The sequence below is a fragment of the Alphaproteobacteria bacterium genome (assembly GCA_015231795.1).
In the GTDB taxonomy this organism is placed as follows: domain Bacteria; phylum Pseudomonadota; class Alphaproteobacteria; order Rhodospirillales; family WMHbin7; genus WMHbin7.
Window position 1 is genome coordinate 795,390 of sequence record JADGAX010000001.1, and the last position, 56,242, is coordinate 851,631.

The 56,242-nt window shown below is 59.5% G+C and carries 58 protein-coding genes, 1 tRNA gene, 1 other RNA gene and 1 pseudogene (2 of these 61 only partly in view); 22 read left to right on the forward strand and 39 right to left on the reverse strand.

Features of this window, described 5'->3' with window-relative positions; translation table 11 throughout:
* Both HQL44_03860 and HQL44_03865 read left to right on the forward strand, forming a co-directional pair.
* Window positions 1-523, forward strand: the 3' portion of a protein-coding gene (locus HQL44_03860) for an XdhC family protein (protein ID MBF0267708.1). 461 nt of this gene lie to the left of the window's left edge; the window shows 523 of its 984 coding nt (coding positions 462-984); its start codon lies beyond the left edge, outside the window; it ends in the stop codon at window positions 521-523.
* Complete coding sequence (locus HQL44_03865; protein MBF0267709.1) at window positions 520-2,133, forward strand: molybdopterin-binding/glycosyltransferase family 2 protein; 1,614 nt, start codon at window positions 520-522, stop codon at window positions 2,131-2,133. Before HQL44_03860 ends, HQL44_03865 begins: the two co-directional genes overlap by 4 nt.
* Window positions 2,134-2,137: 4 nt before the next feature.
* On the opposite strand, the gene HQL44_03870 is transcribed toward HQL44_03865, so the two are convergent.
* The 3 genes from HQL44_03870 to HQL44_03880 all read right to left on the reverse strand — a co-directional run bounded on the left by HQL44_03870 (window position 2,138) and on the right by HQL44_03880 (window position 4,835).
* A complete protein-coding gene (locus HQL44_03870; protein ID MBF0267710.1) occupies window positions 2,138-2,518 on the reverse strand; it encodes a hypothetical protein in 381 nt (126 codons plus the stop codon).
* A gap of 149 nt (window positions 2,519-2,667) precedes the next feature.
* Window positions 2,668-3,471 (reverse strand): alpha/beta hydrolase, encoded by an 804-nt coding sequence (locus HQL44_03875; protein MBF0267711.1) that lies wholly within the window; start codon window positions 3,469-3,471, stop codon window positions 2,668-2,670.
* Between the two features lie 2 nt (window positions 3,472-3,473).
* Window positions 3,474-4,835, reverse strand: a complete 1,362-nt coding sequence (locus tag HQL44_03880) for a TrpB-like pyridoxal phosphate-dependent enzyme (GenBank protein MBF0267712.1) — start codon at window positions 4,833-4,835, stop codon at window positions 3,474-3,476.
* A gap of 136 nt (window positions 4,836-4,971) precedes the next feature.
* Between HQL44_03880 and HQL44_03885 the strand changes: the two genes are divergently transcribed.
* Entirely contained in the window at window positions 4,972-5,973 is a 1,002-nt protein-coding gene (locus tag HQL44_03885; protein MBF0267713.1) for a class 1 fructose-bisphosphatase, read from the forward strand.
* 10 nt (window positions 5,974-5,983) lie between these two features.
* Here the strand turns inward: HQL44_03885 and HQL44_03890 are convergent, their stop codons facing one another.
* The 5 genes from HQL44_03890 to dmeF form a co-directional block, all read right to left on the reverse strand.
* Complete coding sequence (locus HQL44_03890) at window positions 5,984-6,775, reverse strand: ABC transporter permease subunit (protein ID MBF0267714.1); 792 nt, start codon at window positions 6,773-6,775, stop codon at window positions 5,984-5,986.
* Window positions 6,772-7,662 (reverse strand): ABC transporter permease subunit, encoded by an 891-nt coding sequence (locus HQL44_03895; protein MBF0267715.1) that lies wholly within the window; start codon window positions 7,660-7,662, stop codon window positions 6,772-6,774. The genes HQL44_03890 and HQL44_03895 overlap by 4 nt, the downstream gene beginning before the upstream one ends.
* A complete protein-coding gene (locus HQL44_03900) occupies window positions 7,659-8,765 on the reverse strand; it encodes an ABC transporter ATP-binding protein (GenBank protein ID MBF0267716.1) in 1,107 nt (368 codons plus the stop codon). The genes HQL44_03895 and HQL44_03900 overlap by 4 nt, the downstream gene beginning before the upstream one ends.
* Window positions 8,735-9,838, reverse strand: coding sequence for a polyamine ABC transporter substrate-binding protein (locus HQL44_03905; protein ID MBF0267717.1), 1,104 nt, complete (start codon window positions 9,836-9,838; stop codon window positions 8,735-8,737). The genes HQL44_03900 and HQL44_03905 overlap by 31 nt, the downstream gene beginning before the upstream one ends.
* A gap of 111 nt (window positions 9,839-9,949) precedes the next feature.
* The gene (gene dmeF / locus HQL44_03910) at window positions 9,950-10,888 is read right to left on the reverse strand and encodes a CDF family Co(II)/Ni(II) efflux transporter DmeF (GenBank protein ID MBF0267718.1); all 939 of its coding nucleotides are present in this window, start codon (window positions 10,886-10,888) and stop codon (window positions 9,950-9,952) included.
* Between the two features lie 270 nt (window positions 10,889-11,158).
* On the opposite strand from dmeF, the gene HQL44_03915 reads away from it, so the two are divergent.
* Entirely contained in the window at window positions 11,159-12,280 is a 1,122-nt protein-coding gene (locus HQL44_03915) for a TMEM43 family protein (GenBank protein ID MBF0267719.1), read from the forward strand.
* A 489-nt stretch (window positions 12,281-12,769) separates the two neighbouring features.
* Window positions 12,770-14,758, forward strand: a complete 1,989-nt coding sequence (locus HQL44_03920) for a nitrate- and nitrite sensing domain-containing protein (protein ID MBF0267720.1) — start codon at window positions 12,770-12,772, stop codon at window positions 14,756-14,758.
* A 461-nt stretch (window positions 14,759-15,219) separates the two neighbouring features.
* Here the strand turns inward: HQL44_03920 and HQL44_03925 are convergent, their stop codons facing one another.
* The 17 genes from HQL44_03925 to HQL44_04005 form a co-directional block, all read right to left on the reverse strand.
* The gene (locus HQL44_03925) at window positions 15,220-16,164 is read right to left on the reverse strand and encodes a sulfurtransferase (protein ID MBF0267721.1); all 945 of its coding nucleotides are present in this window, start codon (window positions 16,162-16,164) and stop codon (window positions 15,220-15,222) included.
* Window positions 16,116-17,513 carry a sigma-54-dependent Fis family transcriptional regulator gene (locus tag HQL44_03930; protein MBF0267722.1) on the reverse strand — a complete coding sequence of 466 codons (1,398 nt, stop codon included), beginning with the start codon at window positions 17,511-17,513 and terminating at the stop codon, window positions 16,116-16,118. The genes HQL44_03925 and HQL44_03930 overlap by 49 nt, the downstream gene beginning before the upstream one ends.
* Entirely contained in the window at window positions 17,510-19,006 is a 1,497-nt protein-coding gene (locus HQL44_03935) for a HAMP domain-containing histidine kinase (protein MBF0267723.1), read from the reverse strand. The genes HQL44_03930 and HQL44_03935 overlap by 4 nt, the downstream gene beginning before the upstream one ends.
* Entirely contained in the window at window positions 19,003-19,836 is an 834-nt protein-coding gene (gene phnD, locus HQL44_03940) for a phosphate/phosphite/phosphonate ABC transporter substrate-binding protein (GenBank protein ID MBF0267724.1), read from the reverse strand. The genes HQL44_03935 and phnD overlap by 4 nt, the downstream gene beginning before the upstream one ends.
* A gap of 55 nt (window positions 19,837-19,891) precedes the next feature.
* Entirely contained in the window at window positions 19,892-20,605 is a 714-nt protein-coding gene (locus HQL44_03945) for a hypothetical protein (GenBank protein MBF0267725.1), read from the reverse strand.
* Between the two features lie 110 nt (window positions 20,606-20,715).
* On the reverse strand, window positions 20,716-21,108 hold the full coding sequence (locus HQL44_03950; GenBank protein MBF0267726.1) for a hypothetical protein: 393 nt from the start codon (window positions 21,106-21,108) through the stop codon (window positions 20,716-20,718).
* Between the two features lie 89 nt (window positions 21,109-21,197).
* Window positions 21,198-21,893: a hypothetical protein gene (locus HQL44_03955; protein MBF0267727.1), complete on the reverse strand. Its 696-nt coding sequence runs from the start codon at window positions 21,891-21,893 to the stop codon at window positions 21,198-21,200.
* Window positions 21,890-22,726: an Mrp/NBP35 family ATP-binding protein gene (locus HQL44_03960; protein ID MBF0267728.1), complete on the reverse strand. Its 837-nt coding sequence runs from the start codon at window positions 22,724-22,726 to the stop codon at window positions 21,890-21,892. The genes HQL44_03955 and HQL44_03960 overlap by 4 nt, the downstream gene beginning before the upstream one ends.
* Complete coding sequence (locus tag HQL44_03965) at window positions 22,723-23,760, reverse strand: P-loop NTPase (GenBank protein ID MBF0267729.1); 1,038 nt, start codon at window positions 23,758-23,760, stop codon at window positions 22,723-22,725. Before HQL44_03965 ends, HQL44_03960 begins: the two co-directional genes overlap by 4 nt.
* Window positions 23,757-24,023, reverse strand: coding sequence for a cytochrome c (locus HQL44_03970; protein ID MBF0267730.1), 267 nt, complete (start codon window positions 24,021-24,023; stop codon window positions 23,757-23,759). The genes HQL44_03965 and HQL44_03970 overlap by 4 nt, the downstream gene beginning before the upstream one ends.
* Window positions 24,024-25,163: a 4Fe-4S binding protein gene (locus tag HQL44_03975; GenBank protein ID MBF0267731.1), complete on the reverse strand. Its 1,140-nt coding sequence runs from the start codon at window positions 25,161-25,163 to the stop codon at window positions 24,024-24,026.
* Entirely contained in the window at window positions 25,160-25,558 is a 399-nt protein-coding gene (locus HQL44_03980; protein ID MBF0267732.1) for a methylglyoxal synthase, read from the reverse strand. Before HQL44_03980 ends, HQL44_03975 begins: the two co-directional genes overlap by 4 nt.
* Window positions 25,551-26,690: a glycosyltransferase family 4 protein gene (locus tag HQL44_03985; protein ID MBF0267733.1), complete on the reverse strand. Its 1,140-nt coding sequence runs from the start codon at window positions 26,688-26,690 to the stop codon at window positions 25,551-25,553. The genes HQL44_03980 and HQL44_03985 overlap by 8 nt, the downstream gene beginning before the upstream one ends.
* Before the next feature lie 23 nt (window positions 26,691-26,713).
* Entirely contained in the window at window positions 26,714-27,442 is a 729-nt protein-coding gene (locus HQL44_03990; GenBank protein ID MBF0267734.1) for a molecular chaperone TorD family protein, read from the reverse strand.
* Between the two features lie 89 nt (window positions 27,443-27,531).
* Window positions 27,532-30,192 (reverse strand): molybdopterin-dependent oxidoreductase, encoded by a 2,661-nt coding sequence (locus HQL44_03995; protein ID MBF0267735.1) that lies wholly within the window; start codon window positions 30,190-30,192, stop codon window positions 27,532-27,534.
* A 34-nt stretch (window positions 30,193-30,226) separates the two neighbouring features.
* The gene (gene nrfD, locus HQL44_04000) at window positions 30,227-31,105 is read right to left on the reverse strand and encodes a polysulfide reductase NrfD (GenBank protein ID MBF0267736.1); all 879 of its coding nucleotides are present in this window, start codon (window positions 31,103-31,105) and stop codon (window positions 30,227-30,229) included.
* Window positions 31,106-31,119: 14 nt separating this feature from the next.
* Window positions 31,120-31,842 (reverse strand): 4Fe-4S dicluster domain-containing protein, encoded by a 723-nt coding sequence (locus tag HQL44_04005; protein ID MBF0267737.1) that lies wholly within the window; start codon window positions 31,840-31,842, stop codon window positions 31,120-31,122.
* A gap of 315 nt (window positions 31,843-32,157) precedes the next feature.
* Here HQL44_04005 and moaA point away from each other — a divergent pair, with 315 nt between their 5' ends.
* The 3 genes and pseudogenes from moaA to HQL44_04020 all read left to right on the forward strand — a co-directional run bounded on the left by moaA (window position 32,158) and on the right by HQL44_04020 (window position 33,742).
* The gene (moaA, locus tag HQL44_04010) at window positions 32,158-33,123 is read left to right on the forward strand and encodes a GTP 3',8-cyclase MoaA (protein MBF0267738.1); all 966 of its coding nucleotides are present in this window, start codon (window positions 32,158-32,160) and stop codon (window positions 33,121-33,123) included.
* Window positions 33,124-33,275: 152 nt separating this feature from the next.
* A complete protein-coding gene (locus HQL44_04015; GenBank protein ID MBF0267739.1) occupies window positions 33,276-33,590 on the forward strand; it encodes a winged helix-turn-helix transcriptional regulator in 315 nt (104 codons plus the stop codon).
* Window positions 33,591-33,646: 56 nt separating this feature from the next.
* Window positions 33,647-33,742 (forward strand): annotated as a pseudogene (locus HQL44_04020) (transposase).
* 135 nt (window positions 33,743-33,877) lie between these two features.
* Here the strand turns inward: HQL44_04020 and HQL44_04025 are convergent.
* The 5 genes from HQL44_04025 to gyrA form a co-directional block, all read right to left on the reverse strand.
* Window positions 33,878-33,952: transfer RNA gene (locus HQL44_04025), tRNA-Lys, on the reverse strand.
* A 25-nt stretch (window positions 33,953-33,977) separates the two neighbouring features.
* Window positions 33,978-34,526 carry a peptidylprolyl isomerase gene (locus tag HQL44_04030; protein ID MBF0267740.1) on the reverse strand — a complete coding sequence of 183 codons (549 nt, stop codon included), beginning with the start codon at window positions 34,524-34,526 and terminating at the stop codon, window positions 33,978-33,980.
* 10 nt (window positions 34,527-34,536) lie between these two features.
* Window positions 34,537-35,025, reverse strand: coding sequence for a peptidylprolyl isomerase (locus HQL44_04035; protein MBF0267741.1), 489 nt, complete (start codon window positions 35,023-35,025; stop codon window positions 34,537-34,539).
* Window positions 35,025-35,540, reverse strand: coding sequence for a pantetheine-phosphate adenylyltransferase (gene coaD / locus HQL44_04040; GenBank protein MBF0267742.1), 516 nt, complete (start codon window positions 35,538-35,540; stop codon window positions 35,025-35,027). Before coaD ends, HQL44_04035 begins: the two co-directional genes overlap by 1 nt.
* Window positions 35,533-38,325: a DNA gyrase subunit A gene (gene gyrA / locus HQL44_04045; protein ID MBF0267743.1), complete on the reverse strand. Its 2,793-nt coding sequence runs from the start codon at window positions 38,323-38,325 to the stop codon at window positions 35,533-35,535. The genes coaD and gyrA overlap by 8 nt, the downstream gene beginning before the upstream one ends.
* A 168-nt stretch (window positions 38,326-38,493) precedes the next feature.
* Here gyrA and HQL44_04050 point away from each other — a divergent pair, with 168 nt between their 5' ends.
* Together HQL44_04050 and HQL44_04055 are read left to right on the forward strand one after the other, a co-directional pair.
* On the forward strand, window positions 38,494-39,333 hold the full coding sequence (locus tag HQL44_04050) for a hypothetical protein (protein MBF0267744.1): 840 nt from the start codon (window positions 38,494-38,496) through the stop codon (window positions 39,331-39,333).
* Window positions 39,334-39,425: 92 nt separating this feature from the next.
* The gene (locus HQL44_04055) at window positions 39,426-40,835 is read left to right on the forward strand and encodes a DUF1311 domain-containing protein (protein ID MBF0267745.1); all 1,410 of its coding nucleotides are present in this window, start codon (window positions 39,426-39,428) and stop codon (window positions 40,833-40,835) included.
* Between the two features lie 24 nt (window positions 40,836-40,859).
* On the opposite strand, the gene HQL44_04060 is transcribed toward HQL44_04055, so the two are convergent.
* Window positions 40,860-41,192, reverse strand: a complete 333-nt coding sequence (locus HQL44_04060) for a DUF1905 domain-containing protein (protein ID MBF0267746.1) — start codon at window positions 41,190-41,192, stop codon at window positions 40,860-40,862.
* Window positions 41,189-41,773, reverse strand: coding sequence for a malonic semialdehyde reductase (locus HQL44_04065; protein ID MBF0267747.1), 585 nt, complete (start codon window positions 41,771-41,773; stop codon window positions 41,189-41,191). The genes HQL44_04060 and HQL44_04065 overlap by 4 nt, the downstream gene beginning before the upstream one ends.
* Window positions 41,774-41,815: 42 nt before the next feature.
* Between HQL44_04065 and HQL44_04070 the strand changes: the two genes are divergently transcribed.
* The 3 genes from HQL44_04070 to HQL44_04080 are packed head-to-tail and all read left to right on the forward strand — an operon-like array spanning window position 41,816 to window position 43,530.
* Window positions 41,816-42,817 (forward strand): polysaccharide deacetylase family protein, encoded by a 1,002-nt coding sequence (locus HQL44_04070; protein ID MBF0267748.1) that lies wholly within the window; start codon window positions 41,816-41,818, stop codon window positions 42,815-42,817.
* Entirely contained in the window at window positions 42,814-43,203 is a 390-nt protein-coding gene (locus HQL44_04075; GenBank protein ID MBF0267749.1) for a metallopeptidase family protein, read from the forward strand. The genes HQL44_04070 and HQL44_04075 overlap by 4 nt, the downstream gene beginning before the upstream one ends.
* 12 nt (window positions 43,204-43,215) lie before the next feature.
* Window positions 43,216-43,530 carry a hypothetical protein gene (locus tag HQL44_04080; GenBank protein MBF0267750.1) on the forward strand — a complete coding sequence of 105 codons (315 nt, stop codon included), beginning with the start codon at window positions 43,216-43,218 and terminating at the stop codon, window positions 43,528-43,530.
* Window position 43,531: 1 nt separating this feature from the next.
* Here the strand turns inward: HQL44_04080 and HQL44_04085 are convergent, their stop codons facing one another.
* Window positions 43,532-44,017 carry a CAP domain-containing protein gene (locus tag HQL44_04085; GenBank protein MBF0267751.1) on the reverse strand — a complete coding sequence of 162 codons (486 nt, stop codon included), beginning with the start codon at window positions 44,015-44,017 and terminating at the stop codon, window positions 43,532-43,534.
* Window positions 44,018-44,056: 39 nt separating this feature from the next.
* On the opposite strand from HQL44_04085, the gene HQL44_04090 reads away from it, so the two are divergent.
* Window positions 44,057-45,685 (forward strand): tetratricopeptide repeat protein, encoded by a 1,629-nt coding sequence (locus HQL44_04090; GenBank protein MBF0267752.1) that lies wholly within the window; start codon window positions 44,057-44,059, stop codon window positions 45,683-45,685.
* Window positions 45,686-45,689: 4 nt separating this feature from the next.
* On the opposite strand, the gene HQL44_04095 is transcribed toward HQL44_04090, so the two are convergent.
* Entirely contained in the window at window positions 45,690-46,844 is a 1,155-nt protein-coding gene (locus tag HQL44_04095) for an ion transporter (GenBank protein ID MBF0267753.1), read from the reverse strand.
* Window positions 46,845-46,982: 138 nt separating this feature from the next.
* On the opposite strand from HQL44_04095, the gene HQL44_04100 reads away from it, so the two are divergent.
* Genes HQL44_04100 through HQL44_04110 form a run of 3 tightly spaced genes read left to right on the forward strand, consistent with a single transcriptional unit; the run spans window position 46,983 to window position 49,430 of the window.
* Window positions 46,983-48,755 (forward strand): DUF1538 domain-containing protein, encoded by a 1,773-nt coding sequence (locus HQL44_04100; protein MBF0267754.1) that lies wholly within the window; start codon window positions 46,983-46,985, stop codon window positions 48,753-48,755.
* Window positions 48,752-49,120: a P-II family nitrogen regulator gene (locus HQL44_04105; protein MBF0267755.1), complete on the forward strand. Its 369-nt coding sequence runs from the start codon at window positions 48,752-48,754 to the stop codon at window positions 49,118-49,120. Before HQL44_04100 ends, HQL44_04105 begins: the two co-directional genes overlap by 4 nt.
* Before the next feature lies 1 nt (window position 49,121).
* Window positions 49,122-49,430, forward strand: a complete 309-nt coding sequence (locus HQL44_04110; GenBank protein MBF0267756.1) for a hypothetical protein — start codon at window positions 49,122-49,124, stop codon at window positions 49,428-49,430.
* Here the strand turns inward: HQL44_04110 and HQL44_04115 are convergent.
* Both HQL44_04115 and HQL44_04120 read right to left on the reverse strand, forming a co-directional pair.
* Complete coding sequence (locus tag HQL44_04115; GenBank protein MBF0267757.1) at window positions 49,427-50,308, reverse strand: DMT family transporter; 882 nt, start codon at window positions 50,306-50,308, stop codon at window positions 49,427-49,429. The two genes, HQL44_04110 and HQL44_04115, sit on opposite strands and share 4 nt — an antisense overlap.
* Window positions 50,305-50,799, reverse strand: coding sequence for a prolyl-tRNA synthetase associated domain-containing protein (locus tag HQL44_04120; GenBank protein ID MBF0267758.1), 495 nt, complete (start codon window positions 50,797-50,799; stop codon window positions 50,305-50,307). Before HQL44_04120 ends, HQL44_04115 begins: the two co-directional genes overlap by 4 nt.
* 65 nt (window positions 50,800-50,864) lie before the next feature.
* Here HQL44_04120 and HQL44_04125 point away from each other — a divergent pair, with 65 nt between their 5' ends.
* The 3 genes from HQL44_04125 (at window position 50,865) to rnpB (ending at window position 52,775) form a co-directional block, all read left to right on the forward strand.
* On the forward strand, window positions 50,865-51,719 hold the full coding sequence (locus HQL44_04125) for an EamA family transporter (GenBank protein MBF0267759.1): 855 nt from the start codon (window positions 50,865-50,867) through the stop codon (window positions 51,717-51,719).
* Window positions 51,716-52,390 (forward strand): N-acetylmuramoyl-L-alanine amidase, encoded by a 675-nt coding sequence (locus HQL44_04130; GenBank protein ID MBF0267760.1) that lies wholly within the window; start codon window positions 51,716-51,718, stop codon window positions 52,388-52,390. The genes HQL44_04125 and HQL44_04130 overlap by 4 nt, the downstream gene beginning before the upstream one ends.
* 4 nt (window positions 52,391-52,394) lie before the next feature.
* An RNA gene (gene rnpB / locus HQL44_04135) (RNase P RNA component class A) lies at window positions 52,395-52,775 on the forward strand.
* Between the two features lie 5 nt (window positions 52,776-52,780).
* On the opposite strand, the gene HQL44_04140 is transcribed toward rnpB, so the two are convergent.
* The gene (locus HQL44_04140) at window positions 52,781-53,233 is read right to left on the reverse strand and encodes a pilus assembly protein N-terminal domain-containing protein (protein MBF0267761.1); all 453 of its coding nucleotides are present in this window, start codon (window positions 53,231-53,233) and stop codon (window positions 52,781-52,783) included.
* A 171-nt stretch (window positions 53,234-53,404) separates the two neighbouring features.
* Between HQL44_04140 and HQL44_04145 the strand changes: the two genes are divergently transcribed.
* Entirely contained in the window at window positions 53,405-53,746 is a 342-nt protein-coding gene (locus HQL44_04145; GenBank protein MBF0267762.1) for a winged helix-turn-helix transcriptional regulator, read from the forward strand.
* Here the strand turns inward: HQL44_04145 and HQL44_04150 are convergent.
* Both HQL44_04150 and HQL44_04155 read right to left on the reverse strand, forming a co-directional pair.
* On the reverse strand, window positions 53,743-54,771 hold the full coding sequence (locus HQL44_04150; GenBank protein MBF0267763.1) for an MBL fold metallo-hydrolase: 1,029 nt from the start codon (window positions 54,769-54,771) through the stop codon (window positions 53,743-53,745). The genes HQL44_04145 and HQL44_04150 overlap by 4 nt on opposite strands.
* 39 nt (window positions 54,772-54,810) lie before the next feature.
* Complete coding sequence (locus tag HQL44_04155) at window positions 54,811-55,626, reverse strand: cell envelope integrity EipB family protein (protein ID MBF0267764.1); 816 nt, start codon at window positions 55,624-55,626, stop codon at window positions 54,811-54,813.
* 261 nt (window positions 55,627-55,887) lie between these two features.
* Here HQL44_04155 and HQL44_04160 point away from each other — a divergent pair, with 261 nt between their 5' ends.
* Window positions 55,888-56,242 carry the 5' portion of a GGDEF domain-containing protein gene (locus HQL44_04160; protein ID MBF0267765.1) on the forward strand. 341 nt of this gene lie beyond the right edge of the window, so 355 of the gene's 696 nt are visible here — the first part of the coding sequence; the start codon lies at window positions 55,888-55,890; its stop codon lies beyond the right edge, outside the window.

Genomic DNA, 56,242 nt, shown 5'->3' on the forward strand with positions numbered 1-56,242 from the left:
GTCCATGCTGGCCCGCAACGAAACGGGGATGAGCGAAGACGACAGGCTGTTCGTTCTAAGCCTGCCGCCCCAGCCGCGCATTCTGATCGTCGGCGCCACCCATATCGGGCAAATCCTGGCCGAGATGGCCGTGCTGGCCGGTTTCGATGTCGCCGTCATCGATCCCCGCCACGCCTTCAACGACCCATCCCGCTTTCCCGGTCTGCGCCATTCCAAGGAAGAACCGGCCAAGGCCCTGACCCAATTGGGTCTGGACGGCTCGAGCGCCCTTGTCACCCTGACCCACCAATCCAGGATCGACGACGAAGCGCTGGCCTTTGCCTTGAACAGCCCTTGCTTTTATATTGGCGCCCTGGGCGGCAAGAAGACGCATGCGGCCCGCCTGACGCGCCTGGGACAAGGCGAAGACCGCATTCACGGCCCCATCGGCCTGGATATCGGCGCCGTAACGGCCAGCGAAATCGCTGTCGCCATTCTGGCCCAGATCGTTCAGTCCTGGCGCCAACGGGGCAAGGACGCATGATTTTTTCGGAATTCGATCTCGATCAGGCGGAAGGCATTCTGCTGGCCCATTCCTTGCGCATCGAAGGGCGCAAGCTGGCCAAGGGCAAGAAGCTGTCGCCAGACGATCTGGCGCTGATGGCCCGGGGTGGACTTCGCAAAGTGACCGGAGCGCGCCTTGAAGAGGGCGACGTCGGCGAACATGAAGCTGCCTTCGAACTGGCCGACCGGCTGATGGGGGTCAATCTGGAATGCGGCCCGGCGCTGACGGGACGCTGCAATCTGATCGCCCAACAGGCCGGATTGGCAGTCATCGACGCCGAGAAGCTGGCCCGCCTGAACCGGGTCGATGAAGCGGTGACGGTCGCCACCCTGTCGCCCTTTGAAGTGGTCGAGGCGGGACAGATCGTCGCCACGGTCAAGATCATTCCCTTCGCCGTCCCTAGGACCGTGCTGGATACCTGCCTAGCCGTCGGCGGCCCTTCGATCGTGCGCGTCCTTCCCTTCCTGCCCCTGCGTGTCGGCGTCATCGCCAGCCTGTTGCCGGGCCTGCCCGACAGCGTCGTGCGTTCGACCTTCGAGGTCACGCGCCTGCGCGTCGAATCATTGGGCGGCAAAATTACCGATGAAATTCAGGTTCCGCACGAAGTGGGGGCCTTGTCGCGCGCCATCAAGAAAATGGCCGAACAGAATCTCGATCTCATGCTGATCTCGGGCGCCTCGGCCACCTTGGACCGGCGCGACGTGGTGCCCGAGGCGTTGACGCATGCGGGCGGCGTGATCGATCATTTCGGCATGCCGGTCGATCCGGGCAATCTGATGCTGATCGGGCGCTTGGGGAAATTGCCGGTCATCGACATGCCGGGCTGCGGCCGCTCGGCGCGCCTGAATGGGCTTGATCTGGTTCTCAGGCGCTTGTTCGCTGGCCTGCCGGTCAGCGGCGACGACATGATGCGGCTTGGCGCCGGAGGCTTGCTGAAGGATATCGGATGCCGCCCCATGCCCAGGCGCGCCGAAGACACCTTCGCGGCTGCGCCCAGAAAAGCGCGCGTGGCGGCCATCGTGCTGGCTGCGGGGCGTTCAGTGCGCATGAAGGGATCGAACAAGCTGCTGGCCAAGCTGAACGGCCAGCCGATGATCCGCCTGGTTGCGCAAGCCGCCCTGGAGTCCATGGCGCAACATGTCATCGTGGTCACCGGCCATCAGGAAGACGAGGTGCGCGAAGCCTTGAGCGGGCTTGGCGTGTCGCTGGTCTCGAACCCGCGCTTTGCGGAAGGGCTGTCAGGGTCGTTGAAGGCGGGGCTGCACGCCTTGCCGCAGGATGTCGATGCGGCGCTGATCTTGCTGGGCGACATGCCGATGATCGCAGCCACGCAGATCGACCGGCTGATCGGCGCCTTCGATCCCGATGAAGGGCGCTCGATCATCGTTCCCACCTTGAAAGGCAAGCGCGGAAATCCCGTTTTGTGGGCCAAGCGCTTTTTCGGTCCCATGTTGGCCATCGAGGGCGACGTGGGGGCGCGCCATCTGATCGGCGAGAACATGAATCAGGTCTTCGAGGTCGAGATGGACGACGAGTCCGTGCTTACCGATATCGACAAGCCGGAAGACTTGCGCGCCGTATCAGAATAGCCTGTCACGAATAGCGGTAGTTGGCCTCAGGCCCGCCTTCGATATTGCGTTTGGCCGATTCGTAAGTGCCAGCCCCCTTACCCGCCGCATGGGGGCCAAGGCCGCGCGCCAAGGAATTGTTCGACTGGGCAGTCGCTTCGGAACGTTCCTGGGCGAAGAAGGCCATCGGAACCAAACCCTGACTGCCGAAACTGGGGATCTGCGCCTGTCTGGTCTGTTGCTGTTGGGCGGCAAGCCGGTGCTGAACGCCCAATCCCTCGAAACCGTCCGGGGTCGAAGCATCGGCCCTGGTTCCGGTAAGTTGTGCGCCGCTAAGTTCGCTGATCTGAGAGGATTGGGAAAAGGCCGCGTCGCGCACGACGCCGGAAGCACGGGCCGTTGTCATTGGCCCGTAACCGATGCTCGCCGTCCCTCTGACGGTGTTGACCGCCATTTTCCGCGTCCTACAAATTAAAACCGTAGGGTCATTATAGTCAGATTATAGGATTTTTACAAGGAAATGTCGAAACCGGTCAACTTTCGACATGCGCTGCGTTAATTTCTCTCAAATATCCGCTTAATAAAAGTCAAAGCGACTTCTTTGCCCCCTTGATCGAAGACTCCCATATGCCCACCCTGGGCGAAGAACCGTCCTTCGGCCTTGGGTCCGGCGGCGGCCAGCAGGGTTTGTCCATGCGAAACCGGCACCGTCCGATCATCGGAACAGTGCAGAATCAGCAGCGGAACCGTGATCTTGCCGATGCGCGCCAGACTGTCGAAACGATCCTTCACCAACCAGCGGGCGGGCAGATAGGGATAATGGTGCTGGGCCGTCTCGGCGACCGAGATGAAGGGGGCCTCGAGGACCAGCCCGGCCAACTGGTTTTCCACCGCCAACAAGGTGGCGACGCCGGACCCCAAGGATTCCCCATGCAAGACGACCCGCGACAAGGGAACGCCCTTCTCGGCCAGAAAGGCCAGGGCGGCCCGTCCATCGGCGTAAAGCCCTTCTTCGCTGGGCGAACCAGCGCTTTTGCCGTAACCCCGCCAATCGATCGCCAGAACGCCCAGACCGGCGCCAAGATAAGCGGCCAGCTTGTCTTCCAACATTCCCAGATTGCCCGCATTGCCGTGCAGATAGACGATGACGCCCGCATTGCCCTGGGCGGGAGCGAACCAGCCGTTCAAGCGCACGCCATCAGCCGCTTGCAGCCAAATCTCGGCCATGCCCCGCAAAGGCGCGGGAGAGGATCTGTCCGGATGGTAAAGCAGACGACGCTGGAAAACATACATCCCTACAAGAAGGGTTAAGTATCCCAGCGCCGCCGCAGTCAGAAACGTCAGCAGGAACGAACGCAAGATCAGGCCACCTGCGGCAATTCGCTTAAAGCCCTGTCAAGCTCTTGTTCGTCATAGGGCTGATCGACCAGCTTGCCCGCGAAATAATCGGTGTAGGCCTGCATGTCGAAATGGCCATGGCCGGACAGGCCGAACAGAATGACCGGCGAGGTGCCCGCTTCCTTGGCCTTAAGCGCATGATGGATGGCGCTTTTGACGGCATGGTTGCTTTCGGGTGCCGGCACGATTCCTTCCGCCCTGGCAAAGGCGACGCCAGCTGCGAAACAATCGGTCTGATGCCAAGCCTCGGCCTCGATCAAGCCCAACTGCTTCAGATGGCTGACCATGGGCGCCATGCCGTGATAGCGCAACCCCCCGGCATGGAAGCCGGGCGGAATGAAGGTCGAACCCAGCGTATGCATCTTGACCAGGGGTGTCAGATGGGCCGTATCGCCGAAATCATAGGCGTAATGGCCCCGCGTCAGCGTGGGACAGGCCGCCGGTTCCACGGCGATCACGCGCGGCTTCTTGCCACCGTGCAAGGACCGGCCAATGAACGGGAAGGCCAGACCGGCGAAGTTCGATCCGCCGCCGGCGCAACCGATCACGAAATCGGGATAGTCGTCGGCCATGTCCAATTGAGCAAGCGCCTCAAGGCCGATTATCGTCTGATGGGTCAACACATGGTTAAGCACGCTGCCCAGCGCATATTTTGTATCGTCGCGCTTGGCCGCCACCTCGACGGCTTCCGAAATAGCGATGCCCAGGCTGCCCGTGCTGTCGGGATGCGCCTTCAAGATGGCGCGTCCGGCCTCGGTTTCCTCGCTGGGGCTGGCGACGCAGCGTGCCCCATAGGTTTCCATCAAAGCCCGGCGATAAGGCTTTTGCTGATAGCTGACCTTGACCATGAAGACTTCAACCGTCAGGCCAAACAGCGAACCTGCGAAGGCCAGGGAACTGCCCCACTGCCCTGCCCCGGTTTCGGTGGACAGGCGCTTGATCCCCGCCTGGCTGTTGTAGAAGGCCTGGGGCACGGCGGTATTGGGCTTGTGGCTGCCCGACGGGCTGACGCCCTCGTATTTGTAATAGATGCGGGCCGTAGTGCCCAAGACCTGCTCCAGCCTGCGCGCCCGATACAGGGGGGCCGGACGCCATTGGCGATAGACGTCGCGCACCGGCTTGGGAATTTCGATTTCCCGCTCCTCGCTGACTTCCTGAAGGATGATGTCCATCGGAAACAACGGCTCGAGATCGCTTGGCCCGATCGGCTGGCCGGTGCCAGGATGCAGGGGTGGTGGCAGGGGAACCGGCAGGTCGGCGGCAATATTGTACCAGTGGGTGGGGATTTTGCTTTCGTCGAGCTGGTATTTGACGGTCCCGGTCATGGTGCGCTCCGGATGGGGGGTTTGTTGGCGCAAGGTTAGCAGAGGTCTAAGAGAAGGCAAAGCAGCAGCTTGGCACGCCGTCCGCTTTCAACTACCCTGGCGGCAACCAAAAACCGCGCACCACAAGGACAAATCCATGCCCTATAAAAGGCTTACGCTTAGTCACAATCTGATCGAGGAACAGCGCCGCCTGGGAGGCTCGGGCGCTTTTACCGCGCTCATGACCGACATCATCACCGCCTGCAAGATGGTCTCGCGCGAGGTCAACCGGGGCGCGCTGCTCGGTAATCTGGGAGTGGCGGGCAGCGAGAACGTGCAGGGCGAAGAGCAGAAAAAACTGGATGTGTTGGCCAACGACATTTTCCTGCATATGAATTCGCTGGGCGGAAACTATGCCGCCATGGCGTCAGAAGAGTTGGAGGACGTCTTTTCGGTGACCGGGCAGGCCGATGGCCGCTATCTGCTGCTGTTCGATCCCCTGGACGGCTCGTCCAACATCGACATCAACGTCTCGGTGGGGTCGATCTTCTCGATCCTGCGCCTGCCCGAGGGCGCCAAACCCGGCGCGGCTGAAACTTTTCTTCAACCGGGCGTCAAACAAGTGGCCGCCGGATACGCGCTTTATGGCCCCTCGACCATGCTGGTGCTGACCACCGGCAACGGCGTGCACGGCTATACGCTGGACCGCGGCGTCGGCATGTTCTTTCTGACCCACCCCAACATGACGGTGCCCGAAGACACCAAGGAATTCGCCATCAACGCCTCGCGCCAGCGCTTCTGGGAACCGCCGATCAAACGCTATGTCGATGAATGTCTGGCGGGCAAGGACGGTCCCAGGGGCAAGAATTTCAACATGCGCTGGGTGGCTTCGATGGTGGCCGAGGTGCATCGCATTCTGGTGCGCGGCGGCGTGTTCATGTATCCGATGGATGCCGAAAACGCCAAAACCGGCGGCAAGCTGCGCCTGATGTACGAAGCCAATCCCATGTCCTTCATCATCGAGCAAGCGGGCGGCATGGCCAGCACGGGACAAAGCCGCATCATGGAACTGCAGCCCACCGGCCTGCATCAGCGCGTGCCGGTGATCCTGGGATCGAAGAACGAGGTCCAACGCATCGTCGATTATCACAAGGGATAAGCGAAACCGGTTAGCGCCGACGGCACTGAAGGCGCCAGGCGATCCAGACGGCGGCGGCAGCGGCAGCGGCCAGCAGGGTGCCCAGGGCGTTGATCTTGGGGCTGACTCCCAGGCGCATCGACGAGAAAATCTCCATCGGCAGCGTGGTGGCGCCGGGGCCGGTCACGAACTGGGCCACCACCACGTCGTCGAGCGACAAGGTGAAGGCCAGCAGCCATCCGGCCAGCAGGGCGGGCGTCAAAAGCGGCAGGGTGACGGATGTGAAAACCGCGAAGGGGCGCGCGCCAAGATCAAGGGCTGCTTCTTCCAGCGAACGGTCAAGATCGGACAATCTGGCGCGCACCACCACCACCACGTAAGAAGTGGCAATCGTGGCGTGCGCGATCACGATGGTGGACATGCCGCGTTCCGCTGGCCATCCGATGGCCTTGCCTGCCTCGACGAAAGCCAGCAGCAACGCCAAGCCGATCACCACGTCGGGCAGAACCAACGGCACGTTCAGCAGAAACCCGAACATCGACCGGCCCCAGAAACGCCGGTTGCGGTCAAAGGACAAGGCCGCCAAAGTTCCCAGCAACAAAGCCAGCGTGGCGCTGATCGCCGCCACTTGGAAGGACAGCCAGGCCGCTTCCAAAAAGCGCTCGTCCTTGAACAATTCCCCATACCAGCGCAAGGACAGGCCCGACCAGACCGCGACCAGCCGTGAGTCGTTGAAGGAATAGAGAACCAGCAGCGCGATCGGCGCGTAGAGGAAGGCGTATCCGAACATCAAGAGCGACAGGGGAAAGCGCGACTGTTTCATGAATCGCGCCCCGCCAAACGGTGGCGCGCGCGCTGAAGGAAAACCAATGGAACGGCGACGACGGCCAGAAGCGCCATGGCCAAAGCCGCCGCCGCTGGCCAATCGCGGGTCAAGGCGAAAACGTCCCACAGCATCTTGCCCATCATCGCCGAGCCGCCGCCGCCCATCATTTCCGGAATCACGTATTCGCCCAACGCCGGAACGAAGACCAGGGCCGAACCGGCCAATATTCCCGGCATCGACAAGGGCAGCAGCACGGAAAGAAAGGTTCTGGCCGGGCCAGCGCCCAGATCGGCCGAGGCTTCGAGAAGGCTTTGATCGATCCGTTCCAGAACGGCGAAAAGCGGCAGCACCATGAAAGGCAAATAGGCATAGACCATGCCGATCAGAATGGCCTTGTCGGTATTCATGATCGCCCAGGGCTGATCGATCAGCCCCAGCCACAACAGGAAATTGTTCAGAAGTCCGTCATCGCCAAGAATGGTCATCCAGGCATAGATGCGCACCAGGAACGAAGTCCAGAAGGGCAGCATGATCAGCAGCAGCAAGGGGCCTCGTTGCTCCCGCCTTGCCCTGGCGATGGCCCAGGCCATCGGCCAACCGACGACAAGGCAGATCAGCGTGGTCAATCCCGCCAGCGTCAGCGATTCCTGAAGAGACTGCGCCAACATCCCATCTTCGGCCAGTTGGACATAACTGTTCAGGCTGGCGGCCAATGCGGCTTGGCCATCTTCCGACCAGTTCAGAAGCGGCTTGTAGGGCGGGATGCCGACTTGAGATTCGGAGAGCGACACCATGGCCAGGATCAGCACCGGCACCAGAACGAACAAGAGCAGCCAAAGCAGCGGCAAGCCAAGAACGATCCGGGTGGCGATCCGCTGCTTCATGGCAAGGCCACGCCGTCGGTGGGATGCCAAGACAAACTCACGGTCTCGCCCAGGGCGACGGGGGCCGAGACGGCATGACGCAGATTGGCCGCCATGACGATGACCACTTTGCCCGAAGCAAGCCGCACCCTGTATTCCGACGCCCCGCCCAGATAGGCGATTTCCTGAACCTGTCCCGCCAGCAGATTGTCGCCGGTCTGCGTTCCCTGACCGATGGAAATCTTTTCGGGGCGCACCATCGCGGCCAGTCTGGTTCCGGGCTGGAAATCTCCCGGCACGTTCAGATCGATCCCTTCCGCGTCACAGTGCAGCAGCACGCCGGACGGCGACGTGCCGGTGACGACGCCTTCGAACAGATTGGCGGTGCCGACGAACTCGGCCACCGCCCGGCTGTTGGGACATTCATAGATTTCGCGCGGGCGGCCCACTTGAAGAACATGCCCCGCCTCCATGACGGCGATGCGCGTCGACACCGACATCGCCTCTTCCTGATCGTGGGTCACCATCACGAATGTCGTGCCCACGCGCTTTTGAATTTCCATCAGCTCGAAACGCGTTTGCTCGCGCAACCGCTTGTCAAGGGCGGCCATCGGCTCGTCGAGCAGCACCACCACCGGCCTGCGGGCCAGGCAACGGGCCAAAGCGGCGCGTTGGCGCTCGCCGCCGGACAGTTGATGCGGCTTTCTGGAAGCCAAGCGTTCCATGCGCACCAAGGCCAGCATTTCTCCCGTCCGCCTGCGCACCTCGCGCGGATCGACGCCCTGTTGCCTAGGGCCGAAAGCCACGTTCTCGGCCACCGTCATATGCGGAAACAAGGCGTAGGACTGGAACATCATGTTGACCGGGCGGTCGTAGGGCGCAACACCCGACATGTTGCGCCCGGCAATGTCGATCCGTCCGCCATCGGCCTCGACGAATCCCGCCAGCAGGCGAAGCAGCGTCGTCTTGCCGCAGCCCGATGGGCCAAGCAGCGAGAAGAATTCGCCCGCCTCGATGTCGAGATCGATGGCAGACAGCGCCGTCAGGCCGCCATATGCCTTCGATACGCCCTGAATTCGGATGACCGGGGCGGTCACTTCTTGGCGGTACGGAACTTGGTCCAGGCCCTGGCCCGGCTGCGTTCGTAATCCTTGCTCGCCACCGGCAGGGTAAACAGCTTGGCTTGCGATTCAGGGGGCGGATAGATCACCGGGTCCGACTTGATTTCTGGCGCGATGAGCTTGGAGGAGGCCAGAACCGCGTTGGCGTAGCCGGTTTCGTTGGTGATGTCGGCGATCACGTCGGGGCGCAGCAAAAAGTCGATGAAGCGGTGCGCATTTTCGGGATGTTTAGCGTCCTTGGGAATGGCCATCACGTCGATATTCACCTCGGCGCCCTCTTTGGGAATGAAGATGGCGATCTCCTGCGGCTTCTTGCCTTCCTTGCCGCGCGCCCTGGCCTGCACCAGATCGCCCGCATAACCCAAGGCGACGCAGATTTCGCCGTTGGCCAGATCGTTGATGTATTTCGAACTGTGGATGTATTTGTAGTATTTGCGCAGCGAGATCAGTTCCGCCGCCGCCGCGTCCAGATCCTCAATGTTCTCTGAAACGGGATTGCGCTTCTGATAGGCCAACATCGCCGGAATGACTTCGGTGGGCGTGTCGAGAAGCGAAACGCCGCAGGACTTCAGTTTCTCGAGAACGGCGGGCTGGAACAACATCTTCCACGAGCCGATGGGGGCGTCGGGCAGCAGGCTTTTCACCTTCTCGACATTATAGCCGATGCCGGTCGCCGCCATCATATAGGGCAGGCCGTATTCGTTGCCGGGGTCCGAGCGGGTCAAATTGGCCATCACCATCTTGTCGAGACCGACGGCGTTGGGCAGCTTCTTCTTGTCCAGCTTCAGATAGGCCCCCGCCTTGACCTGCTGCGCAAAGAAGGGCGTCGCCGACGGAAAGACCAGATCGTAGCCCGACTTGCCGGTCATCAACTTGGTGTCGAGCACTTCGTTGGAATCATAGACGTCGTACTTGACCTTGATGCCGGTCTCCTTGGTGAAACGCTCAAGCGTATCCTTGGCGACATAGTCCGACCAGTTGTAGACATTGAGCACCGGCTCTTCCGCTTTTGCATTGGCAAAGGACGCCAGCAGCGAAGCCAGGATCGCGAACGACCGCAAATGTGAAACAGACATTGATCCCCCCAGGGTGAAACCTACTCTCCAGGCCGGATTTTGCGGGCGAGCGGACGGGCAAGTCAACCCCGCATCAAGCATGACAGTCTTTTGAAATTGTGGGCCAAAACGTCAGGGACGGTCGGGAACCGGGATATCCAGGCACGGCTTGCCCGCATGGGCCAGGACCTCGATGGTCACATGGTCAAGCCCGGGAACGGAAACCAGCAAGGCCTTGTAATGTTCGGGCGGGCGCGGAAAATGCGTCACCACCGACAGAATCACGGCCAGTCGGCCCGGCTCGAACGACCAAAGATGCAGATCGGCAATGCGGTTGTCGGCGTCCGCCTCGATCCGCTGGCGGATATCCTCGATCAAGGCAGGGTCGGCGATTTCATCCAGCAAGACGCCGCTTGCGCTCTTGATCAGGCCGCGCGCCCAGATGAAAATCACCAGAGCGCTCGCCATGCCCACCACGGGATCAAGCCAATCCCAAGACAGGAACATGCCCGCCGCCAGAGCCAGAATGGCCCCAATCGAGGTTAGCAAATCGGCCAGCACATGCAGATAGGTGGCGCGCATGCTGTGGCCTTCGCCATGCCCGTGATCATGGCCGCCAGGGGGGTCCAGGATCAAAACGCTGACCAGATTGACCGCCAAGCCGATGGCGGCGACCACCAGCGCCTCGACATAGGCGATGGGCGTGGGATTGAACAGGCGGCTTAAGGCCTCCCACACCATAAAAAGGGCGACCATCCCCAGAAAAATGGCGCTGGCGAATCCTCCCAGCGCATCCACCTTGCCCATGCCGAAGGTGAATCTTGGGTCGTCCTTGTGGCGCCTAGCAAAGGCGTAGGCGAACAAAGCGATGAACATGGCCAAGCCATGGCTGGCCATATGCCAGCCGTCGGCCAGCAGGGCCAACGATCCGAAAACCCACCCGGCGCCGATCTCGGCAACCATGGTCGCCACGGTCAGCCCCATCACCCAGCGGATGCGCCGCTCGAGACCATGCGTATCGGAACGCAAGCCATGGGAATGCCGGTAGCTGTCCATACAGTAAATATGCAAACGCCCCTCCCGGATCGAAACGTCCGAATGCTGATTGCCACTATATGCGCCGCCGGAGGCCCTCCGGCAATTTCCTAAAATTTATGTTGACTTGGGAGGGGTTGCAAACGCCTCTCACTCACAGATTTCGTCTAATGATCATGCGATAACGAAGATACCTAGAGCGGATTCACGACTGAAGTGACTGCGCTTTCTTGCAGCCTGCGCTAGGGTGGTTGCCCAATTGGCAGCGCGAGGCGGATTGTGCAAAGCGAAGACACATTTACCAAAGTGACCCACAAAAGCTGGCTTGGCCGTTTCGGCAACTCGATAGGCGGCGCGATTGTTGGCCTGATCTTGTTCATCGCCAGCTTCGTCCTGCTCTATTGGAATGAAGGAAGGGCGGTCGATGCGATCATAGCGCTCGACGCCGCTTCCAAACAGATCGTGTCCGTATCCGCAGAAACGGTCGATCCCGCCCACGAGGGGCGGCTGGTTCACCTTTCAGGGATGGTCGATGTCGCGTCAGACCTTGTCGATCCGGTTTTCCACGTCACGGCCACCGACGCCGTTCGCCTGGAACGGCGCGTTGAGATGTTCCAGTGGCGAGAGAATAAAGAAACCAGAACCGAGAAAAAGCTGGGCGGCGGTGAAACTGAAACAACGACCTATAACTATGTCAAGGAATGGTCCGATAAAACCATCAATTCCAATTCCTTCGAAAAGCAACAGGGACACGCAAACCCCGACATGCCCTATCAGGGCAAGGTCCTTAATGTAAAAAGTGCCAGAATTGGCGGCTTTATCCTGGATCAAAGCCAAATTGCGCAAATGTCGAATTTCGAACCCCTGGCCGTGGACGCGCAAGATGGCGACCTGCCGCGCGGTTTTCGCTGGGAGGGTGAGTATCTTTATCGCGGCAAGTCGCCCGACCAACCGCAAATCGGCGACCTGCGCATTGCCTTTCATCAGGTGCCGGTTCAGACCATTAGCGTCATCGCACAGCAACGCGGGTCGACCCTGGCGGGTTTCAAGGGCGAAAGGGAGCGCATTATAAACATGGTTTCCTTGGGCGCCCTTGGCGCGGATGCGATGATCGAACAAGCCAAAGCGGACGAGGCGATCCTGACCTGGATTCTGCGCGTCGCCGGATTCTTCATGATGCTGTTCGGTCTGACGCTCATGGCAAGTCCGCTAGCCTGGCTGGCCAGTCTGCTGCCTTTCCTGGAAAGCCTGGTCAATGCCGCCAGCTTCGGCGTGGCCTTCATGATCGCCGCCCCGCTGACCCTGACCATTATTGCGGCCGCCTGGCTGATCCATCGCCCCCTGATCGGCGCAGCCCTGCTTGCTGTCGGACTTGCAACGGCCTTCATCATCAAGCGCCTCATCCTGCCCGCACGCGCGAAGGGCTGATGGGACCCGCACAGACAAGATAAGACCTGTTTTCCTCTCCTGTCAGCAAGCAACCGCGCTGGTCGACGCGTCGATCAACAGGTGCGTGGGCAGATCAAAGAATGTCGATGTTGGAAAGTCGGTCTTGCTTCCAATTCGCCCCTATCAATTCCTTTGAAGCCGGGCATGATAGACGTCAATGTGTTTTAAGAATGGCCTGCAACGACCGACACATATCTTGAATTGCATGATGTATGTCAATGATGCGCGGTGCCCCTCAGAATTCATTTTATGGCGATTTCATTGGGACAAACGAAACAAGCGCCTGTGAATCGGCTTCTCGCTTTCTGCATGCCGAGAATTCAGTTATCGTGGAGCGCATAAGAAAGACGACTATTGCGCCGCGAGGAAAACGTCGGGATTCTTGGATCCTTCCGCCGACTGTCCATGTATGCATGACAAGGGCAAACGCAGGACGGACCCAACATCCCCCCCACCCAAGGAGGACACATGCTCTATCGGGGCAAGGCCAGCCGTACAGCGGTTCGTTTCGTTCTTGCGGCCACGTTCCTTACGCTTCGCGAAACAGAGCATATCAAGGACGTCATCAAGCTGGTGACGGATATCAGCAAACTGATCCATGAACTTCAACAGGAACGCGGACGCTCCAACGTTTATCTTTCATCGGGCGGCAAACAGTTTGGCGATCAGGTTGCAGAGCAGGTCCTAAGAGTGAAAGAGGCGGAAACCGCCGTCCGCCAGGGCTTCGAGATGATCGACAGGCTTAGCTCCAGCACGGGAATCTTCGCCCAGGTCAACAACGTCCTGCATGATTTCGCTACCCTGGCGGAAGTTCGCGATAAAGTCCGCTCGTTGGCGCTAAGCCCCCGCGAGGCGTTTACCTTCTTCACGGACCTGATTGCCGATCTGCTGGCGGTCGTTTCTGCGACAGCCGGTTCAAGCACGGACCCCAAACTGGTGCGCCCGCTGATCGCCTGTTTCAACTTCATGCAGGCCAAGGAATATGCCGGGCAGGAACGCGGTCTAGCCATCGCCTGTTTTGCCGCCGGACGTTTCGAGCCTGCGCTGCACCGCAAATTTCTGCACCTGATCACCCAGCAGACCAGATCCCTGGACATTTTTACCCAATATGCGGAACCGGCACAGTCCAAGACGGTACTGGAAAAAATGGGCGGGCAGGTGATGGCGGAAATAGAGCGGATGCGCCTGGCGGCAAGAGAGCGTGGACTTTCCGGTGATGTCAGCGACGTCGACGCCAACCACTGGTTCGATCAGACAACCAAGCGCATCAATACGATGAAGACAGTGGAAGACCATCTGGCTGAAAATTTGCGCCGCGTCTGCGAAGAACGGATCAGCGAAGCCAAGGCGGCCTTCACTAGACCACTTCCCGGCAGCGCGCCAATCCTGTCGGCAACCGCACTAGTCACTCGGCTGGCACTTTGGATGTCGGAACGCTGGTTCGAGGCCGTCAACGCCTCGATGCGGCAACTGGCCTGCGCCAAGGATGCGACTATCGATGCCGGCCCCTGGGGCGAGGAAGCCCTGCGCTTGTTTCGTCAGGGCCGCGGCGATTCCGGCGGGCTGGCGGCCCAGCAGCAGGCGGAACTTCGCAGGCGTGAAGCCAGGCACGAGAATGTAGAAGATGCCGTCCACGATTTCAGCGCAACGGGAGAAACCGCCCTGACCGCCATCGACGAAGTGGCCTTGCGCGTGCACGACAGCGCCGAGCGGGTTTCAAGCGTTGCCGCGGACACATGCAAGCGTTCATCCGACGCGGCCGCCGTCATGCAACAACTTGTCTCTGGAATCCAGACGGTAGCGGTCGCCGCCGACAAGCTCTCGGAAGGCATTTCAGAAATTACGTCTCACGCCTCCGAATCGCAGTCCGTCGCCACTGTCGCCGTTCAGGAGGCCGAACGGACCTATGCGTCGGCCAGCCAAATGGTCGGCGCGGCCAAACGGATTGCCGAAATGGGCGAACTCATCAACAATATCGCCAGCCAAACAAATCTGCTGGCCTTGAACGCGACCATCGAGGCGGCCAGAGCAGGCGATGCCGGCAAGGGCTTTGCCGTCGTTGCAAACGAGGTAAAGAACCTGGCCAACCAGACAAGCCGGGCGACCGAGGACATAGGGCGCCACGTTAAGGACATTCAGGCTGTCTCGTCCGAGGTGGTCGATGCGATCGGCTCGATCCGCGTGACGATCTCTCGCATGGATGGAATCGTCGCCAAGGTTGCCGAGGCGCTGGCCGAGCAAAAGGCCGCCACGGAAAAGATCAACCAGAACATCGAGCAGATGGCGACTGGAAGTGAACAGGTTTCCGGCACCGTCGTCGGCGTCACCCAGGCAACCGGAGACACTGGAATGATGGCGAGCCATGTCCTCAAGGCGGTAGGGGAACTGGCGACGCTTGCCCAGTCCATGCGCACCGGCCTTGACAGCTTCATCTCCAAGGTCCGCGCCGAAGGCTGACGCCAGGATTCAGCTGCCCAGCTTGGTCCGCCGCAGGCAGGCGGAGGCGCTTGAGGTGCCCCTAGTTTGTTAGACACCTTGCGCCGAATACCAATATCCGTCCGGAAGAGCGACTGACGGATGAAGAGATCAGCCATGTATAACCCGTCCAGAAGGTCAGGACGCAAATCAGGCCGATCCAACCGCGCGCGGGGTGCTTTCTGGCACGGCTTAGAACGATTGGCTAGGCCAAGTTAGGTGGTAGCAAGCCCCGGGTGGGGACTTCGGCATGATCGAGGCCGCGTTGCCGCCTGGCTTCGCATCGGAGATTGGAGATTCTTAAATCCAGGATGGGAGGCTTGTTCATCCCTGCTAGCAGAGACGAAGGCGTGTTCGGCGAAAAGATTGATTGCTGGAAGGCGGAATTGACCGACAAGTATTTTTAGCCTCCATCGCCTCGGGTCTCTTTTCTCCTAATTGCACTATGGCGAAGGAATGTTAAAGATTCGATCCATTGGCCGCATTGGATCAAGCGACCATTCCGCCAGCGACCCGTCGTAAAGCCGGGCCTGGGAATTGCCCAGCAATTCATGAGCGACAAACCAGAGCAGCGATGCCGTATGGCCTGTGTTGCAGAAAACAATCATCGGGGCATCCGGCTGAACCTTGGCATAGGCAAACAAGGATTTCAGTACCGTCGGTTGGCGGAAAAATCCCTTGCCATCCACCGTCATCCAAACCAACGGCAGATTCACGGCTCCGGGCAAGGTTCCTGGCAGCAGGACCTTATCGCTTTTGTTGATGCCCAGATATTCGTCGCTGGGGCGGGCATCGACCAATGGCAGGCTTGTTTCGGCAACATCTGGAAGGAACGCCTCCATGCCAGATACTGGACGAGCGGCATAAATCTCGGTCTTCCTGGGTTTCGCTGGTCCAGCCTCCACGGGCAATTTTTGTTGAACGAAAGAGGCCAACCCGCCATCCAGCACGGAAACCTTCTCCTGTCCCAAGACCTTCAGCGTCCAGTAAAGACGCGTCGCTGACGCCATGTCGTAGGCCGACAATCCTGGCGCAACCAGCACGACATGTTTGTCGGATGCAATGCCCAGGCGCCCCAACAAGGATTCCAGTGCAGGGATGGCGTTCATGACATCCGGCACCCCATTGCGCTCGACACGCCAGCCATCTTTTTTGTAGTCGGTGAAAGCCGAACCAGGGATATGTGCGGTCAGGAATTCGCCAGGCGTGCGCCCAACATCGACAATCCGAACAGCATCATTCTTCGCCTGAGCAGCAACCCACTCTGCCGTCACCAAGGGCTGCGCTCCAAGCGGAAGGGAAAATAATAGGAACAAGGAGAAAAAAACAAAACGGCCTATCACATGTCCCCCGCTTTCTGGATGCCGTAACGGCGCATCTTTTCCCACAGGCTTTTGCGAGAAATACCCAGAAGATCGGCTGCTTGGCCGACCGCTCCTTGGCACCGATCCAGGGTCGAACGGATGATGTCTCGCTCGGCCTCCTCTACCGCGGTTTTCAGCGATATGTTTTCGGGGCCGACTGGTTTTTCACGTTGCAAGACCGATGAAAAGAGGTCGTGGACTTCAAGACGTGAACCGTCGCATAGCGCCACGGCGCGCTCGATCATGTTCTTCAATTCGCGGACATTGCCGGGAAATGGCCATTGCTTCAATCGGATTTCCGCTTCAGCCGACAGACCTGAAATCCGCTTGCTCATGCTTTCCGCGTAATCGTGAATGAACCTTCTTGCCAGAAACAAGACATCCTCCGGCCTCTCGCGCAGCGGCGGAATATCGACGCGTATGACGTTCAGACGCCAGAACAAGTCGCTGCGAAAGCGCTCGGCTGCGATGGCCGCCTGCAAGTCGACTTGGGTGGCGGCCAGAATGCGGACATCCAAAGGAATGCTTTCGGAACCGCCCAAGCGCACGATCTCGCGTTCTTGCAAAACGCGCAGCAGCTTGACCTGTGTCTCGGGCGGAATTTCTGCGATTTCATCCAGAAAGATGGTGCCGCCATCGGCTTGCTCGAAACGTCCCTGCCGACGCTTATCGGCGCCGGTGAACGCTCCCTTCTCGTGACCGAACAGTTCGCTTTCCACAAGATTGGCCGGAATCGCCGCGCAATTGACCTTCACGAAAGGCTTGGCGCGCCGCTTGCTGTTGTGGTGAATCATGTTCGACACCACTTCCTTGCCAACGCCGGACTCGCCGGTGATCAGCACGGAACTGTCCAGTGGCGCGATACGGGCGACCAACCGCTCGACGCCGCGCATGGCGGCGCTGGTCCCCAGCAGTCCCTTGCCGGGCTGGAAAGGATTCTCCATTCCGTCTTCATTCAGTTTCAAGCGCAACCTTGCTTCTGAAACATTGCCCAGAATGCGCCGTACGGCGGCAACGAAACCATCCAGCCTGAAGGGCTTCGTCAGATAATCGATGGCGCCTGCCTTGACCAGTTCGACGGCGTCGGGAACGGAACCGAAGGCCGTCATCAGCATCACAGGAACGCCAGGCAAGGCGGCGGAAACTTCATGAAAGAAGTCGCGACCCGAGCCATCGGGAAGGCGTATGTCCGTGATGACCATGTCGGCATGGCCCTGGGATAGGAAACGACGCGCCTCGGCAACCGTTCCTGCCGCCGCCACCTCGATGCCCTCCATCTTCAGGCTATCGGCCAGCGACAAACGCATGATATCGTCATCCTCGACCAGAAGGACGCGAAGCCCTGAAAACTCCTTCGATGTATCGGCCATCATGCCGCCCCCGACAAAAGCGGCCGTTGCTGGGCGCTTCTTGAAGGAACCTTCACTCTGAACAAGCTTCCCTTGCCGGGTTCGGACTCGACTTCAATCTCCCCATTCATGCGCGATACCAGCCTGTAGGTTACCCAAAGACCAAGACCGGTTCCAGATGAGCGCGTGGTGAAGAATGGATCGAACAAATGCGCCAAAACATCTTCAGGAATGCCAGAACCGTTGTCTTCGACCTCGATCACCAGCAGGTCCCCGCTGACCTGAGTGCGAAATGCGACCATCCCCTTGTCGCCGATCGCCTGGACGGCGTTGCGCAACAGATTATGCACGACCTGTTGAAGATGGCCGCAATTGACGCATGTGGTGCTGTCGATCTGATTTGACCACAAAAGCTGAATGGGACGGTCGCCGATTTCAGCCACAATGAGTTCCTTAACGTCCTCGACGCAACCGCCATCGCCCCAAGCATCTGTCTGATCGGTGCGCAATTCCGCCAGCAACCCTTGAACGATGGCCTGGATGCGGTGAAGACCACGTTCCAACATCGGCAGATATCGCTCGACCAGCGTTTCGTCACCAGGCATTTTGCGCAAAATGTCCACGCAATTCAGCATGCCGCCCAAAGGATTGTTCACTTCGTGCGCAACGCCGGCGGCAATACGTCCCAGGGCGGCCAGCTTCTCGTTCATGGCCAGTTGCTGCTCAAGCTGCTTCTTGCCCGCCAGCTCGCCGGTCATGCGGTTGAAGGATTCCACCAACTGACCGATCTCGTCCTTGTCTCTGGGTTTGAGCGGGATCAGGCGCGTGAAGTCGCCGCGTCCCACCGTATCCATGCCGTTAGCCAGGGCGTTCAGAGGGCGGATCATGCGCCTTGAGATATAGGCCCCCAGCAGGCTCCCCACCACGGCAAGCGCAATGGCGATGCCAAAGATGATGGCGGCCGCCGACATGGTGCGCGAATTGATTTCCTCGGTTGATATCTGAAGAACCACCACGCCAACCACCGACCCTTCCGACTGAACCGGAACGATGCTTTCAACGTAGTCGCCCTTTTCATTTCTGGAGATATGAATGTGCGGCGCGTTCGCCTCCAGCACCTCGCGTAGCCATTTGCGTTGTTCGGGATTAGCGCCCAGCAGCGGCATCCCCACGGGATTGGTCTCGGGACTGAGATGCGCCAGCACGCGCCCCTCGGTGTCCAACACCATGCCGCCCAGAACATTGGGGGGATTTCCACTGGGGTCCGCCGGGGCCGTCATCGACTGCAACGACTTGTACAAGCCCCAGTAGTCACTGCGAAGCACCGCATCGTAGGCCACGCCCGCAACTCCCCTGGCGATGACCAGCGCCTTCTCTTCTAGGTTCTCGCGGATACGGTCGCGCTCTTGCACCACGATCGCCATGCCGACGGTGATCGCCACCCCCACCACCACCGCCGTAATGGTCAGAGGCAGTTTGATCGACAGACTCCAGGTTCTGGGGTGCGACAGAATCACGGTCGAACCCCTTCGCTGACGCGCTGGGCGACCTGACGAATGCCGTCGAAGAGGGCTGGCGAAGCCTGTGAGAAGCTGTCGAGCGACAATTCCGCCAGCAGGGCGCGACCATCGATATCTTCACGCATGCCCAAAATGGCCGCTTGCATGCGCCGTTTCAGTTCGTGGTCGGCGGCGTTGCGCATGACCAGGGGCGGGAAGCCGTATTTAGGCGAACGGATGATGATCTTGGTGCGTTCGGTCACCGAAGACCTAGTCTTCGCCATGAACTCCCACACATAGGAATCGACGGCGCCGCCATCGGCCACCCGGTTGGCGATGGCCTCGACCGTTTCGGCATGATTGTACGTAAAGAAGGTCAGACGATAAAAGCTGTCAGGCGTTGCCCCCGTTTCGGCCAGCAGGTGGCGCGGCACCAGATAGCCTGAGTTGGAATCAGGATCCGAATAGGCGAAGACCTTGCCTGCAAGGTCCGCTAGCGAAGTGGCAGGATTGTCGCGATGAACGATGATGTAGGAACTGTAAAGCGGCTCGCCCATGAATACGGGCACCGCCATCAGTTCAAGAAATTCCGGTTCACGTTTCTGCACATAGGGATAGCCGCAGATCCATGCGAAGTCGATCTCTCCGGTTTGCAGCAACCCCATGATCTCGCGGTAAGACCGGCGCTGCACGAAACGCACGGGCCGCCCGACGCGCTGTTCCAGATAGTGCCGCCAGCGCTCGAAGAATTTTAAATTCTCGCGAACCACAACGGCCGTCAGGCCAAAACGGACAGGTCGCTCCTCGCCCGCCGCCCGCAGCGGACGGCAGACAAGGCAGGCCCCCATCAAGGCCAAGGCCGAACGCCTGCTGATAGCGCCTATCATTATCCTCCCGTCCTTCTTATCGCCGCAGGATCATTTGCGTCCTGCTGATCGTGACCTGCCTGGGGTCCGGTTCTTCGAAGGGGCCGGGCCGGAAGCGATAGACTAGCTCCGCCTCGACCCGTTCCGCTCCCGCCCGCCCAGGCTCGTCGATTTCAAGATTAGCACCAATATCGGGGGCAAGAGTAGTCTCTTCCCATGATCCATCGGGTCCTTTAAGCCAACCGAAGCGCCAGCTTTCACGCCAGCGCAGGGAATTATCTTCTCCCCCCAACCCCTTCACCACCAACCAGACTGATCGTCCTGTGGTGCCGCCGGGCAGCGCATGGCCGGTTTTGGGCCGAACGGCGGCCAACAGGATTTGCCGCCCCCCTTCCTGGCGCAAGGCCAGATGCAACCGGGCGGCGCCTACCAAAAACTGCGGCGTGGTGGCACCCAAAAAAGCATGCGAGGGTCCGCCCGGCTTGACGTGACAAGACAGGCAATCCAGCTTTCTTTGTGCCGCTAGGCTGGCTTTGTGGCGGCGCAAGGTCGATTCACCCGGAGCGTCATGGCAGCGCGCGCAAATTTGGGGAACCTTCACGCGTTCATATGGATGCGGCCCAGACCCGTGGCAATCGACGCAAACCACGCCATCTCCACCTGACGGCGCATGGCAAGATAGACAGTCGGGATTGTTGCCCGCTTCCTTCCACTCGGTGATGAAATCGTCCGAGCGAGCCGCATTCGCCATCGCCGTCGATGAGAAGTGGCGATGAACTTCAATGTGACAATCCGCGCAATCTTCAGAAGCCGACGCGGGAAATGATGCAAGCAGAAGCGACGCCAGCATCATCCGCCACGTCATTCCCGCACCTGAGCCGGGGTGTTGGCCTCGCACAGGCCTCGCGGAATGATGAAGGGGATAGAGCCGGGCTTAACATGCCCCGAAGCCGGCGTCTCAACCGGCAGACCAGCGGCTTGCCAGGCTTCAAAGCCGCCATTCAGGATGCTGACTTTGTATCCGTATGGCGTCATTCGGTCGATCCAGCTTTTCTTCAGGAACGAGGAAGTGCCTTTTTTAAGAATAAGCACCATCGGGCCACTGCCGGTTGACGGCAAGAATCCCTTGGGATCACGACCGGCATTGATCGCGCCTGGAATTGTCGCCTCGGCGTAATGATCGCGACCGCGCGCATCCAAGACAAGTGGGGGCGTCGACGAAACAAGGGCGTCAGCCAACGCGTCCGGCGACACGTAACTGAATCCCTGTTCCGCCAACGCCCCTCCGCCAAACCAGAGGAAGGGGATCAGGAAAAGAACGAGAGCTAGCCTTCGATTCATATTCAGGCAGCCTCTCCTTCTGTTTCCGGGGGAGACATTTCCTCGGGCGGCGGTTTCAGGAGATCCGCTATCTCCTGAATCCCAATATTCAAGGCGGCGGACTGATCGATCAAAGCACCGAAGCATCCCCCCTCCTTCTTCAGACGCTCGAAATGCAAGAGTTCCTCACCGCCTCCGGACATAAAAATCTGTCCGGAGAAATTGCGTTTGATTTTCTCGAGAAGATCAAGATCGAAGCCCTTGGTCCCGGCTCTGGCTTCGGGCGCTTCAAATAAGACGCTGTCGAACCCCAATTCAGCGGCGCGCGCCAGCCAGTCGGAAAGATAGGCATCGCCGTCCGCCACGCGGTATGTCTTGTAGGTAGATACGTCAGGGACGTAATATCTGAAGCCGTCGCCCGTATATCGGTCGCCCATCGAAAAGTTTGACGATGGCCTTGCCGCCGACGCGCTGGGTAGAACGCGTTCGCCAGGATGCAAGTCACGAAACTTCGCGGCCTGATCCAGCCCCATTTCCGCAAGCCAGAAAACATCAGGTCGGCCCGCCCATTCCGGCGAAACCGAGGGGCTGCCGCGAAAAAGAAACAGCTCTATCCCGCTGGCATTTTCCGCTTTCAGATCTGTGGCGCGAGTCAGCAGGCCATTCGCACCGCTCCAGTCGAAATCAAGCGTCTGGCAATCGACGATCAGATGGGTCATGCGTCCTCGGCTATCTTGGGGTTGGCATGCTCTCGTTGCAGCGCAGACAAAACCTTGTCGGCCACATCGGCAAGCGCCATGGCCGATGGGGCCTGCCTGTCGCGAATCACGAAAGGGGTTCCGGCATCGGCTGCCTGGCTGGCCGTTGGATCAAGCGGCACCCTGCCGATATAGGCGACATGGCGCTTCTTGGCCATAAGCTCGACAACGCCAGAAGCGAATAGGCGATTGATCTTGCCGCAGCAGGGGCAGACATAGCCGTCCATATTCTCGACCACGCCGAACACCGGCACGTCATATTCATGAAAAAGCGCTATCGCCCGCTCGGCATCGACGGCGGCCAAGCGCTGCGGCGTTGAAACCACGATGGCCCCAGTGATCGGAATGCGCTCCAAGAGCGTGATGGGGATATCGCCGGTGCCGGGCGGCATGTCGATCAGAAGAATATCCAGTTCTGGCCAAGCGACATCGTAAACCATCTGCTCGATGGCTTGCGCGATCAAGGGGCCTTTCCAGACGAGCCCGGCCTCGGGAGCCAGAAGGTTTCCCACAGACAAGGAATGAACGCCGTGTCGCAACTTAGGCAGCGCCTTGCCCTCGTCGGTCACATCGACCCCGTTGCCCGACCCCAGCAGCAAGGCCACCGAAGGGCCGTAGAGATCGGCATCCAGAACGCCGACGGCCAAACCCCGCGCCGCCCAGGTGGCCGCCAAATTGACGGTCAGCGTCGACTTGCCAACCCCACCCTTGCCGCTGGCGACGCAGATCACGTCGCGCACGCCGGGAATGGGTTGCTGAGAGGCGAAGCTGCTTTCGGATATGCAGCCGCTCATGCCGAAGCCTCCCTAGGAATCTGTTTGGCGATCCGCAAGGCCAGCCGGACTATCGTCGCTGACGTCAACGCTTCGGCTGCGGCGATGACATAGGGAACGCCCGCATCGCCGGTCACAGACAAATCCGGGATGAAGGGAATGCTGGCAAGCAACGGCAAGCCGGTTTCCTCGCTCAGGGCCAGGGCGCCGCCCTGGCCGAAAACAGGAATGGCATGGCCGCAATCCGAACAAGAAACCGATGCCATGTTCTCGACGATTCCCAGGCACGGAACGGCCAGATCGGCAAACATCTCCATGCCGCGTTTGACATCAATCAGGGCTAGGCTGCCCGGCGTGGTGACGGTCAGAATTGCCGACAGATGCGCATGCTTGGCCAGTGCCAGATGAACGTCGGATGTGCCGGGCGGCAGATCGATCAGTAAAATGTCCAACTTCCCCCAAGCGACTTCGGAAAGCAAAAGCGGCAAACCCTCGTCGATCAGCGAGCCACGCCAGGCCAGCGCCTTTTCCGGCGGCAACAAGAATCCAAGCGACATCACCTTGACCCCATGGGCGGCGAGCGGCTCGATTTTTCCGTCAACTTCCTCGGCGCGCCCGGAAAGACCGAAAAGCGTCGGCATCGACGGACCATAGACATCGGCATCCAGAACGCCAACCTTTAGGCCCTGCAAGGCCAGCGCCGCGGCAAGATTAGCGGTTAAGGTCGATTTGCCGACGCCGCCCTTGCCGCTGTGAACGCCAAGCACATACTGTGCTACGGGCTGGCTTTCGCTGTTCGCAATCGATTTTGGGCGCGGCTTGACGATGACGCGCTCGACGCCGGGCAGCGCCTCGACCATCGGCGCCAGAAAATCGCCCAGCGCATCGGCATCGCCATCCGGAATTCTGTCAGGGTCCAACAAGACGCGCACGGCTGAACCAGTCGCCACGACGCCATAGACCAGCCCGGACGCGACGATGCTGGGACCGTCCGGGCCAAGCGTCACGCTTTTCAGCGCCGCCATAACCGTGTCTTCAAGCGATGTTGCCGTCACTCCCTCAGTCCTTCCAGATAACGCGTAATGATGATTGCCTCTTCATCGTCGATCACCTTGTCCGCTCCATTCCTGGTTCGCATGGTGCGCACGATTCCCTCGATTTCATCCTTTTTGTACCCCGAAAGATCGGACAGTTTGTGGCATGCGGCGCATCTGGCCTTGTAGAGTTCCTCTGGCGTTCTTGGAAGCGTTATCCACCACCAGACAAGACCGATAAGAACGCATGTCGCCAAGACAGCCGTTATCATCTTCCAACGCACTTAACCTCCCAGCATTGCCATCCAATCCGCATCGACATCCGTTTCCTTGTTGCAGGCCGGGCACATTGTCTGCTCGTCTGCCTTGAAAGGCTGACCACAGCGCGCACAAACGTCAAGCTCGCGACGGATCAGCGTTTGCCGTGGTTCGATGACCATCTCCCAGTTGGTGGCAACCTTCGCCGTGATTGCCTTGTCGGGGCAAATGGCCGTGCACAGCCCGCAATTCGTGCAGCTCAACGCTTCGTAATCGATACCTTGCCACCCAGGTCCGTGCGCATGGGTCAACGCCGCAGTCGGACAGCGATCGGCGCAGATTCCGCAATGCGAGCAGGCATCCGAGATATTGCGAATCATGAACGGCAGCAAGGTCCCATCCAACCAAGCATAGACGCCGCCGGTTTTTGCCAGGGCGCTTTGATACGGATCTTCCCTTCGCTTGAAATCTCCCGGCACAAAAATTCCCTGTGGCTCGGCGACCGCACCCGAAGAAGTCGGCACCAGCCACGAGATGTTCGAGATTGCCCGAGCGCCCGCCAGCCGCAGGAAATTGCGTCGATTGGCCTGCGCCTGATCCATATGCTGGCTGGACTTGTCCTGCGCCTCTTCGCCGGGTCTGGCCCAGCGCACGCTGCGACTGTTGGGTCCGAACCAGCGTTTCAGTTCACGGGTTAGCGCTGGCGCATGTTCTCTTGCGTCGGCGCGCGCGCATTCATGACAAAGTGGACGGCCATGCAAGATCAGATCGCGCCGCCCCCCCTTCGTCGCCACCGCCGCCAATCTGGCATCGATCGCCAAATGACAAGGAATGACGATGCCGCCGCCGCCATCCCGGCTTTCAGGACAATGGACATGCAACTCGTCCATCTGGGCAGCCGCTTCCAGAAAGCGGATCGGATCGAAGACCGAAAGCCGAAGGGCTGCGGATGGACAGGCTGGAACGCAAGCGCCGCACAGCGTGCAGTCGTCCTCATTGAGGGCTATCGCGTCGATGCCAGGCTTGATCACCTTGACTGGACATGCCTTCTCGCAATCGGTGCAAATGACCCGGCGCGCCCTTGGATTGACGCACATGTCGGAATCATCCAGCAGATAGCTGGCGCGGAATAAGTCGCTAACTTGATCGCGGCCTTCTGCTTTCATGCGTCATCCTCGGGAAGTTTGCGGCCAAGCCAATGGGTCAAGGCGACGGCGGTCAGCAAATTGGTGGCCAAGGGGACGTTGTTGAGGTCGCAAGCGCGGTAGAAGGGTGCTATTTCTGCCTCGGACCCACCCGGCGACAGGGGGTCGCGCAGGAAATAGACCGCCGCCACGGAATTGGAACAGACCAGACCGCATAATTGTATTTCGCCGCCTTTGCTTGATGGAAATACTGAGGTCACTTCCAGCCCGACTTCCTTTTCAATGACCGTTCCAACCTCGACGGTCGAGAGCAGGCGGTAGCTTTCGAACACCGTTCGCTCTTTCTTCATCAGTTTAACAAGCGCTGGAAGATGGCGCTTATGGGCAATCAGGATCAGCGTGCGGAACTCAGGCATGACGGCGCACTCCATCCAAGGACGCCAAGCCACTTTCCTCGATCAGGCGCTGATACAAATGCGTATGCGCCTGCGCCAAACGCGCGATGGCGGCCTCGACGGTCTCTTCGCGGTCCAACTCGTCGCGCAGGGCAGCCAAGGTCTCGGGATAGACGCAATCGATGATGGCTCTCGCCATCATATCCGGGTCGCCACCTTCAATCGTGTAACCATGAACGCCATCGATGAAGTAAACCGCCTCGACCCGATTTGTCCGCAACACCGGCAAACGAAATGCTGCGGCAAGATCTGTCAGCGGGCTTTTGCACTGCTTGGCATAGGGCATGATCATCAAATCGCAGCTTTGAAACAAGTCTGAAACCTCGTCTGCCTCAATGTAGCGGCTGACAATGGTCGTGCGGACCATTCCGGCCAACTGGCGCAAGCCAGCGCTTTCCTTTTGCCGCAACACGCCTTCGCCTGCGACGATCAAATGTAATTTGGTGTCGTCTTTCAAGCACTCTAGCGCATCGATCAGCAGCCCCAGTCCCTTGCGTGAGGAACCGTGGCCAAAGTAAAGCAGGCGGATCTCGCCTTCCTCGCGAGGCGGCAGTTCCGCAATCGGCTTTTTTAATGCAACGGGATGGGCCAGCAGATTGGGGCTTCCCGGCAGCAAGGCGATGCGCTCACTGCCCACGCCCAGCATTTCCTCCAACCCCCAGGCCAGATGGGTGTCGCGGGCGACGATCCCATCCATGAGCCGATAGAACAAATGGAAGAACGGCGTAGATAGCCAACGCCTGCGATGCGGCAGCAGATTATGCGGCGTATAAACGACGCTGACGCCAAGTCGCTTTAGCCACAAGACGAACAACGAAGCCAGAAGCGGCTGACCCACCCACTGAAAATGCACGGCGTCGGGCTTGCAGGCGAGCACCTTGCGCGCCAAGCACAGCCACCCGGCCAAGCCATGATGCAGGCAGGCCGATTTCTCGAATGGCATTGTCCAGGCCGACAATTCATCGCGCGTTCCTGTTATCAGCGACACGTCATGCCCCAGCTCGTTAAGCCCTAAGGCCAAGGCATGCGCGTAATGACACAGGAAACCGCGTCCAGAACCTTCAACCAGGAGGATGCGCCGCCGGATGCTCATCCTCTTTCCTCCCTTGCGTTGCCTTATAGGCCAGATGCTTTCCTGAAGCCGGGATCCTTCTTGGCGATGGTGGGTTCCTTGACAGCTTTTTCAGCCAGTTCATGCATGCGCTTGGGCGGAACGAACTGCGAAAGCTCGTCCCACAGCACGCGCTCGGTCAATTGCAACATCCGTTCGTAGAAGGGATGTTCGGCCGCCCGCGCTGCCGTTCGGCACCATGCAGGAACCCAGCCGCCCATCTCTTCGATCATGAAGCGTTCGCGGTTCTGACGTATCTTGTCAGCCGTTTCGTCTTCGCCCTTCTCAAGCGCTTCAGATTCTCTCTCGAACATCGCGGATACAAAGGAAAGCATCGCACCGACATGGTCGGGGAATTCGCCGCTATGGCAATGCTTGAACTCAAATCCGTTCTCACGGTACCAACGAACGGCGCGGTCTGTTTGCTTTTGAAACATCTTGCCGGTTTCAAAAACAGACGCATGCGGCGATATGGCGCCCGGCTGCACGAAGAGCGCCGTGTATTCGACGGCAAGCCGCTCAAGCAGGCTGGCAACGTCGTCAGCCAGAACGTCTTCTGGAACTTCCGCTCCAACCTCGGCCAAGGGCTCCTTCAAGTCGCCTCTCAGGCTGTTCAGGAACGGCTCGTCGATCTCGAATTCGAAAGTGCGCGCCAGCAAGCGAAACAATGCCGACTGTGCCTTGCATTCGTCCAGGCGCGCGCCCTGCGCAACCTGCTCTATCAATGTTTGCATCGTCAACTCCTCACAAACTTTCCGCCGGAAGAAAGATCACGATGGCGGCGGCCAAGGCTGCCGCCATCGCTTTAAGTGGTAGGAGCTACTTAATGACCCTTCCCCGCATGTGGGACGGGCAAGCTGTTCCAGTCGATATCGACCTCCTTGTGATTTGCCTTGTGCAGATCGCCCGTGTAGGCGTAGCGCAAGGTTTCCTCATAATCCTTCATCGACGCTTCAAGGCTGACCTTGACGTCGCCGTACTTGTCGCCCGCCTGGGCCTTGGTCACGGTTACGACCGTATCGTACCAGCCTTGCGAGCCGCCGATTGGATCGACCTGAAGACGGATGATGGGATTGGGGTGAACGCCCTTGTCGTCCCACCAGACGTTGTTGTCGATATCGGGATCGTTGCCGGCGACATACTCAGCTGCCTTTTCCTTATGCTTCAACTGAGCAAGCCGTCCATAGGCGCTGTGGCCGCATGCCGTCGAGATGGCAACCACGTCGGGGTGGATGCCCTCGGTGACATGCGCGCGGGTCACGATATAGCCGAGCGTCGATGTGACGCGGATCAAATCGCCGTCGGCAATGCCCTTGGCCGCAGCCGTCTTCGGGTTAATCCAGGCCGGATTCTTGTGATAGAGCTCGGCCAGATACTTAACGCCCGCAGTACGGCTTTGCGTATGGACGTTGACCTTGAAGGTGGTCAGGACCAACTCGTCGGCCTTCTTGTCGCGAGACGCCAGCCGCTTGTAGACCGGCATGGGGTTGAAGCCATATTTCTTATAGCTGTCCTTGTAGATCTCGATCTTGCCCGAGGGCGTGCCGAAGCCAGCGCAGTTCTTGCCGTTGACGCGAACGCCGATGGTCTTGCCGCCCTTCTTGATGGCGCCATTTGCCTCGACGCTTGCCCCATCCATGGCGGCAGCCGACAGTTCCTTGGCGTGCAGGCCATATTCGGCCGGCACTTCATCGCCGTTTTTATCGACAATCTGAGCGGTGACCGGATCGATCTTGCCGTATTTCGGCCAGACGCCGTTTTTCTTCAGATAGTCATAGCCGCCGTCTTCCTTGAGGCCGGGGATGCCCTCGAACTGAGCGCGAACCCATTCCTCGCCGTTTTTGAACGGGAAGTACTGCTTCATGCCCAACGACCCGTCGGCATCGACCTTGTTGATGATCTGCAACAGCGATTCGCGGAACTCCTGGGTGTTGCCCAGGGGCTTGATCACCTGCTGGCGGATGCCCACCCAGGGACGCAGGTCGCTTGGCATCGAGTCCGGATCGTTTCGCTCCAAGAAGCTGGTATCCGGAATGATGAGGTCGGCATACTGCGCCGTCTCGGACATGTATGGGCTGAACGAGGCAAAGAACGGCAACAGCTTTTCGTCCTTGTACATCGCCTCCCAAACATGGCTGGAAGGATAGGTATAAGCCGGGTTGTCGTAATATGTCATCATGACCGACATCTTCACCTGACCCTTCATGACCTGATAGGGCATGTGGGTCGAGACCGCATGGCTGGCCAGCGGATATTCCGGCGGCGCCCCGATGATGCTGGGCGCTTTTCCGCCCGGCGGCTTGGGAGTGGGCTGATTGTAGCCCATGCCGCGCGGCAGGCAGTAACCGCCCTTCTTCTCGACATTACCGGTAATCACATTCAGCATCTGGATGGCGGCTTCTTGATAGGCGCCATACACATGCTTGCAGGGACCACGGTACGAGAAGGTGGTGGCGGGCTTGGTGGTGGCGAATTCGCGGGCGATGCGGCGGATGTCCTTGGCGGGCACCCCCGACTCGCTTTCCGCGAATTCCGGCGTATAGGTCTTCAGATGGGCGATCAACTGTTCGGGCGTCACATTCGTCCAATTGCGGACGAAGGCGTCGTCATACAGCTTCTCGTTCATGATGACATGCGCCATGGCCAGAACGATAGCCACGTCGGTGCCCGGGAACGGCGCGAACCATTCATCGGCGACCGCCGCTGTATTGGCGTGGCGCGGATCGAAATAGACCAGCTTGGTCTGGTTCTGCGTCTTTCCGTCCATCAGGCGCTGGGCCAGAGGGTTGTGGAAATAGCTGGCCTCGGTGACATTGCCGCCGAAGATCAGGGCGTATTTTGTGCTGGCGAAATCAGGATATTCGATATCCGGACCCCAGCCAGGCTCCAGGCCGACCTTCTTCGAGGATTCACAGATGTTGGTGTGGTTGACCTTCGCATTCGACCCCAGCGCCGCCATGAAGCGACCCAGAGCGCCGCCCGAACGGTCGCGTCCCCATTTGAAGACAATCTCGTTGCGAATGGCCGGATCGTTGGCGGCATTCGAACGGTCGATCACTTCCCTCAGCTTGGCGGCCAGAATGCTGGTCGCTTCGTCATAGCTGACGCGTTTCCATTTACCTTCGCCTCGTTTGCCGGTTCTTACCAGCGGGGTCATGATGCGATCCGGATCGTAGGTGTGCTGGAAGCCGGAATTGCCCTTGGCGCACAGCTTGCCGCGATTGCCCGGATGGTCCGGATTGCCTTCCAGCTTGACGATGCGTCCGTCCTCGATATAGGCGATGCCGCCGTCTTGGATGTTGCAGGTCATGCAGGTATAGGGCACCGCTTCGCGCAGTTTTCCGGTGACGGCTGAAAAGTCCTTGCCGCCCAGTTCCTGCTCCATGGCCTGAAGCCGACTGGCGCCAAGCGCGCTTGCGACCGCAGCGGTTGAGCCACCCAGCTTCAGAAAGCCGCGGCGGGTCATTGGGAAATGCTTATTCATGGCAACGTCCCTCTCTGTTTCCGTTGTCGTTCGCTTAGTAGTAAAGCTGGGGCAGCTGACCGGCGACGAGGAGAACCTCGCGCACCATGAATGCTCCCACCATGCTGGCCAGGCCCGCGCCGATCAGGATGTTCGGCTGACGCCCGACGGCTGGCATGGCCAGCATCGCCAGAGGCAGCAGAATGCCGATCACAAAGGTCAGGAACCAAATCTGCATGCCGTACTGGCCATTCAGAATGCCCCAACCCTGCTGCATTTCGCCCGAGCCATAAAGCAGCGACACCACAAGTCCCAGGAACAAGGCGAAGGTTGTCGCCACCGAAGCCAGAAGAATGGTGTGCAAGATGGCCATGGTGTCGGCGCTGTCTGCGCCGCGCAGCTTGGCGAGCAGGGCGATCAGGGCCGTGCCCGAAGAAACGGACAGCACCGTGAACATCACGGGCATCCAGGGCGTCGCCCAGACTTCGCGCGTGGTGTTCACCATCAGGTCAAGGCCGGTGTAAAGCGGCATCGACAGCCCCAGCAGCGAGCCGATGACGGCCAGAGGCTTCAAAAGATCGCTGCGGTTTCCCATGTTCTTGGCCCAGTAGAAGGCGAGAATGCAAGCCGTGAACAGAACCAGGAAAACCGAACCCCATGACAAGGGCGAGGTCCAGTGGAAGTAGATGATGGGATATAGGAAACGGCCGGGTTGACCGAGATCCAAGATCAGGAGCGGCGCGCAGATGCCGATCACAATCAGACCAACGGCAAGGCCCGGCGTTTGAATGGCGCGCAAGGCTTCGAACTTGCCGCCGAACAAATCGGGTGCGGTGGCAAGCGCGTAAGACATTCCCGCCATGCCGATCAGGAAGAAGTAGACCGACAATTCGGCGCCCCAAGGCGCAATGTGGAACCAGCTATATTCGAACATGTTTCATCTCCCCCTTACAGGACGCCGCCGAAGAACTGCCGCCCTTTATTGTGGCGGTAGAACGCCTCCGCATCTGCCTTGGCGGCATAAGACGCAGGGGGACTGGACATCTGATCGGTGATTTTCTGAGAAGGCTGGATGTAATAGACCTGCGGCTTGGTGCCCTTCTCGGGCTTCAGCACCGCGACGGCCTTTTGCGCCACCAGCTTGCGAACTTCGCTGTTCGCGTCATTCAAGTCACCGAAGATGCGGGTGCGGCCAATGCAGGTCTGAACGCAGGCGGGAACCAAGCCATTGGAAACGCGATGTTCGCAGAAGGTGCATTTGTCGACGACGCCGCCGATCTTGACGCGGGTGCGGTTGTTGGGCAGCACGTGACGCGCATTGTAGGGGCAGGCGGCCATGCAGGTGCGACACGCGATGCAGCGCTCGTAGCGCTGAAGAACGTAGCCTTCCTCGTGCTTGTAGGTCGCCTCGGTCGGGCAATTGCGAACGCAAGGAGGATTGTCGCAGTGATTGCACAGTCGCGGCATGAACTGGCGCTTGGTGTTGGGATACTGCCCCAGATCTTTCACCTTGACCGTGGTACGCCAAACGCCCAGCGGCACGTCATATTCCGCCTTACACGCGGCGACGCAGGCCATACAGCCAATGCACCGCCGAAGATCGACAACCATCGCCCAGCGCTTCTTGCCAGCTACGCCTTCCGATGGTTCGGCCTGAAGCCCAATCGCCATCTGCTTCCTCCCCTTGGTTATTGCATCTGCTCACTTCGGCGTGGCGTGCCGAAACGAATTCGCTGTTCATTTGCGAAGAGCGTGCCAAGTGGAAGAGAAACGCATTTTGCTATTTTTTTATCTTCTCAGGGATGACCGATGTTACCGAATCTTCACATCGGCTGAATTTCGCCGCCCTTTCGGTTACCGCCCGGTAACATGGTGCAGCGCACAACCGGAGCGATCTTAAGCAATCGGACCATTTTTACAGTTGGCAAGAATTTGGCATGAGGCGCGGCAAGCCAGCCTTCCCGCAACATATATAAAGAAAGCGTGATGAAAGACAGTTTGGGACGCGAGATCACCTACCTTCGAGTGTCGGTAACCGATCGCTGCGATTTGAAATGCAGCTACTGCAACGTTCCCGGCCGCGCGCTGCTGGAGCGGCGCGAGATATTGTCGCTGGAAGAAATCGAAAAAATCAGCGCCGCTTTCGTCGCCTTGGGCGTCGTCAAAATTCGCATTACCGGCGGCGAGCCATTGTTGCGCCGAGGCGTCGTTGGATTGGTCAAGCGGCTCAAGGCACTGCCGCAGTTGGACGAAGTCACATTGACGACCAATGCCACTATGCTGGACAGATATGCAAGCGAGTTGGCTGCGGCAGGCCTGCGACGCGTCAATGTGTCTCTGGACAGCCTTGAAGCCGGACGAATTCAATCGATTACCGGACGCAATGTCTTGAACGCAGTTTTGGACGGCATCTCGGCGGCTGGCAAGGCTGGCATCAAAGTGAAAATCAATATGGTGCTGGTGGCGGATACGTCCGATGGCGAAATCGACGCCATGATCAGATGGTGCGGCTTTAGCGGCCTTGACTTGACCTTGATTGAAGTGATGCCGATGGGGCCTGCCAAACCCGCTTCGCCCGACATGCAAAAGGCGACGCAGGCGCATCTTGAAAAACGCTGGACCCTTGCGCCGCTGAACGAACGCACCGGCGGCCCTGCACGCTATGTGCGCGTGGGCGAAACTGGCGGCAAGCTGGGTTTCATCACGCCCATGAGCGCCTGCTTTTGCGATACATGCAATCGCGTGCGCCTGACCAGCAACGGCATGTTGAAACTATGCCTGGACCGGGGAGACTCTGTCGATCTCCGCGAAATTCTGCGCTCTGGCGGATCGGACGAGGAATTGAAAGAAGCGATCCTTGCGGCAATCCAGGGAAAACCTTCCGGTCATGATTTTCTTGCCGCGGCGCAAGTGGGCGCATCTGCGCGTTCAATGAGCGCCATCGGCGGCTGATTGTGTGTCGCAACATAAGAGGGCGCTTACGCAATGACCTGCTAATGCACGGCGTTACTAAATCGTAACCGCGCCTTTTTTCCCGCTAGAACAGCATCGTTTCTCACCTTAACCCTTTAGCGAGGTTAAAATTGAAGCCCGTTCCACGCCCCCTGCCGACTCTAGACAAACTGCTGAAGGCCAAGAATCTGCTGAAATCCCTCAGCAACGAGCGTCGGCTGTTGCTGCTCTGTCAATTGACCGATGGGGAAAAGAATGTGACCGAGCTGGGAGAGTTGGTCGGCATCTCTCAATCATCAATCTCGCAGCATCTGGCAAGATTGCGTGCCGATGGGCTTGTCAAAACGCGCAGGGCTTCCCAAACCATTTATTATTCGTTGAATGGCCCTGAAGCCATCGCCTTAATAGCGACCTTGCACAAAATCTACTGCGTCAAAAAGAGTCTGAAAAGATCAAAGCAGGCGTGAATAGCCCCCCAGACTCATAGCGCCTTCTTCTCTAAATTTGAGGCAAGGAGGCCAAGATGGGCAAAGTCAATTTCAGCGACGATTTCAAGCGGGACGCGATTCGTCAGATCGCCGAGCGAGGTTATCCGGTTGCGGAGGTTTCGCTGCGTTTGGCATCATGGGGCAACCCTGCCAGAGCTTGCCAGAACTTGATTTTTCCTGCTTACCCGGTGCTTACCTGACGCTCGCAGACGGCCAGCCCCAGAAACAAGACACCCGCCAAGCCATTGACTTGACGGGTGTTTTCTTGGTGAGCGCGGCGGGGTTCGAACCCGCGACCCTCTGATTAAAAGTCAGATGCTCTACCGCTGAGCTACGCGCCCTAAACTGTCGTGTGGCCTTATGCCTTTATTTTACGTCGGCTGCAACGCGGATTTTCAGAATCTTGTCGGGATTGCTGACGGCCCCATTGGCGTTGCGGCTGCCCTTCTTGATCATATCCACGAATTCCATGCCTTCGACCACGCGCCCGAAGATGGTGTACTTATTATCCAGGAAAGGCGAAGTGGCAAAGCAGATGAAGAATTGCGCGTCGGCGGAATCGACGTCATCGGCCCTGGCCATCGAAACCGTGCCACGGACATGCTTTTCTGCTGAGAATTCAGCCTTCTGCTTCCTGCCCGTCCCGCCCGAGCCGTCGCCATTAGGATCGCCGCCCTGGGCCATGAAGCCCGCGATGACGCGATGAAAGGTCAGACCGTCATAGAATTTGCTGCGCACCAGTTCCTTGAAACGGGCCACAGTAGCGGGGGCCAGATCGGGACGCAGTTCGATGACTACCCGCCCGTCCTTCAGATCGAGCAGCAAAGTGTTCTCAGGATCGAGCGCCAGGGCGGGGCGCGCCATCAGCAGACCAATGAAGGCGGCAACGGCAAGCAGTTTACGCATGGATGACATCTCCCGGTAATCAAGCTGCGTCGGCAGCAACGAACATGGCGACGATGCTGTCCGGATCGTTCACCGAACCATTGTCGTCATCGTCGCCCTTCTTGATCTTGTCGACGAATTCCATGCCCGACACCACTTGGCCCCAAACGGTGTATTTGCCGTCCAGGAAGCGGGCGTCGTCGAAGCAGATGAAGAATTGCGAGTCGGCGCTGTCGGGGCTTTGCGCCCTGGCCATCGAGCACGTGCCGCGCACATGCTTCTCGCGCGAGAATTCGGCCTTCAGATTCTGGCCGGAACCGCCCATGCCCGTGCCGGTGGGGTCACCGGTCTGGGCCATGAAGCCATCGATCACGCGATGAAACACGATGCCGTCATAGAACTTGGCGCGGACGAGTTCCTTGATGCGGGCCACATGCTTGGGCGCAAGATCGGGACGCAACTCGATGACGACGCGGCCATCCTTCAAATCGAGATGCAGCGTATTCTCGGGGTCCTTGGGGGCAGTCATCAGCCTCTCTCCTGTGTTTTCTTGAATCGCTCGATCAATTTCTCTTTGACGTTGGGCGACACGAAGGGCGCGATATCGCCGCCCAGGCGGCCGATTTCCTTCACGAAGCGCGACGAAATGAACTGGCAGCGGTCGCTGGCCATCAAGAACACGGTTTCCATTTGCGAGTCCAGCCGGGCGTTCATCCCAGCCATCTGGAATTCGTATTCGAAATCGGAAACGGCGCGCAGCCCGCGCACGATCATGGTGGCCCCAACCTGCTTGGCGAAATGCATCAGAAGGTTGTCGAAGGGCCTTACTTCGATCTTCACGCCATTGGTGTTTTTCAGCGACGCCACTTCCTGGGCGATCAACTGCGAGCGTTCGTCGACGTCGAACAAAGGCCCCTTGCCCGCATTCACCGCCACGGCGACGATCAGGCGATCAAGAATCTTGGTGGCCCTGAGGATGATGTCCATATGGCCGTTGGTCACCGGATCGAATGTGCCGGGATAAACCCCAATGCGCTCAATCATCGCCGCTCTCCGGCTCGGATGTTTCGCAGGCGGTCTGGTCGTCTGCCATATCCTCTTCCGTCCCTTCGGTTTCGTCGGCGGGCAGGCGCGATACCGACACCACCTTCTCGCCCTCGGACACTTTGATCAAGGTAACGCCCTGGGTCACGCGTCCGGCAATGCGAATGCCTTCCACCGGCAGGCGAATGATGGTGCCGCCGTCGGTCACCAGCAGCAGATGGTCCTTGGCCTCGACCGGGAACGAGGCCACCACCTGGCCATTGCGCTCCGAACAATCGATATTGGCGATGCCCAATCCGCCGCGACCGGCCACCCGGTATTCATAGGCCGAGCTGCGCTTGCCGAAACCGTTCTCAGTGACGGTCAGGATGAATTCCTCGCCCTCGGCCATGCGGGCCATGACCTCGGGCGCCAGCAGGGCGGCGCTGTCGCCGCCTTCCGCCTCGACGCCTTCTTCGCCACGCTGGCGCTTGCTGATTTTCAGATAGGCGTCGCGGGTTGGGGTGTCGAAATCGACATGTTTCAAGATCGACATCGAAATCACATGGTCGCCATCGGCAAGCTGAATGCCGCGCACGCCGGTGGAATCGCGGCCCTTGAAGACGCGCACGTCGTCCACCGGGAAACGGATGCATTTGCCGGAATGCGCCGCCAGCAGCACATTGGCTTCAGGCATGCAGGGCGCCACGCCGATCAGGCGGTCGCCTTCGTCCAGCTTCATGGCGATCTTGCCGTTGGCGCGCACGTCCAGGAAATCGGCCAGTTCGTTGCGCCTGACACCGCCCGAGGCGGTGGCGAACATGACATGCAGATGCGCCATCGATTCTTCGTCTTCCGAAAGCGGCAACACGGTCGAAATGACCTCGCCCGCCTTCAGCGGCAACAGATTGACCATGGCCTTGCCCTTGGCCTGCGGCGTGCCCAAGGGCAGGCGATAGACCTTGAGCTTGTAAACGATGCCGGTCGAGCTGAAGAACAGGATCGGCGCATGGGTCGACGCCACGAAGACCTGCGAAAGCACGTCTTCTTCGCGCATGCTCATGGCCGAGCGGCCCTTGCCGCCGCGCCGTTGCGCGCGATAGGCGGCCAGCGGCACGCGCTTGATGTAGCCCGAAGCGGTAACCGTCACCACCATGTCTTCGCGCTGGATCAGGTCTTCGATGTCGGATTCGAATTCCAGGTCTTCGATGGCGGTGCGCCTGGGGGTCGCGAACTCGTCCTTCATCGCCACCAGTTCAGAGCGGATGATGCCGTACAGCAAATCGCGCGAGCCAAGAACCGCCAGATGATGGGCGATCTCGCCGCCGATCTCGGTCAGTTCGGCGGCGATCTTGTCGCGTTCCAACCCGGTCAGGCGATGCAGGCGCAAATCCAAGATGGCCTTGGCCTGGGCTTCGCTCAGGCGGTAGCAGCCGTTCACCACCTTGCGGTCAGGCTCGTCGATCAATTTCACCAGCGGCTCGACGTCGAAGGCTTCCCAATCGCGGCTCATCAGGCGCTCGCGCGCGGTGGCGGGATCGGGCGCTTCGCGGATCAGCTTGATGATGGCGTCAAGATTGGCCACCGCGATCGCCAAGCCCACCAAAGTATGGGCGCGGTCTCGGGCCTTGCCCAATTCGTAAATCGTGCGCCTTGTCACTACTTCTTCGCGGAAAGCCACGAAGGCGGCGATGATCTCGAGCAGCCCCATCAGCACGGGCTTGCCGCCGTTCAGGGCCAGCATATTGACGCCGAAGCTGCTTTGCAGCGGCGTGAATTTGTAAAGCTGGTTCAACACCACGTCGGGCACGGCGTCGCGCTTGAGTTCCACCACCACGCGCATGCCGTCGCGGTCGGATTCGTCGCGCAAGTCTGAAATGCCTTCGATGCGCTTGTCGCGCACCAGTTCGGCCATCAATTCCAGCATACGCGCCTTGTTGACTTGGTAAGGCACCTCGGAAATCACGATGGCTTGGCGATCTTTCCTGATCTCCTCGATCTCGGCGCGGCCTCTGACCACCACCGAACCCCTGCCGGTGGTGAAGGCCGAACGGATGCCGGAGCGGCCCAGAATGATGCCGCCTGTCGGGAAATCGGGCGCCAGCACGATCTCCATCACCTTTTCGATGGTGATTGATGGATCGTCGATATAGGCGCAGCAGGCGTCGATCACTTCGCCCAGATTGTGGGGCGGAATATTGGTGGCCATGCCGACTGCGATGCCGCCGGCGCCATTGACCAGCAGATTGGGAAAACGTGCTGGAAGAACCATGGGTTCTTCCACCGTGTCGTCGTAGTTCGACTGAAAATCGACGGTTTCCTTGCCAATATCGTCGATCAGGCTGTGCGCCGCCTTGGTCAGGCGCGCTTCGGTATATCGCATGGCGGCGGGCGGATCGCCGTCCATCGAGCCGAAATTGCCCTGCCCGTCGATCAGGGGCAGGCGCATCGAGAAATTCTGCGCCATGCGCACCATGGCGTCATAGATCGCGGAATCGCCGTGCGGGTGATATTTGCCCATGACGTCGCCGACGATGCGGGCCGACTTGCGGAACGGCTTGTTCCACTCGTAGCCGCTTTCGTTCATCGCATACAAGATGCGCCGATGCACCGGCTTTAGGCCGTCACGCACGTCGGGCAGCGCTCGAGACACGATCACGCTCATGGCGTAGTCGAGATAGGAGCGCTTCATCTCCTCTTCGATGGTGACGGGCGCGATATCGTGGCCCGGGGACACTGGCGGGGTTGCTGTCACAAGACTCTCTTGGTCACTTCGAAACGAAACAGAGGCATAGCCCCTTTCCAGGGCAAAATCCAGTCCCCTTTCTGGCCATCCAACCCATTGTTTTTATATACGTTTTTGCGGCGATTTTTGCCCTCGCCAGCCAAAAGCCGCCGGTCAGGCGGAATCGGGGCTGTTTTGCAGCCTAAAGAGGCGATACAGTCGGCCTGAAATGGATTTGCGAGCAACGCCATGACGGTCGAAAGGGCCCTTGTCACCATCGCCCTGGGTGACGATTACGTCCGACTTTTTCACCAGAAGGCGGAGCCGGGCTGGAAGGCCTATTGCGACCGTCACGGCTTCGACCTCGTGGTCTTCGAAGTTCCCTTGGACCAAAGCCCCCGCGCTGCGGCCCGCTCGCCCGCTTGGCAGAAATGCCTGATCCTGGAGCGGCCCGAACTGTCGCGCTACCGCCAGATATGTTGGGTGGACACCGACATCCTGATCCGCCCCGACGCCCCTTCGGTGTTTGCAGGCGTGCCGGAAGAGCTTGTCGGCGGGGTCGACGCCTATGCCGCCCCCAACACTGCCGTCTATCGCGACGTGCTGGAGCGCATGTACCAATCCTGGCATGCCATGGGCGCCAGATTCCTAGATTGCCCGACGCCGGAAAGTTTCTACCTGGCAAGGGGCCTGCCCGCCACTGCGGATCGGGTCATGCATACGGGCGTGATGGTGGCCTCGCCCGCCTTCCACGCCGGACTGTTTCGCCATGTCTACGACGCCTACGAGGATGTGGACGGCAAGGCGACCAATTACGAATGGGGACCCTTGTCGCTGGCAGTGGTGCGCCGCGGCTTGGCCCAGTGGCTGGATTATCGCTTCAACCTGATTCTATCGGACCAGATCGAGCATCATTACCGCTTCTTGCACCAGAACCTGTTTGCCCATCTGCTGGCCCCCGGTCAGGAAGCCACCGCCCAGGCGCTTCAAAAATTGGTGTTCGACGCCTGCCTGAAGGAACTTTATGCCAACGCCTTCTTCCTGCATTTCTGCGGCCTGCCCGACGTGATGGCGGGGTTCGAGGTTTGAAAGCCTCTAATCCGTTTGTTCGCAAATGGCAATCAATTTACAACCAATAAGATAGTTGATAAGTTTGCCTTCACGATCTTCAGGAGGGCAATGTGCGTCTTGTTCCCATTCTTTCCTTGATTACCCTTCTATGTGTGCCTCTGCCTGCACGGGCAGAGCAACCAGGATTCGATTGCGGGAAAGCTAGCCGCGATACAGAGAAAGCAATTTGCAGCAATGAGCGAATTGCGTTTTTTGATCGGAAAATGACCGATGCTTTTCATAATCTCATTTCTCGGCTTGATGCAGAATCGTCAAACCGTCTTCGCCGTCAGCAAAGGGCATGGCTGAATAAGCGAGAAAACGCCTGTCATGGAGACGTCAACTGTATTTGGGATATAACGAAAACAAGGATGAACGACCTGATCCGCATGGAGGGAGTGCTTAAAGATAATGGCATGACGCCAGAGCAATGGGCGAAAAATGCCCATTCAATCTGCGCAGAAACTTTACGCATCACGAATCAAGGCCTTCTGAAGAAATTTGCCATTAAGCATGAGAGGCCCACTGAGAAAGAGCGCAACGACATCGAAACGTTTCAGTCCTTAAGTGCGTACCCATCCAACTTACCTATGTTGCGTTTTCCTCTTCAAGGCGGAAGAACGCGCCGTTTTGTTGAAATGATGTTGGGCGGGTCAATGCGCTCCGCAATCATGTTCGATTTTGACTGGGCGACTAAGCAGCAGCCTCCTTCTGACTTCGTATCCTTGGATCATTTTCCAGGATACGACGAAGAGAATGACGAAGTCTTACGTTGGGCTGCCTACGGTGATCTTATCAAGATTCAGGATGAACCTGTTGTCGTCTATCAAACCGACAATGGAAAACTAGTTTCCTGGTTTGGTCGCCACAGCGAGCGTCCATTATGCACTTTCAAACCCAAGAATATTCGTATTCTTAAGGTGGAAGAAAAAGAAAACTCAGCACTCTGCAATGACTTCGTCGAAAACAAGGTCGAAATACTTGAATGGCAAGTTGCTGATGAGCAATGGCCCTTGGTCCCTGCTTCTTACACAGTGCAAGGGCATAAAAGTGACTTTCCGCCGCGCTTCAGCGGTGAAGTTCAAGAATTGCCGAAAGATGCTAATTACATTGGCGTCGATCTGGACGGTGATGGAAAAAGGGAATTCTACAGTCTTCTTAATGTGACAGCAGGGCCGGGCCGGGGACACGACTATCATTGGATCGTGCAGGCGGATCCATCAAGAACACTTAAATCGCTATCAACGACAGCATCGCTTCTAAGCGAGGTAGATTGGTGGGAAATTGATTGGAGTAAAAACCGAGGAGACGATGCCAATAACCGGGTGCAATTCTTTAAATACAAGGAAAAGACTTATCTGTTCGGCAATGCGGCAGGCCAAACAGGCATCTTCTCGATCAAGGACGGCAAGCTGCACAAGTGGTGTGACATCCAGGTCATTCCGCAGCTTGAAATCGAAAAGTCCTACATCCCCCGCTGAGCATTGTGTGTCAGCCTCCAAGGCTTAGCTGCATGTGAAACCTAGGGAGACAGATGCAACGTCTATCTCCAGTTCCACCGTCACCTTGCTGCCTTCGCTAAGGTTTTCTTTCTTGCGGATGTCGGCTTTCACGGGCAGCAGATAGGCTCCGGCCTTCGAATCTGGAAAGATCGAGGTTTTCCACGAGGTCTGGCTGATCGTTGCCCTGACGGGCACCGATCCCCAACCACGCCGTTTCGAAGACGACAGATGCTTGATCACCGACGATTCCTTCTTCGGTAAGGTGACGAAGAACCAGGCCCCCTGGCCCTGGTACAGCCACAATTTTGCGCTGAAGGACAGGCTTAGATCGCTCATGCCACCCGGCAGGCCTCGGCGAATTCAAGCCGTGGATTGCGCGGATAGAGCTTGGCCGCCTCGCCATAGCCGATATTCATCAGCAGGAAGGATTTCAAGCGCCCTTCTGGAAAAAAGGCGGCATCCACCTTGCCCGCGTCGAAGCCGCCCATGGGGCCAAGATCAAGCCCCAGCGCCCGGCAAGCGATCAGGAAATAGGCGGCCTGCAAGGTGGCGCTTTGACGCGCTGAAGCCTCGGTCGCTTCGGGCTTGCCCGCAAACCAGCTTTTGGCGTCGGTCTGGGGAAATAGGCGGGGCAGCAGTTCGGGAAAATCGAGGTCGAAGGCGCAGATGGCGGTCACGGGCGCCTTCATGGTTTTCTCGACATTGCCGGAGGCCAGCGCAGGCTTCAGCCGCTCCTTGGCCTCGGCGCTTTTCACGAACACAAGGCGCAAGGGCTGGCAGTTGGCCGCCGTGGGGGCCATCCTCGCCAGTTCCCAGGCTTCTTGCAGCGCTGCGTCACTGACGGGCCTGTCTTGCCAATGCGCATGCGTGCGGGCCTTCAGAAACAACAGATCGAGAACTTCGGCGTCAAGCGTCATGGCGGCATTCCTTTCGCTCTCGAAAGGCTATAGATTGGCGTCATGAAACGCAAATTCCTTCTGGCTTTGACCGCCCTGCTTTTCGCCTGCCCGCTGGCGGCCAAGGCCGCCGACCATGCCGTGATCGTCATGTATCACCGCTTTGGCGAGAACGCGATTCCCTCCACCAACATCCGCCTTGAACAGTTCGAAGCGCATCTTCGCCATCTGAAGGAAGGCGGCTATCGGGTGCTGCCCCTGGCCGAGATCGCCGACGCCCTGGCCAGCGGCAAGGACCTGCCCGAGAAGTCGGTCGCCATCACCGTCGACGACGCCTATGCCTCGGTCTATCGCGAGGCTTGGCCGCGTTTGAAGGCTTACGGCTTCCCCTTCACGCTGTTCGTCACCACCAAGGATGTCGATGGCGGATCGAAGCTGTACATGAGCTGGGACCAGATGCGCGAGATGGCCAAGGCGGGCGTGGCCATCGGCAATCATTCGGCCACCCATCCGCACATGGCCGAGATGAAGCCAGAACAGGTCATGGAGGAATTCCTAAAATCGCAGCAACGCTTCAAGGACGAGTTGGGCTTTGCGCCCGGCCTGATGGCCTATCCTTACGGCGAGGCCAGCCAAGGCGTGATCGAGCAAGCGGGCAAGGCCGGATTCAAGATGGGCTTCGGCCAGCATTCCGGGGTGGCGCATGCAGGCGGCAATCCCTTTTACATCCCGCGTTTTGCGCTGAACGAACATTACGGCGATCTTGATCGCTTCAAGCGCACGGTCGATACCCTGCCCCTGGCCGTCAGCGCCATCGAGCCAGCCGACCCGGCGCCCGTCCCCTCGCCTGCCCAGTTCGTTCTAACCTTGAAAGACGATCCGCCGCGCGGCCTCAACTGCTTTACCGGCGACGGCGCGCCCATCAAAATGGAGATCGAGGGCAGACGGGTTGCCCTGAAGCTGGCCAAGCCCTTTGGCCCTGGACGCGGGCGGATCAGCTGCACCGCCCCCGCCCCCAACAATCGCTGGCGCTGGTTCGGCCATCAGGTCATCATCGCGAAATGAAAACGCCCCCCAGCCTGGACGAAATCGAAGAACTGGCCCGTCAGGAACTGGCGCGCCTGCCTGCCGAATGGCACCGTTTCTTGCAGGGAGTCGCCATTCTGGTCGCCGACTTCCCCGAAGCCGAGATCGAGGAAGAGATGGAGCTGGAAAGCCCCTTCGACATTCTGGGCCTGTATCAGGGCATCGATATCGGACACGAACATTCCGGCGGCGTGGTTACGGATGTGAACCGCATCCTGCTCTATCGCCGTCCGATTCTGGATTACTGGTGCGAAACCGGCGAAGATTTGGCTCTGGTCTTGCGCCATGTCTTGATCCACGAAATCGGCCATCATATCGGCCTGTCCGACGAGGACATGGAGCATATCGAAAACAGTTCTGTCTAATCACGGGCGCTCATGAGACATCTTTTCATCATTCTGTTTTCGCTGATCCTGACCGGCTGCGCCGCCAAACCGGCATCGCAGGCCTGGATACACCCTGATTGGGGCAGCAGCTATACCAGCCGCGATCTGTCGGTCTGCCGCAAGCAGGCCGACGAGGATCTGGGCCGCCAGATCGGACGCGACGACATGCTGGACCGCGACCCAGCGGGCGGCAATGCCAGCCCCAGCCGCCAGACCGACGCCATTCGCAACCGCTATGACGTGGATCGTTATGTGGCGAATTGCATGATGGGGCTGGGCTATCGGCGCGCCAAGGCGGTCAAGTAAATCAGGGACCGGTATCGAGATCGGGCGCGTCGCCCTTGTCGTTCATGCGCCGCCCCAACACCAACGTCCAATAGGCTTGTCCATCGGCGGCTTGGCTTATGCCAATGCCCGCCTCTCGCAATTCGGGCCTCAGCATATTGTCGCGATGCCCTGGGCTGGCCAACCACAAGTCCACGGTTTGCCTGGGGCCGATCAGCCCCGAAGCCAGGTTCTCGGCGGCCAGCCGATAGGCGTAACCTTGTCGCACGAGGCGCTGATCCAGGTTCGAGCCATCCGGCCCCCTATGCGACAATCGCCCCCAATCGGCCAATTCGCGCGCGAAATTCTGCGCTGCTAAGCCCAATTGCGAATCCAGCCGCACGGGCGCCAGCCCATGATCGCGCCTGACCTCATTGACCGCCGACAGCGCATCTTGCACGGCCTGGGGTTCGGCCCTTGATGGAAAGGCCGCCAGCAGGATCAAAAAGGCCAGGACAAAGTGGCGCATGAACGGCAAGATAAGCCAGATTCGGGGCAAGTGACAATCATGAGCGAAGGACAGGACGAACTTAGCCGTTTCAGCCAAGCCAACCTGTTGGCCGACCAGGGGCGGATCGACGAGGCCGTGGCGGCGCTGCAAGCCCTTGACGGGTTCGGCCCGGCGCATGCCAATCTGGCCTTGCTGCTGGAACAAAAGCGCGATCTTCACGGCGCGCTGGCCCAGCACCGTCTGGCCTGCGCCCTGATGCCCTGCCACGCCCAGGTTTGGTTCAATGCAGGCACGGCGCTTGAACATGCCCGCCATTACACAGAGGGCGAAGCGGCCTACCGGCGCGCCCTGGCGCTGCACCCCCACTTTGCCGAAGCCTGGCACAATCTGGGCAATTGTCTTCAGGAACAGGGCCGGGTCAAGGAAGCCGCGCAAGCCTATAATCAGGCTTTGTCTCTGCGCCCCGATTTTGCCCCGGCGAAATCCAGCCGCCTGATGAATCTGCACTATTTGCCCGATGCGGGGCCTGAAGCAATTTTCGAAGCCACAACGTCCTGCGCGCCGCCTTGCCGGGAAAAAACCGCGACGAAGCGCCGCCAGGACGGCCCTCTCAGAATTGGCCTGCTGTGCGCCTATGTGCGCCGTCATCCTTTGGGAGCCTTGGCGCTGGCGGGGTTGGAACGGCTCGACCGCCTTCGTTTTTCCCTGCATGTCTATGTCAACGGACCCAGCGGCGACGAGTCGGCAAAACGCCTTCAGGCCGCGTCGAAAGGCTGGACCGAGATCGATGCCTTAAGCGACCAAGTCGTGGCCGAGAAAATTGCAAGCGACGGCATCGACATCCTGATCGATCTGGCGGGGCATACGCGCGGCCATCGGCTGGGCGTGATGGCCCAAAGGCCCGCGCCGGTGCAAATTCACTGGGGATGCGCCTATTGGAACGGGCTGGGCATGCCCGCCATCGATTACATCCTGACCGACCGGACCGAAGCGCCGCCCGACAACCTGCCGCCCCTGACCGAAACCCCGCTTTACCTGCCGGACAGTTTCGCCTGTTTCAATCCGCCCGACGACTTGCCGCCAGTCTCGCCGCTTCCCATGCTGGAGCGCGGCTCCCCCAGCTTCGCCAGCTTCAACCGGCTGGCCAAGCTGAACGACAAACTCCTGGCCCTGTGGGGCCGCTTGATGGATGCAGCACCCAAAGGCTCGCGCCTGATCGTGCAGGCCCATGCCTTCGACGACGAAGGCGTGCGGGAACGTTTTCTGGATCGGCTGAACGCCGTCGACATCAGGGCCAGCCAAGTCGAACTGCTCGGCGCCATGACGGCGCAAGACGTTCTGAAAGCCTACGCCAGGGCGGATGTGGCGCTGGACAGTTTTCCCTGGTCGGGATCGATCATCACGCTGGAAGCACTGATGATGGGCCTTCCCGTCGTCACTTGGCCGCATCCATCGATCGCCGGACGCCATTCGGCCAGCTTTCTGACAAGCCTGGGCAAGACGGAATGGATCGCCGCCAGCGCCGACGACTACATCGCCAAGGCGCTCGATCTGGTCTCGAACCCGAATCGGCTGAACACGATCCGGGCAGGCTTGCGCCAGCAGTTGCTGGATTCGCCGGTTTGCGACGCGACGTTGTTCGCGAAGAATCTGGAAGAGGCGCTTTTGCAGGCATGGAACGGCTAGCGGGCTAGCTTGCGCATTGACCGATTTCTGCCAGCCGCTGGGCGGCCACCTGACGGATGACGTCCTTCAGTCCATTGTGCGAATCGAGAAGGCGCTCGAAATCATTGACCTCAAGGACCAGCAACTGGCAGGTCGAGACGGCGCGCACCGTCGCCGTGCGCGTGGTCTTTTCGAGCAGCGCGATTTCGCCGAAAAAGTCGCCGCTTTTGAGACGTTTGGACTGATCGCCCACCTCGACCTCGACCTCGCCCGAGACGATCAGGAACATGGCGTCGGCCGGATCGCCCTTGCGCACCAGCCGCTCGCCCGGCACCGCCACCTTGGGCGCGAAGAGTCCGGCTATATCGGCGATGATCGAGGCGTTGAGACCGCTGAACAACGGCACCTTGGCCACCATCGTCCAGGTAATGACGAAATCGCGTTTCTTCATTTCCTGCGAGAAGGCTGATGCCAGAATGCCCGCGGGCAGGGCGAACATGCACAATCCCATCACGGCGGAAACGCCGCCCATCAATTTTCCCAGGGGCGTGTGCGGTACCACATCGCCATAGCCGACCGTAGCCAGCGTCACCACGCCCCACCACATGGCGTCGGGAATGCTGCCAAAGGCCTGCGGCTGCGCCTCGCGCTCAATGTAGTACATGATCGACGACTGGGTCACCAACAGCACCAGCATGACGATTCCCGCCGAGATCAGAACCCGACGCTCGGACTTGACGACATCGCCCAGCGTATCCAACGCCGCCGAATAGCGCAGCAGCTTCAGCAGGCGGGCCAAGCGCAAAAACCGAATGGCGTCCGGATTCAGGAACGGCCCCAGGAACAAGGGCAAAATGGCCAAAAGATCAATAATGGCCTTGGGCGTGACCATATAGCGCAGCCGCCCCATCACGGGATGATGATGAAAGCGTTCTCTCGGATCCTCGACGCAAACCCAAAGCCGCAGCAGATATTCAAGGGTGAAGATCAGAACTGCCACCCTGTCGAAAAGATGCAGTTCGCGCTGCCAAGCCACTGTCAGATTGGGCAAGGTGGTCGCCACTTCCGCTCCGACGTTGGCCAGAATCAAGCAGACCAACAAGGACGACGACGCGCGACCCCACAGGGAGGACCCCTGCTCGAGAATTTTCCAGACTTGCCAGCGAATACGTTCATTCATCTACGGCAGTTTACTTATAAGGATTGTTGCTGACTAGAGGCCTTAAGCCTGAAAAGATAAAGGAGGAAAGGGCCTCTGGTGGCCGACGTCACCGCTCCCGCGCGATGCGCGCCAACGCAGTCCAAGTTTGGTAGAGACATGCCCTCCCACATCCGCTATGGCGATTTTCTGCGCGAAGCGACGCTCCAGGAACATGAGGTCAGCTACAATCTTCTGACCCCGGTTCCCCAGCGCGACGCCAGCGGCAACGATCTTCCCTGGCAGGCCCCGCCCGTCGCCCTGCGCGGCAAGGACATTTCGCGGCTTTTAGGCCCTTATGTCGGCACAAGGCTGGTCGATCAATTGCGCGCCGTTTTGCCGCTGGGCCTGTATCTGGCCATCTTCCAGATTTTGGTCCTGCGCCAGCCGGTCATGGATGCGGCCATCGTGATCCTGGGCATGATGGCGGTGATTCTGGGATTGATGCTGTTCATGGAAGGCCTGCGGCTTGGCCTGATGCCTTTCGCCGAAGCCATCGGCGACCAGTTGCCCAGGCGGCTGGGGCTGGCGGCGGTTCTGTTCGTGGCCTTCACCCTGGGGGTCGGCGTCACCTTCGCCGAACCGGCCATCGGCGCCCTGCAAACCGTTGGCGCGCTGGTAGCCCCTGAACGAGCGCCCTATCTTTTCGCCCTTCTCAATCTGTGGACGACGCCCTTGGTGTTGGTGGTCGGCGGCGGCGTCGGCTTGGCCGCCGTGGCGGGCACCATGCGCTTGCTTTATAGCTGGAGCTTGAAGCCTTTCTTGTATCTGTCGCTGCTGCCCACGCTGGCCCTGACCCTTTATTGCGCCAACGACCCGCATCTGTCGACGGTGATCGGCCTAGCCTGGGATTGCGGCGGCGTCACCACGGGGCCGGTCACCGTGCCCTTGGTGCTGGCGCTGGGCATCGGCATCGCGGCGTCGGCGGGCAAGGGCGATTCATCCTTGTCGGGTTTCGGCATCGTGACCCTGGCTTCGATCTTTCCGGTCACCGGCGTGCTGCTGCTGGGACTGATTTTGAAACTATCCTATTCGCAAGCCGAGGTCTTGGCCCTGATCCAAGCCAGCGCGCAGGCGTCAGCCGCCAGTCCTGCTTCCTGGTTTGAGACGACGCCTTGGCTGGAAATCAAAGGCGGGTTGCAAGCCATTCTGCCCCTGGTTCTTTTCCTGTTCCTGCTGTTGAAGGGCGTGCTTCGCCACGGATTGAAGGACAAGGGCATCGTCATCTATGGCCTGCTCTTGTGCCAGTTGGGCATGATCGTCTTCAATCTGGGGCTGTCCTACGGCTTGGCCAAGCTGGGCGGGCAATCGGGCGAATTGCTTCCCGGCGCTTTCACGGCGCTTGACGGCTTGGCGGGCACGCCGCTCTATCCCTATGTCACCGGCTTGGCCATCGCCCTGACCTTCGCCTTCCTGTTGGGTTTTGGCGCCACCTTGGCCGAACCTGCTTTGAACGCGTTGGGCCTGACCGTCGAGGACCTGACCAACGGCGCCTTTCGCAAATCCTTCCTGATGTACGCCGTCTCGACGGGCGTCGCCCTTGGGGTGGGGATCGGCGTCTTCAAGGTAGTGGCCAACGTGCCGCTGTTCTGGCTGTTGATTCCGGCCTATGGCGCAGCCCTGCTTCTCACCTTGGTTTCGGATGAGGAATTCGTCAACATCGCCTGGGACTCGGCGGGCGTCACCACCGGCCCGGTCACCGTGCCCCTGGTGCTGGCCATGGGGGTCGGTCTTGGCGGTGCCGTGAAGGCCAGCGAGGGATTCGGCATCCTGGCCCTGGCCTCGATCGGCCCCATCCTGACCGTTCTTCTATCCGGCATTTGGGTGCGCCGTATGAGCCGCAAGGCCGAACTGCAAGAACAAATTTCTCAAGCCGAGGCGTCATCATCATGAGCCAGACCCGCGAACTGACCGTTCTGACCGACGTGGCGCTGATTACCTGCATCGTCCAGCGCGGCAATGCCGACGTCATCGTCAAAGCCGCCCAGGAAGCGGGTGCCCAGGGGGCCACCATTCATTTCGGGCGCGGCATGGGCGTTCGCGAACGCCTGGGCGTGCTGGGGGTCGCCGTGAATGTGGAAAAGGAAATCATCAGCATCGTGGTTTCGACGGAACAGGCCGACCGCGTGTTCAAGCGCATGTATCTGGCGGGCAATCTGGACACGCCGGGCATGGGCATCATGTTCATGAAGCGGCTTGAAAAAGTCGCCACCTACATTCCGCACGACATCTTGAAAAAGTTGGAAAAGCGCGGCTGACATGGAAACGAAGCTGATCACCTGCGTCGTGCCGCGCGGCATGGCCTCGCACCTGATCGAGAGCTTGGCCCAGAAGCTGGGCGTCACCTCGGCCAGCGCCTATTCCGGACGCGGCGCTTCGGCCAGACGCGACGTGATCCAGGAAGTGGATGTGCTAAGCGTGCCGGTGGCCGATGAAAAAGCCGACGAAGTTTTTAGCTACCTGTATTTCGAGATGGAAATCGACAAACATCCGGGACGCCTGATCTATCAGGAAACCTTGGACCAAACATCCAGCCTCGATCTTCTCGACCACGCGCTTCTTGATTAGCGGGCACGCTTCAGGCTTGCTAGGCCAATGCCCGCGAAGATCAGCGACAGCCCCAGCGCGTGGTAAAGCTGAAAATCCTCGTCCAGGAAGACGACGGCCAACAGGGCCGCGAACAGAGGCGTCAGATAGGTGAACTGTCCGGCTAGGCCAGCACCCAGGCGCGTCACCCCCTCGTTCCAGCAGATATAAGCCAATACCGAGGCGAAGATCGCCACGTAAACGACGGCGCCCGCATTGGCCCAGGTCAATTGCGGCGCTTGGCCCTGGGCCAGTTCGACCAGATGCAGCGGCAGCAGAAAGGGCGTTCCGATCAACACCAGCCAAGTCAGCAGAACCAGCGGCTTGATGCCGGTAGGGTGCTTGCGCAAGGCCACCGAATAGACGCCCCAGGACAAGGTCGCCAGCAGCACCCACAGATCGCCCGATTGAAAGGCGAAATTCAATAAGGTTGCCACGTCTCCTCTGGCGATCACCGCCAGCAGACCGGCAAAGGAAACGCCCAGCCCCAGCAAGGCCAGCAGGCTGGGACGTTCTTTCAGCCAAGCCCAGGACAGCAGGATCGTCACCACCGGCAGACTGGAGGCCACGATCATGGCATTGATGGCGGGCGTGGTGGCCAGTGCCAGATAGAGCAGACTGTTGTAGGCCGACACCGACGACAGGGCCAGGAAGATCAGGAAGGGAAAATGCCGCTTCACCTTCGGCCATTCGGCCAGCAAGGAGGCCCTGGTCATCAGAATTAAAATCAGCGCCGCCAGCGCCCAGCGCCAGAAGGACAGCGCCATCGGCGGCATGGAACCATCGGCCAGCACGGCGCGGCTGATCACCGCATTGCCCGCCCACATCAGGGGCGGCACGATCAGCAGCAGATAATTCACAGGCTCACCAGCTTGGGCGCATGTCCGGTCGCTTTCAGGAAAGCCAGCAATCCATCAGGCGGCAGAACGGTGGTGGCGGTATTCTCCAAAGGATGAAAAGCCAGCAGGGGATCGGCCATCATGGCGCGGTCCAGCACGCAGACGACTTTGCGTTCGCGGTCGTTGGCCAGGGCGAAGGGGGTGACCGATCCCGGCTCGATGAACAAGGTGGCGCGCAAACGGTCGGCGGAACCGAAACTGATCCTGGCCGAGCCGATGCGATCAGGCAAAGTCTTCAAATCAACCTTGCGGGCGATCGGAGTGGACACCAGCCACATCTGCCCCTTGGCGTCCTTCAAGAACAGATTCTTGCAATGCGTGCCGGGAATGCCCCGCCAATGCTCCTCGCCGTCCGCCACCGTGAAGATGGGCGGATGGTCGAAGGTTTCGGCCTTGATCCCAAGTTCTTGCAGATAGGCCAGCAGGCTGTGGCGGGTATGGGGCTGGGTCATGCGCTCTTATATAGCATCCGATAAGCCTCTTGCCGAGAGGGGCTGATTGGGAGTACGCCAGTTCCATGTCGCTGCGCGATCTTCTTCTCGCCACCCTGGTCATGGCCATTTGGGGGTTCAACTTCGTCGTCGCCAAGGTTGGCGTGGGCGAATTGGACGGATTGCTGCTGACCGGCTTGCGCTTCGCCCTGGTGGCCGCTCTCTTGCTCCCCTTTTACCGCCCGCATTGGCGCCAGATGAAAACCCTGGCCATGTTGTCCGTCACCCTGGGCGTCGTGCATTTCGGCCTTTTGTTCGTGGGGCTGCAAGGCATCGACGCCGCCGCCAGCGCCATCGTGATCCAGCTTCAGGTGCCGTTCAGCGCCCTGCTGGCATTCTTGCTGTTCAAGGAGCGCCTGGGGATCGGGCGTTTCGCAGGCATGGCCCTGGCCTTTCTGGGCGTTGTTCTGCTGGCGGGCGAGCCGCAACGGATCGAGCTTTTCGGCCTGGCGCTGGTCGTCGTTTCGGCGCTGGGGTTCGCCTTGTCCACCATGGTCATGAAAAGCACCGTCGGCATGCATCCGCTGGCGATCACCGGCGGCGTCTGCCTGCTGGGCGCGCCGCAACTGCTGGCGCTGTCGGCCATTTTCGAAACCGGCCAGTTCGACAAAATGGCCAACGCCACTTGGATCGGTTGGGGGGCGGTGGCCTATACCGCCATCTTCGCCTCGGTCGTGGCGCATTCCCTGTGGTACCAGTTGGTGCGCCGCTATCCGGTGAACGTCATCGTTCCCTTCTCGCTTCTGGCCCCGGTGTTGGGTATCTTGTCCAGCATCGCGATTCTGGGCGAACCGTTCGGGCTGCACAAGGCGATGGGGGCCGTTTGCACCTTGTCGGGCGTTGCGCTCATTCAATATCTCTCGGCAAGAAAACCGGCATGAAGCTGATCGAAACGCCCTCGCCCAATTTCGACGAAAGGCCACAGGGTCTGCCCATCGACATGCTGGTGCTGCATTACACCGGCATGAAGTCGAAGGACGAGGCTTTGCAGCGCCTATGCGATCCCGCCGCCAAGGTCAGCGCCCATTATCTGATCGGCGAGGACGGCTTCATCCACCGCCTTGTCTTGGAAGAAAAGCGAGCTTGGCATGCGGGCGTTTCCTCATGGCGGGGCCACAGCGACGTCAACGCCCGCTCGGTCGGCGTCGAACTGGTCAATCCCGGCCACGAATTCGGCTATCGCGACTTTCCCAAGGCGCAGATGGATGCGCTGATCGATTTGTCGAAACAGATTCTATCGTCCCATCCAATTGCGCCGCGCAATGTGGTTGGGCACGCCGACATAGCACCCACGCGCAAACAAGACCCCGGCGAATTGTTCGACTGGCACGGCCTAGCCAAAGAAGGCGTCGGCCTGTGGCCCTGGGCTTTTTCTCCCGGCCAAGCCGTTCACGCAATTCCCCACCTTTCCCATTACGGCTACGACATTTCCGACCCCGATGCCGCCGTCCTGGCCTTCCAGCGCCATTTCAGACCCAGCGTTTGCGACGGCATCGCCGACGCCCAATGCGCTGGCCTGCTTGACGCGCTGCTGAAGCTGGTTCAGGAATAGGGTGCCAGATGGCCAGGTGACCGCTGCCAGCGCAAGCTGGGAGAGGAAAGTCCGGGCTCCACGGAAACACGGTGCCGGGTAACGCCCGGCGGGGGCAACCCCAGGGAAAGTGCCACAGAGAGCTGAACCGCCGGTTCTAGAACCGGTAAGGGTGAAAAGGTGCGGTAAGAGCGCACCGCGCAACTGGCAACAGAAGCGGCAGGGCAAACCCCACCGGGAGCAAGGCCAAATAGGGGCGGCACGCAGGCTTGCCTGCAATCGCCGTTTTCGCGACCGCCGCCCGGGTCGGCTGCTTGAGGTGCCGGGCAATCGGCGCCCTAGAGGAATGGTCACCCAACGCCCGCAAGGGCGTGGACAGAACCCGGCTTACAGGCCATCTGGCATATTATTTTAGTTCGGCGCGCCAGCCCCGGCGCCGCCGGTGGTCTGGGTGGCGGTTCCCGGCGTTTCAACGACCGTACAGCGCCCATTGGCGCAAGCCAGCGTCTCTTCCGGCACGCAATTGCCCCCGCCCTGGGCGCGGCAATGACGCAGAATGCTGATATGCCGTTCGTCCTCGGGAACCACCGCCAAGGTCGCAACCAGAATTTCGTTGCTGTTGGCGTCCAGAATGGTCAGCGAGGTCTCGCCCGCCATGCGCCCGATCATGAACAGGAATTTCTTGGTCTCCAGCACCACGTCGGCAATCTCGGGCTTGGCCAGGATGATGACGGCGGCGGGCTTGTCGAGTCGCAGCACCTTCGCCTTGCCAAGCGTAACCGTGATCAGCTCGGCCGCCTGCAAGGCTGGCGTCATACCAAGCAAAGCCAAAAGAACGACAAGCGGCGCAAGCCGAGGGCGCATGTGGGTTCTCCTTATTTCATCGGAGCTTAGCTTAAGCGAGAGTTTGGGGCAAGATCGGCGCCCCGGTAAATACAATGATATTTTGTGCATTAAATAATTCACCACAAAAATATATTGAAATGTCCTGGATTAGTGGTAGCGTATATTCAACAATCAAAGGAAGAGGTCACTATGAACCTTGATCAAATGCAGGAAAACGCGCGCCGGGCCAGCACCCTTCTGAAGGCCATGAGCAACGAGCATCGTTTGCTTGTGCTTTGTCAGCTTGCCAATGGCGAGAAATCGGTGGGCCAATTGGAAAAACTGATCGGCCTATCACAATCAGCCCTGTCGCAGCATCTGGCGCGCCTGCGCCGCGACAGCCTGGTGCAGACGCGACGTGCCGCTCAGACGATTTTTTATTCGCTGAACGGACATGAAGCGAGCGAGGTGATCGGCACCTTGTATGGCCTGTACTGCATGGCTCCAGACGCCCCCAAGGAAGAGCCTGTCCCCACCAACTGCGCCGCCTAATTTCTCATATATCTGTCGATGCCGTCGGGACCGCTTTCCCGGCGGATTTCGCCCGTCGCCATCAGCCGATGGAGATGGGCGATGGTTTCGGTGCAGGCGAACACCACATCGTTGGGTTCGGACACTCTGGGAAAGAGCTGGCTTAGAACATGGCGCGCCGTGGCGGGTTCTTGCGTCGCCCGCCTCGTGTCGTCCAATCGCTGTTCGTGATGGCTGCGCAACTGCGCCAGGCGTATCTTCAGCCCCGTGAAGGGCAGGCCATGCGACGGCAAAACCAGTACATCGTCGGGAAGCGGGTCGAAGCGGTCCAACGACTTCATGTACAAATCCAACGGATCGGCCATCGGTTCTTGCGGCCAGACGCCCACGATGGGGCTGATCTTGGGAAGGATCTGATCGCCGGAAATCAGGATGTTTCTGTCTTGGTTGAACAGGCACATATGTTCCGGCGAATGGCCGTTGCCTTCGATCAATTCCCAGGACTCGCCGTTGATGGATAAATTCGCGCCATCAAGCAGGCGGCGAAACGAGGGCGGCGGCGCCATGGCGCGCTTGGCGTAGGAATTTCCGCGCTCGCGGATCATGTCCAGATCAGGTCCGGCAAGACCGGCGCGCTGGAAGAAATCGATATGCACGGCGTTGAAATCGTCGCCGCCGTCGCGCGCCAAAAGTCGCCCGAAGCTCCAATCCGCCAGCGACGCCCAGACCTCGGCGCCAAACATTGGCGAAAGATACCCGGCCAGCCCCATATGATCGGGATGCATATGCGTGCACAGAATGCGCGTGACCGGCTTACCCTCAAGATGCGCCAGCAAAGGCCCATCCCATAGATCGCGCGTGGCCTGATCGTTCATGCCGGTATCGACCAGCATCCAGCCGACGCCGTCTTCAAGCAGCCACAGATTGATGTGATCGAGTTTGAAGGGCAACGGCAGGCGCAGCCATTTGATGCCGGGGGAGATCTGCAACGCGCCCCCCAGATCGGGAGGCGCCGGCACGACATACTGAAGAGAACCGCTGAACATGACGACCTTGGGTGAAGGTGAATGGGGAAATAAAACGGATCAACAATCCGGGCGCGGCAAGGGCGCCAGCTTGGTCAATTCCGAACGCACGGTGAAATTGCCGTAATCCTCGGTCACTTCGTCGGCGATGCCGTTGTCGAAATAACGCAGGCTGATTTCATAGGCCGGAAGCCCATCCTTGGCTCCGATCTTGAAGAAAGCCAAATGCGACGGCCAGGATGGACGGGCCAGCAAGGGATTTGCCGCCATGCCGCCGACCGAGGCTTTTGTCGCCGGTTTCAATTTTCCGATCTGGACGCTGACTTCCTGCGGCGAGTCGAGAGAAGAGCCGTCGAACACCGTGCGCTGCAGGCTGGTCCTGCCCGAAGCGGCTTCGCTTAGCATCAGCTTGGTGTGGGCGGCCGGAAACATGGTTCCCTTGGGCAAGCGGATGGTCTGGCTTTCGGGGCGCGTCAGAACGGCTTGGCCGGAACCGCCATTGGCCTCCAGCTGCGCCCTGCCCTCGATCTCTTCAACCTTCTCGCCGTCGCGCAGACTGAGGACGCGGAAACGGTAATTGCGCCCATCCTTCGCTTCCCAGGTCACGAAGCTCCATTTGGTCTGAATCTCATCGCCTTCCGCCTGCATCATGCTCATGACGGTTTTGTTCTCGATCGCCCAGCCGTCGCAGGTATCGGTGAAGCTGAATTTCATCGTTCCTTTCAGCCCGACGACGCCGCTGCCCTGCTTGGCCGTTTTGAGATTGAGCGCATATTCCGCCACATGCGGAACCAAATCGGCGGCGGAAAGGGCCGCCGGGCAAAAGACGACGGCGGAAAGAAACGCTGGGATCGCAAAAGCGCTGAGATAGGACATAAAAGAACAAACCGCCGAATTCGGTAGCTGAGGGCCGAATTCCATTATAACGCCGATTGCCTTCCTTCATAGGGGGTGGGGCAAATATTCCGCCCCGCCCCGTCGCCCCGGCAGAAATTGCCCAGCCACGCGGCGACATCATGCTGTAAAATAACGATTTTCTATTGGCACGTCCTTTGCGACAGACTTGATCCGGGGCCAGAAAGGCTCCACCCGGCTTCAAGGAGAAAAACCATGCGCGACATGCCCGAGGGATTGCTTATGGATGGCGAGCAGGAACTGGTGACGAATATCGACCGCATCGCCCGCTATCTGAAGCGCTTTGGCGCCCCCGGCCTGAGTGCCGAAGAGGCCGAGGGAAAAGGATTTGCCGATCTGGCTTTGTCGGTGGCCCTTGAGGCCAAACAGCGCCTGGTTCAACAGCAAGAGCGCATTCACGCTCTGGAGCGTTTGGCCCACACCGACGAACTGACCGGCCTTTACAATCGCCGCGGTTTCGAAAACCGCTTAAAGCTGGCGCTGGCCGAAGCGCGCCGACGCGAGGAGCGCGGCGTGCTGGTCTATATCGATCTGGACGGCTTCAAGCCGGTCAACGACAATTTCGGCCATGCGGCGG

Bases quoted from the DNA above. Each gene is read 5' to 3' on its own strand.
- HQL44_03865 (MBF0267709.1), top strand. From the start codon at position 520: ATGATTTTTTCGGAATTCGATCTCGATCAGGCGGAAGGCATTCTGCTG.
- HQL44_03870 (MBF0267710.1), bottom strand. From the start codon at position 2,518: ATGACAACGGCCCGTGCTTCCGGCGTCGTGCGCGACGCGGCCTTTTCC.
- HQL44_03880 (MBF0267712.1), bottom strand. From the start codon at position 4,835: ATGACCGGGACCGTCAAATACCAGCTCGACGAAAGCAAAATCCCCACC.
- HQL44_03885 (MBF0267713.1), top strand. From the start codon at position 4,972: ATGCCCTATAAAAGGCTTACGCTTAGTCACAATCTGATCGAGGAACAG.
- HQL44_03890 (MBF0267714.1), bottom strand. From the start codon at position 6,775: ATGAAACAGTCGCGCTTTCCCCTGTCGCTCTTGATGTTCGGATACGCC.
- HQL44_03895 (MBF0267715.1), bottom strand. From the start codon at position 7,662: ATGAAGCAGCGGATCGCCACCCGGATCGTTCTTGGCTTGCCGCTGCTT.
- HQL44_03905 (MBF0267717.1), bottom strand. From the start codon at position 9,838: ATGTCTGTTTCACATTTGCGGTCGTTCGCGATCCTGGCTTCGCTGCTG.
- HQL44_03920 (MBF0267720.1), top strand. From the start codon at position 12,770: ATGCTCTATCGGGGCAAGGCCAGCCGTACAGCGGTTCGTTTCGTTCTT.
- HQL44_03930 (MBF0267722.1), bottom strand. From the start codon at position 17,513: ATGATGGCCGATACATCGAAGGAGTTTTCAGGGCTTCGCGTCCTTCTG.
- phnD (MBF0267724.1), bottom strand. From the start codon at position 19,836: ATGGGGGCCTGCCTTGTCTGCCGTCCGCTGCGGGCGGCGGGCGAGGAG.
- HQL44_03945 (MBF0267725.1), bottom strand. From the start codon at position 20,605: ATGGCGAATGCGGCTCGCTCGGACGATTTCATCACCGAGTGGAAGGAA.
- HQL44_03955 (MBF0267727.1), bottom strand. From the start codon at position 21,893: ATGACCCATCTGATCGTCGATTGCCAGACGCTTGATTTCGACTGGAGC.
- HQL44_03960 (MBF0267728.1), bottom strand. From the start codon at position 22,726: ATGAGCGGCTGCATATCCGAAAGCAGCTTCGCCTCTCAGCAACCCATT.
- HQL44_03975 (MBF0267731.1), bottom strand. From the start codon at position 25,163: ATGAAAGCAGAAGGCCGCGATCAAGTTAGCGACTTATTCCGCGCCAGC.
- HQL44_03980 (MBF0267732.1), bottom strand. From the start codon at position 25,558: ATGCCTGAGTTCCGCACGCTGATCCTGATTGCCCATAAGCGCCATCTT.
- HQL44_03985 (MBF0267733.1), bottom strand. From the start codon at position 26,690: ATGAGCATCCGGCGGCGCATCCTCCTGGTTGAAGGTTCTGGACGCGGT.
- HQL44_03990 (MBF0267734.1), bottom strand. From the start codon at position 27,442: ATGCAAACATTGATAGAGCAGGTTGCGCAGGGCGCGCGCCTGGACGAA.
- HQL44_03995 (MBF0267735.1), bottom strand. From the start codon at position 30,192: ATGAATAAGCATTTCCCAATGACCCGCCGCGGCTTTCTGAAGCTGGGT.
- nrfD (MBF0267736.1), bottom strand. From the start codon at position 31,105: ATGTTCGAATATAGCTGGTTCCACATTGCGCCTTGGGGCGCCGAATTG.
- HQL44_04005 (MBF0267737.1), bottom strand. From the start codon at position 31,842: ATGGCGATTGGGCTTCAGGCCGAACCATCGGAAGGCGTAGCTGGCAAG.
- moaA (MBF0267738.1), top strand. From the start codon at position 32,158: ATGAAAGACAGTTTGGGACGCGAGATCACCTACCTTCGAGTGTCGGTA.
- HQL44_04030 (MBF0267740.1), bottom strand. From the start codon at position 34,526: ATGTCATCCATGCGTAAACTGCTTGCCGTTGCCGCCTTCATTGGTCTG.
- HQL44_04035 (MBF0267741.1), bottom strand. From the start codon at position 35,025: ATGACTGCCCCCAAGGACCCCGAGAATACGCTGCATCTCGATTTGAAG.
- coaD (MBF0267742.1), bottom strand. From the start codon at position 35,540: ATGATTGAGCGCATTGGGGTTTATCCCGGCACATTCGATCCGGTGACC.
- HQL44_04050 (MBF0267744.1), top strand. From the start codon at position 38,494: ATGACGGTCGAAAGGGCCCTTGTCACCATCGCCCTGGGTGACGATTAC.
- HQL44_04060 (MBF0267746.1), bottom strand. From the start codon at position 41,192: ATGAGCGATCTAAGCCTGTCCTTCAGCGCAAAATTGTGGCTGTACCAG.
- HQL44_04065 (MBF0267747.1), bottom strand. From the start codon at position 41,773: ATGACGCTTGACGCCGAAGTTCTCGATCTGTTGTTTCTGAAGGCCCGC.
- HQL44_04070 (MBF0267748.1), top strand. From the start codon at position 41,816: ATGAAACGCAAATTCCTTCTGGCTTTGACCGCCCTGCTTTTCGCCTGC.
- HQL44_04075 (MBF0267749.1), top strand. From the start codon at position 42,814: ATGAAAACGCCCCCCAGCCTGGACGAAATCGAAGAACTGGCCCGTCAG.
- HQL44_04080 (MBF0267750.1), top strand. From the start codon at position 43,216: ATGAGACATCTTTTCATCATTCTGTTTTCGCTGATCCTGACCGGCTGC.
- HQL44_04085 (MBF0267751.1), bottom strand. From the start codon at position 44,017: ATGCGCCACTTTGTCCTGGCCTTTTTGATCCTGCTGGCGGCCTTTCCA.
- HQL44_04090 (MBF0267752.1), top strand. From the start codon at position 44,057: ATGAGCGAAGGACAGGACGAACTTAGCCGTTTCAGCCAAGCCAACCTG.
- HQL44_04095 (MBF0267753.1), bottom strand. From the start codon at position 46,844: ATGAATGAACGTATTCGCTGGCAAGTCTGGAAAATTCTCGAGCAGGGG.
- HQL44_04100 (MBF0267754.1), top strand. From the start codon at position 46,983: ATGCCCTCCCACATCCGCTATGGCGATTTTCTGCGCGAAGCGACGCTC.
- HQL44_04105 (MBF0267755.1), top strand. From the start codon at position 48,752: ATGAGCCAGACCCGCGAACTGACCGTTCTGACCGACGTGGCGCTGATT.
- HQL44_04110 (MBF0267756.1), top strand. From the start codon at position 49,122: ATGGAAACGAAGCTGATCACCTGCGTCGTGCCGCGCGGCATGGCCTCG.
- HQL44_04120 (MBF0267758.1), bottom strand. From the start codon at position 50,799: ATGACCCAGCCCCATACCCGCCACAGCCTGCTGGCCTATCTGCAAGAA.
- HQL44_04125 (MBF0267759.1), top strand. From the start codon at position 50,865: ATGTCGCTGCGCGATCTTCTTCTCGCCACCCTGGTCATGGCCATTTGG.
- HQL44_04130 (MBF0267760.1), top strand. From the start codon at position 51,716: ATGAAGCTGATCGAAACGCCCTCGCCCAATTTCGACGAAAGGCCACAG.
- HQL44_04140 (MBF0267761.1), bottom strand. From the start codon at position 53,233: ATGCGCCCTCGGCTTGCGCCGCTTGTCGTTCTTTTGGCTTTGCTTGGT.
- HQL44_04145 (MBF0267762.1), top strand. From the start codon at position 53,405: ATGAACCTTGATCAAATGCAGGAAAACGCGCGCCGGGCCAGCACCCTT.
- HQL44_04150 (MBF0267763.1), bottom strand. From the start codon at position 54,771: ATGTTCAGCGGTTCTCTTCAGTATGTCGTGCCGGCGCCTCCCGATCTG.
- HQL44_04155 (MBF0267764.1), bottom strand. From the start codon at position 55,626: ATGTCCTATCTCAGCGCTTTTGCGATCCCAGCGTTTCTTTCCGCCGTC.